We start from the raw sequence: 42925 nt of genomic DNA on the forward strand, positions 1-42925 counted from the left end.
TTGTGTGCACGATCGATCACCAACTTCCTTGCTTGGCGCTGTACCCGGTCCCGGAATGGGAAGTGATTGAGGCGAAGTTATCGCAGTTATCCAGCTTTCAACCTGCAGAGCGACGCCTGCAGCGTTTATTACTTGGCCATGCGTTTGACTGTGAAATGGACGGACAAGGTCGCTTATTACTGCCTGCGACCTTGCGCCAATATGCCGGGTTAGACGGCAAAGCGATGCTGGTTGGCCAACTCAACAAATTTGAGATTTGGGACGAGCAGACGTGGCAGGCACAAATTCGCCAGGATATGGACACACAGGCGGAATCAACCCCGATGCTCAGTGAGCGGTTAGCAGACCTCTCATTGTAAATAATGAAGTGAATGTATGTCAGAACAATATACCCATGTTTCCGTCCTATTAAATGAATCAGTGGACGGCCTTGCGATTAAACCCGATGGCATCTATGTCGATGGTACTTTTGGTCGCGGCGGTCACTCGCGCCATATCTTGTCGCAATTGGGTGATAACGGTCGCCTGTATGCTATCGATCGCGATCCACGCGCGATCGAAGAGGCAAATTCCATCGATGATCCGCGTTTCCAGATTATTCATGGCCCGTTTTCTGAGATAGCGTCGTACCTCAGTGAGCGTGGGCTAGCGGAAAAGGTCGATGGGATCCTCCTTGATTTGGGCGTGTCTTCGCCCCAGCTTGACGACCCTAGCCGTGGCTTCAGTTTTATGCATGATGGCCCGCTTGATATGCGTATGGATCCGAGCACCGGCCAGTCGGCCGCACAGTGGTTAGAAACCGCCAGTGTCGATGATATTGTTTGGGTATTAAAAGTGTTCGGCGAAGAGCGTTTTGCGCGCCGGATTGCCAATGCCATTGTTCGTCACCGAGAAGATGAAGAAGCACCTGCGCTGACCACGACCAATCAGCTTGCCAAGCTGATTGATCACGCGGTGCCGTTTAGAGAGAAGAAAAAGCATCCTGCGACACGTAGCTTTCAAGCGATTCGCATTTACATCAACAGTGAGCTGGATGAAATCGAGCAAGCACTGCAAGGCGCGCTCGCCAGTTTAGCCCCGAGTGGACGCTTATCAGTGATTAGCTTTCACTCGTTAGAAGATCGCATGGTCAAGCGCTTTATCCGTAAGCAAAGTAAAGGACCGGATGTGCCCAAAGGGGTGCCTTTGACCGAAGCACAGATTGCCGAGCTCGGTTCGGCGGCAATGAAGCCGATTGGCAAGGCGATTAAACCGTCCGCGGAAGAAGTGGCGCATAACGCCCGGGCGCGAAGCTCGGTATTACGCGTGGCGGAAAAGTTAGGATAACGCATGAAACCGCGCCCAAGCCTCGCTAAGCAGATAGGCCAGGATGTATTGGCAATCGGGAAGTTGCCATTAGGGTTACTGCTGGCGGTATTGGTTTCGGCGATTGCCGTGGTATCTATGACCCAATCAACGCGTAATTTGATTGCCAAACAGGACGCGCTATTAGAGCAACGTGAAACCCTTGAAGTGGAGTGGCGCAATCAATTGTTAGAGGAAAATGCGTTGTCTGAACATAGCCATGTGGAATCCGTGGCGCGTCAGTCTTTTGACATGATTCGTCCCACCAGTGAGAACGAAGTGATTGTAACGCGACCTTTGAGTAACGACCGGTGAAAAAACGTTCTACTAAGTCAACTAATCGCCGTACACCCAAAGCGCCACCGGTATTGATTCAGTGGCGCTTTGGTCTTGTCTGCGTATTTATTGGCTTAGCCTTGGCTGCCTTGGTGGCGCGCGCCGCTTATATCCAAGTGATTGAGCCCGATCGGTTACGCCACGAAGGGGATCTGCGTTCGATACGAACAGAGCAGGTTCCTTCCGCGCGAGGCATGATCACCGACCGTCAAGGTGAGGCACTCGCGATCAGTGTGCCCGTTCAAGCCGTGTGGGCGGATCCGGTGACGGTATTCAAACACCAAGGATTAAAAAATGTCGATCGCTGGCATGCGCTTGCGGATGTTTTGGGGTTAGATCGGCAAGCCTTGATTGATAAAATTCAGGCTAATCGGCAGCGGCGTTTTATTTATCTGCAACGTCAAGTTCGCCCAGCCATGGCAGCGTACGTTGATAAGCTTGAGTTACCTGGCATAGGGTTAAAAGCTGAGTCACGCCGCTTTTATCCCAGTGCGGAAGTCAGTGCACACCTTGTTGGGATGACTGGGATTGACGGCCATGGTTTAGAAGGGATCGAACGCCGATTTGATGATTGGTTAGCGGGTGAGCATGGTAAACGCACGGTGCGTAAAGACCGATTTGGCCGTGTCGTGGAGCATATTGCCACCGAAGATAAAAAAGAAGGCCAGTCGCTGACGCTGAGCATCGATCAGCGTCTTCAAGCCATTGCGTATCGTGCTATCAAACAAGCCGTCGCCGATTACCGCGCCACCTCGGGCTCTTTGGTGATGGTGGACGTGAAGACCGGTGAAGTGATGGCCATGGTCAACGCCCCCTCCTATAACCCCAATAATCGTAGCTCACTCAAAAGCTTTAACATGCGTAATCGCGCGATTACTGATGTGTTTGAACCGGGCTCAACCATGAAGCCTTTTGTGGTACTCACTGCGTTAGAAAACGGTGTTGCCGATATGGACACCGTAATAGATACCGGCAACGGCATTATGCAAATCGGTGGCAGTCGAGTGCGTGATGTTTCTAAAGTCGGCAAAGCTAACCTTGCGCGTATTCTCAAAAAATCCAGTAATATCGGTGTGAGTAAACTCTCATTAGCCATGCCTGTAGAGACCTTATTAGGTCAATATGGCAGCTTTGGGCTCGGCACCGGTACGGGCGTTGAGCTGGTTGGTGAATCAGTGGGCCATTTCCCCTCTCGGCGTCGTTGGTCAGATTTTGAACGTGCCACGCTAGCCTTTGGCTATGGATTATCGGTGACACCGACTCAGCTTGTGCGTGCTTATGCCACGCTAGGGTCGCTGGGCATTAATCGACCACTGAGCATTTTAAAGCGTGAAGGCGTCACAGAAGGTAAGCAAGTTGCCTCGCGCGAAAATGCCTATAAAGTCCTGCAAATGTTGGAAGGGGTGACCCAAGAAGGCGGCAGTGCGCGTCGTGCCGCGGTTGATGGCTATCGCGTTGGCGCCAAAACCGGGACCGCGAAAGTCGCTGTCGCCGGTGGCTATGGCGACGAATATATTGGTTACACCGCGGGGCTGGCACCCATTAGCGATCCTAAGCTGGCCATGGTGGTGGTGATCAACGAGCCGCAAGGCGACAAATATTATGGGGGGCAGGTCGCGGCACCTGTGTTTTCGAGCGTGATGAAAAGCGCACTCCAGATTTTAAACATTGCACCGGATGCCGGTACGGGTCCGGCGTTGCAAGTGGCAAAGCATGCAAATGAAGTGAATGGCGATGAATGATTTAAACCAATGGCTGAGCCCTTGGCTGGCGGATGTGCCCTCGATGCCGGTACGGCACCTATCCTTAGATAGCCGCAAAATCCGTCAAGGTGATGTATTCGTGGCGATAAAAGGCCACCAAGTTGATGGTCGCCAGTTTATCGATACCGCGATTCAGGCCGGTGCTGTGGCTGTGGTGCAGCAAGCGGAGCAAAATGCTGTGCAGTGGCATCAGAATGTGCCGCTCATCAGTTTATGCGTTTTACCTGCTTCCTTATCGGCATTAGCCGCGCGTTTTTATCAGCACCCGCAACAGCACATAGGCATGATTGGCGTGACCGGCACCAATGGTAAAACCACAGTCTCCCAATTGATTGCACAGTGGTTAGATGCCTTAGGTGAGCGGACCGCGGTGATGGGCACCACTGGCAATGGCTTTATTGGCCAATTAGAAGCGGCGGAAAACACCACGGGCGATGCCATTGGTATTCAAGCCCAGCTTGCGGCGTTTGCGCAGCAAGGTGCACGCCATGTCGCGATGGAAGTGTCTTCACATGGTTTAGTCCAAGGACGAGTCGCGAGCCTGGCATTGGATGCGGCTGTGTTTACTAATTTAAGCCATGATCATCTCGACTATCACGGCACCTTAGACGCTTATGCGGCGGCGAAAAAACAATTGTTTGATTTGGGCTCTCCGCTCAAAGTGATAAACGCTGACGATGCCGTGGGGCGCACTTGGCTCCAGCAATGGCCTGACGCGATTGCCGTCGCCATGCAGCCCGACGCATTAAGTGCTCACGCCGGCCGGTATGTACTGGCACAGTCGGTGACCTACACCACCGAGGGGGTCTGTGTTCGTATTGACTCCTCGTGGGGCCAGGGTGACATGTATGCAGAGTTAGTGGGTGATTTTAATGTCAGCAACCTCCTCGTGAGCCTGGCGACCTTGCTGGGGCTGGGTTATTCGTTATCAACCTTGTTGGCGAGTAGTCAGCAGCTACAAGCGGTTGTGGGGCGCATGGAGGTTTTTCTTGCGCCTGACAAACCGACCGTGGTGGTTGACTATGCTCACACGCCCGATGCGCTTGAGAAAGCACTACTGGCCTTACGACGTCATTGCCACGGCGCACTTTGGTGTGTATTTGGCTGTGGCGGCGATCGTGATACGCGTAAACGCCCGGTGATGGCCAGAGTGGCTGAACAGCATGCTGACAAGGTGGTGTTGACCAATGATAACCCTCGCGGTGAGGCCCCTGAGTCGATCACGCAAGATATGCTCGCGGGGCTGCAAAACCCCGAACGTGTACGGGTAGAGCATGACCGCGCTCAAGCGGTGACGCAGGTCATCGAGCAAGCGCAAGCCGACGACATTGTCTTGGTGGCGGGCAAGGGCCATGAAGACTATCAAGTGCTCGCGCATGGCAAGGTGCATTACTCTGACCGCGAGACGGTCGCGGCGCGACTCAAGGAGTTATCATGATTCGGACAACCCTCAGCACATTGGCGAATGCGATAGGAGCCACTGTGTATTATGCCGATCACGCGTCGGGCACGCCGCCGATCGATGCCATTACCACCGATACGCGTGAGCTGCGCGCGGGGGCACTGTTTGTCGCGCTTAAAGGTGACCGTTTTGATGGCCACGATTTTGCTGAGCAGGCAAAAGCATCAGGCGCCGCCGCGATGGTGGTTTCGCGCCAGTTGAACATTGATATACCCCAATTGCTGGTGGACGATACACGCCTTGCCCTCGGTCAGTTAGGCGCTTGGGTCAAACAGCAATGCCAGGTGCCGACCATTGCGATCACGGGGAGCTGCGGTAAGACCACAGTCAAACAAATGTTGGCGGCGATCCTGGCACAGAAAGGATCCACGTTATCGACTGCCGGTAACTTCAATAATGATATTGGTGTCCCGCTGACGTTGTTTCGACTCACTCCTGCACACTACTATGCGGTGATTGAACTCGGCGCTAACCATATTGGTGAAATTGCTTATACCACATCATTGGTCAAGCCTGATATTGCCGTGGTCACTAACTTAGCCGCGGCCCATCTCGAAGGGTTCGGCTCATTAGAGGGAGTGGCTGTTGCCAAAGGCGAAATTTATCAAGGGCTGCCCGAAGGCGGGATAGCGTTGGTGAATCAGGGTAGCCACGGTGGTGATACATGGGGTGACGTCCTGGCAGATAAGCAGGTGATTGCGGTAACAGACACGCAAGCCGCCCCCCTGACCTTGATTGATAGTGCCCTGACAACCGCGGGCTGTTATCAGCTCACGCTGAGTGACGGACAGAGCCAACAGTCGGTGATGCTGCCGCTACCGGGCAAGCACAATATTATCAATGCGTTAATGGCCGGTTGTGCGGCGATGCAGTTACCCGGCGTGAGTCTGGTGGATGTCGTGACTGGGCTTGAGTCGGTAGAAAACGTCGCAGGACGCACACAAGTGAGTGAGCCTCGCCCAGGGTTACGGCTGATTGATGATACCTATAACGCCAGTGTCCCAGCGATGAAGTCTGCCATTGATGTTTTAGCCAGCTATCCAGGTGAGCGTTGGTTGATCGTCGGTGATATGGCAGAGCTGGGCGAGTACAGTGAGCAAATGCACCGTGAAGTTGGAGAGCATGCGGCGCAAGCTGCCGTTAACCGTGTCTTCACGACCGGACGCGATAGCCGTGTGATCAGCGAACGCTGTGGCGGCGATCATTTTGACAGTAAAGAGGCGCTGATTGCGCACGTAGTAGCCATGATAAAAACACAAACACCTGACACGATACTGATTAAAGGCGCCCGAGGGATGGCGATGGAAGCGGTTGTCACCGCAATCAAGGAGGCTTGCTAATGCTTTTATGGCTAGCGGAAGTACTACAAAACCTTTTACCCTCAATGCGCTTGTTTGAATACCTGACATTTCGCGCCATTGTTAGTGCACTGACGGCATTGGTTTTCTCGCTTTGGGCCGGCCCACGTCTGATTCGACGTTTACAGTCGATGCAGATTGGTCAAGTTGTTCGCGAGGAGGGCCCCGAATCTCACTTTAGCAAACGCGGTACGCCGACGATGGGCGGGGTCTTAATTGTTGCTGCCATTAGTTTAACCGTTTTGTTGTGGGCCGATTTATCCAACCCCTATGTGTGGGCTGTGATGGTCGTGCTACTGGGATACGGTGCGATTGGTTTTGTTGATGACTACCGCAAGGTAGTGCGTAAAAATACCGATGGATTAGTCGCCCGCTGGAAGTACTTTTGGCAATCTGCGATCGCACTCGGGGTGGCGTTCGCGCTCTACGCCCATGGCAATGACACCGCGGCGACACAACTGGTGGTGCCTTTCTTTAAAGACGTGATGCCCCAGCTTGGTCTGTTTTATATTGTCTTCACTTACTTTGTCATCGTGGGAACCAGCAATGCGGTGAACCTTACTGATGGCTTAGATGGCTTGGCCATTTTGCCAACCGTGATGGTTGCCGGCGGCTTCGCCTTTATTGCTTGGGCGACCGGTAACGTCAATTTCGCCAGCTACCTGCATATTCCGTATATCGAATACAGCAGTGAACTGGTTGTGGTTTGCGCCGCCATTGTTGGCGCGGGGCTGGGCTTTTTGTGGTTCAACACCTATCCGGCGCAAGTTTTTATGGGCGATGTGGGCTCACTGGCGTTGGGCGGTGCATTGGGCACGATCGCCGTGCTGGTCCGTCAAGAATTGCTATTGATCATCATGGGCGGGGTGTTCGTGATGGAAACCATCTCAGTGATCTTGCAGGTAGGCTCGTACAAACTGCGGGGACAACGGATTTTCCGTATGGCGCCGATTCATCACCATTATGAATTGAAAGGCTGGCCAGAGCCTCGGGTGATCGTACGGTTTTGGATTATTTCTTTGATGCTGGTGTTGATTGCCCTCGCCACCTTGAAGGTCCGTTAACCATGACGCAACCAGGCCACCGCACATTAACCGAGTTTAAGCATATCGTGGTGATGGGGCTGGGGATCACCGGCCTCTCAGTGGTGAACTTTATTGCTCGCCATCATCCTGACGCCATGATCCGCGTGATGGATTCGCGCCAATCCCCTCCTGGAGAGGCGCAGCTGCCAGAGACGGTCGCACGACATACGGGAAGTTGGCATTCGGCATGGCTGGCGTCAGCTGACTTGGTGGTGATTAATCCTGGTATCTCGCTTGCCACCCCCGTCTTGGCGCCTGTTCATGCCGCGGGCACGCCCATTGTTGGTGATATTGAACTCTTCGCTTGGTACTGCGATAAGCCCGCAGTGGCGATTACCGGTTCAAATGGCAAAAGTACGGTCACGGCGCTGGTGGGAGAAATGGCGAAAGCTGACGGCATTAATGTGGGCGTGGGCGGTAATATCGGCGTGGCGGCACTGGATTTGCTCGACAAAGGCCACGACCTCTATGTGTTAGAGCTGTCCAGCTTTCAATTGGAAACCACTAAGTCATTGACCCTTCAAGGCGCCGCCTTCTTGAACTTCTCAGAAGATCACATGGACAGGTATCAAAGCTTGGCGGATTATCGGGCGGCGAAATGTCGTATTTTTACCCATGCAACTACCTTGATCGGCAATGCAGATGACGCACAGACACAGATTGATGCCGACATGTGTTTGTTTGGCTTTAGCCAGGGCGATTACTGTTTGTGCACTGACGATGGGCAAGCGTGGTTATCGGCGCAAGGAAAGCCTGTGCTACCGGTGTCCTCACTGAGTCTTGTTGGTCGCCATAATGTAGCAAACAGCCTCGCGGCCATGGCATTGGCTGATAGTGTCGGGATGAGCCAGCCCGCTCAAATCACCGCGCTGCGCACATACACTGGACTGGCACATCGTTGTCAAAAAGTCGCTGAGCACCAAGGTGTGATCTGGGTGAATGACTCCAAAGCCACCAATGTTGCCAGTACGTTAGCGGCGCTTGATGGTCTTGAAGTGAGCGGTTACTTACACTTGTTAGTAGGCGGAGAGGGTAAAGGCGCCGACTTTAGTGTGTTGCAGCCTGCACTCGCCAAGTTACCTGTCAGGCTTTACTGTTTTGGTAAAGATCAAGCCCAATTGGCCGCACTGGACGCGTCGGCACAGTGCTTTGATACCCTGCAAAACGCCATCGATGCCGCGGCAACGGCTGCAACGAAAGGCGACATGGTATTGCTGTCGCCAGCGTGTGCAAGTTTGGATCAATTTACTAACTTTGCCGCTCGTGGTCAGGCGTTTGTTGCCGGCGTAGAATCTGTTATCGCGAGGCCGTTATGACAGCAGTGCGTGCATTCCCCAAATATTGTTGGCAGTGGCTCCGAACGCCATCGCCGGGGGGACTGTACGATCGCCAATTGGTGTGGACGTCTCTGCTCCTAATGGTTATTGGCCTTGTCATGGTCACCTCAGCCTCGCTCCCGGTTGGATTACGACTGGCGGATGCCCCCTTTTTGTTTGCCAAACGCCATGCCTTTTATTTGCTGGTTGCCATGTTGGCGGCGGTGGCGGTGATGTATATCCCTGTCAAACTTTGGCAGCGCTACAGTGGCTACATGTTATTGATCTCATCGATTCTCTTGCTGGCGGTGTTGGTGGTGGGTCGCTCGGTCAATGGCGCGGTACGATGGATTTCTATCGCGGGGATCAATATCCAACCGGCGGAGATTGCCAAGTTATCTTTATTTGTCTTTTTAGCCGGGTATCTGGTGCGCCGCCATGGTGAAGTCCGTGAACATTTCCGTGGTTTTGCCAAGCCGCTGGCTGTGTTGCTGCTGTTTGCGGGGTTGTTGCTGATTCAACCAGATTTAGGCTCAGTGGTGGTGATGTTTGTGACCACCGTGGGCATGTTGTTTATGGCTGGGGCAAAATTGTGGCAGTTTATCGCCTTGTTGATGACGGGCCTGACCTTGGTCGCGGGCTTAATCATTGCTGAACCCTATCGGATTATGGCAGTCGCGGTGGCCTTGTTACTGCGCATTGATCACGAATACCGCTTAGCGACGTCTCAAGCGCACCAAAAAACCCCTTATCAAGGTAAAGATCATAAACATGACTAAAAAACGATTATTAGTGATGGCAGGCGGGACCGGTGGTCATGTATTTCCCGGCCTTGCGGTCGCCAAGTTTTTAGAAAAGCAGGGATGGGAAATCTGTTGGCTCGGTACCGCTGATCGCATGGAAGCCGAACTCGTTCCCAAATATGGTATCGAGATCGCATTTATTCGTGTCAAAGGCTTGATTGGATCCGGACTGATGCGCAAGCTACGAGCCCCTTGGATGATTGTCAGTGCCATTTGGCAGGCACGCCAAGTGATTAAACGTGTCAAACCCGATGCGGTGTTGGGCATGGGCGGTTATGTCAGTGGCCCAGGCGGAATCGCCGCTTGGTTAAGTGGTGTGCCAGTGATCCTTCATGAGCAAAATGCCGTGGCGGGGCTGACCAATCAGTGGTTAGCCAAAGTTGCCAAGCAAGTGTTGCAAGCCTTCCCGGGCGCGTTTGATGGGCAGCCGGTGGTTGGGAATCCCGTACGTCGAGACGTGTGTGACCTCCCGGATCCCGCGCAACGATTCGCAGACCGTCAAGGTGCACTACGTATTTTGGTGATGGGGGGCAGTCAAGGCGCACGTATCCTCAATCAAACGGTGCCTGAGGCAATGCCACGGCTAGAACAGTCGGTGACGGTGCGTCATCAAGCCGGAAAAAATAATGCGGAAAAGACGCTTTCCGCTTATCAACACGCCGGAATGGTCGATGTTGATGTGAGCGAATTTATTGATGACGTGGCCGAGGCTTACGCTTGGGCCGATGTGGTAATTTGTCGAAGCGGCGCGCTTACCGTGTCTGAATTAGCGGCGGCTGGCGTTGGGGCGATTTTTGTCCCCTTTATGCATGCAGATAGGCAACAAGCACTCAACGGTGATTACTTAGTCTCCCGTGGTGCGGCTTTAATGATTGAGCAGCCATCACTGACCGCCCAGTCACTGGCGGAAACAATCAATCGGTTAGACCGCCACCGCCTGTTAGCGATGGCGACGGCGGCGCGTGACGCTGCCATTATTGATGCAGATGCCCGCGTTGCGGATGCTATTACCGCACACGCAAACACATAGAGAATAGATAATGGGTAAATTGGATAATCAGCAGCTGGAAAAACTTCGCGCCATGATCCCGGAAATGCGCCGGGTCAAGCGGATCCATTTTGTCGGGATTGGCGGTGCAGGCATGTGCGGTATTGCTGAGGTGCTGATTAATGAAGGTTACCAAATAACCGGCTCGGATCTTGCACAGAATATCGTCACGGAGCGATTGGCATCCATGGGGGCGCAGATCTTTATCGGTCATCAAGCGAGCCATATAGAACAAGCCAGTGTGGTGGTGGTATCAACAGCGATTAAAGCTGACAACCCGGAAGTTGAAGCGGCAAAAGCTTTACGGATCCCGGTGGTCAGACGGGCAGAAATGCTTGCCGAATTAATGCGCTACCGGCATGGTATTGCCGTTGCCGGCACCCACGGCAAAACCACCACGACCGCGATGGTAACGCAGATCTTTTCTGAGGCAGGCCTGGATCCCACTTTCGTGAATGGCGGGTTAGTAAAAAGTGCGGGCACCAATGCACGTTTGGGAAGCAGTCGTTATTTGATTGCAGAGGCGGATGAGAGCGACGCGTCGTTTTTACACTTGCAGCCTATGGTCGCCATTGTGACCAATATTGAAGCGGATCACATGGATACCTATGGCGGTAGTTTCGCAAAACTGCAACAGACGTTTATCGACTTTCTCCATAATCTGCCGTTCTATGGTTTAGCGGTGGTGTGCATTGATGATCCCGTGGTTCGCGAGTTAATTCCGTCGATTGGTCGTCAAGTGATCACCTATGGGTTCTCGCAGGATGCGGATGTATGTTTACATGATTACCAGCAACATGGGCAATGTGGCATTTTTAAAGTGACACGCCCTGGCCGCGAAACCTTGACCATTCGCTTGAATACGCCAGGCCAGCACAACGCCCTGAATGCGGCAGCAGCGATTGCGGTAGCAACCGAAGACGGGGTGGACGACGACGCTATTTTACGAGCCCTTGCTAATTTTGCCGGGACGGGACGCCGTTTCGATCAACTTGGCGAGTTCCCGGTCGATGACGGCGCTGCCTTGCTGGTGGACGATTACGGCCATCACCCTAGCGAAGTGGATGTCACGATTAAAGCCGCACGCGCTGGCTGGCAAAACCATCGCTTGGTTATGATTTTTCAGCCACATCGCTATAGTCGTACGCGCGATCTTTATGATGATTTTGCCAACGTGTTGGAAAAAGTCGACGTGTTGCTGATGCTAGATGTGTATGCGGCTGGTGAAACCCCGATTGCGGGAGCCGATGGGAGAAGTCTTTGTCGTAGCATTCGCGCTCGCGGCAAGCTGGACCCGATTTTTGTGCCGAATGCCGACGCCTTACCCTCCGCGCTCGCCAATGTTATTCAAGCGAATGACTTGGTTTTAACACAAGGGGCGGGAGATATTGGTAAAGTAGCGAAAAACTTAGCGGCAAAACAGCTAGACAAGGCTGAAATGGCACAATAAAACACAAGTTGGCAACGTAAAAACGGCGCGCAATTGCGCTCTTGGTGACCAAAAAATAGATTTTTATCGCGTTCAGGAGCCAAAATGCGCGCAATAGATCCCAGCTTATGTATGAAAATGCATATCTGTGTTGGAGTGCTTGGCGCGGGATCGCTATAATCAGTCGGTTTTTTCGCGATGAGTGTCAAGTAGCATCGACACAAGGCGATAAGATAGGTATGAGCATGGTTAATGCCCTTACACGAGTGCAAGGAATGGTGCAGCTGGATCGCCAAAAAAGCGCATCACTCGCGTTTTTAATTGGGGTTATTATCCTGATGCTCTTTGGTCTAGCTCGTGTGATTGATTGGATGAGTGATGAGCAGCAGCTCCCCTTATCGCAACTGATGCTCGAAGGCGATCAGACTTACGTGACAGCGACGCAAGTCCGAGAGGCGGTGTTGTCAGTGGGCGAGTTAAAGAGCTTTATGCTGCAGGATGTGGATAGCATCCAGCGCAGCATTGAGGCTCTGCCTTGGGTGAAGCATGTGGCCGTGAGAAAGCAATGGCCGGATACCTTGAAGGTGCACATCACTGAATATCGCGCGAGTGCGATTTGGAACGGGCAAAAGTTGCTCACACCAAGCGGTGAGGTTTTTGATGGTTCACCCAGTGATGTGGCTGACAAATCGTTAATTTCGCTACATGGCACACCCGGCTCAGCCGAAGAAGTGCTGGCGACGAGTCGTGAACTGGAAAAGAAACTGCGGAAAATTGGTTTATCGATACAAGCGCTGTCACTGAATAAACGTCGGTCTTGGCGTATCGTGACACGAGATGGCGTACGGATTGAGTTAGGGCGGACAGCCCGGCAAGAACGGCTTGCTCGCTTGGTCGCGTTATACCCGCGGATCAGTGCGCAAGATAAAACAATTGCCTATGTAGATTTGCGTTATGACACGGGCGCGGCCGTTGGCTGGAAAAGCGAAACAGGCCCCGCGAATAGCCAAGATTAAGAGATGGTGTGAATGAATAAAACGACAGATAAGTCACTGATAGTTGGGCTCGATATTGGGACGTCCAAAGTGTCTACTCTGGTCAGTGAAGTACTGCCAGACGGCACCATCAACGTACTGGGTGTGGGCAGCAGCCCATCACGCGGCATGGATAAGGGTGGCGTTAACGACTTAGAATCTGTGGTTAAATCTGTTCAGCGTGCGGTGAATGAAGCAGAGATGATGGCCGATTGCCAAATCAGTTCTGTCTATCTTTCTTTGTCAGGAAAGCACATTCACTGCCAAACTGAGAGAGGCATGGGGACAATTTCGGATGAAGAGGTTACCCAAGACGATATAGACAACGTGATTCATACCGCAAAGTCGGTCAAAATCAGTGATGAGCAGCGCGTGCTGCATGTGATCCCGCAAGAATACAAAATCGATTACCAAGAAGGGATCAAAAATCCGCTCGGCCTATCTGGCGTAAGGATGGAAGCCAGTGTGCACCTCATCACATGTCACAATGATACCGCGAAAAATATTGAGAAAGCCGTGGAGCGTTGTGGTCTTAGAGTCGATCAATTGATTTTCTCCGGGCTATCAGCGAGCCATGCGGTGATCACGCCGGATGAACGAGAGCTCGGCGTGTGCGTGGTCGATATTGGCGGCGGCACCATGGATCTTGCAGTTTGGACCGGCGGCGCACTTCGGCATGCTGAGGTCATTCCTTATGCGGGCAATGTGATCACCAGCGATATAGCCTATGCCTTTGGCACCCCACTGGCGGATGCAGAAGACATTAAAGTGAAATATGGCTGTGCATTGAGTGAGCTGGTGAATAAGGATGCAAAAGTCAATGTGCCGAGCGTGGGTGGACGCCCGTCGCGGACGTTACAGCGACAAACCTTGTCTGAAGTGATTGAGCCGCGTTGTTCAGAATTGTTGGGGCTGGTGAATCAAAAATTAGTCGCCATTCAAGAAAAACTGCGTAGCGATGGTGTGAAACATCAAATGGCAGCTGGAATAGTGCTTACTGGCGGGGCATCACAAATGCACGGGCTGGTTGAATGCGCGGAACGCGTGTTCCAAAACCAAGTGCGTGTTGGACAGCCAGCCAATGTCACGGGACTGACTGATTATGTACAAGCGCCTTGCTATGCAACCGCGGTTGGGCTTTTACACTACGGTAAAGAAAGCTTGCTGACAGAAACGAGTGAACCAGAACAAAAGCGGGCTGTGGCTAGCTGGATTAAGACGCTGAGTAGCTGGTTTAAGAAAGAATTTTAACCCTGATGCGAACAGGAAGGACGGAGAGAACTCATGTTTGAACCGATGATGGAAATGTCTGACGATGCGGTGATTAAGGTCGTCGGCATTGGCGGTGGCGGTGGTAACGCCGTTGAACATATGGTGCGTGAGTCAATCGAAGGGGTTGACTTTATTAGCATTAATACGGATGCCCAAGCACTACGGAAAAGCAGTGTCGGCACGGTCATTCAAATTGGCGGTGATATCACCAAAGGACTTGGCGCGGGGGCAAATCCGCAAGTTGGGCGTGATTCAGCACTCGAAGATCGCGATGCGATTAAAGCTGAGCTCGAAGGTGCCGATATGGTATTTATCGCAGCCGGAATGGGCGGTGGTACCGGCACCGGGGGAGCGCCTGTTATCGCGGAAATCGCGAAAGAAATGGGGATTCTGACCGTTGCTGTGGTCACCAAACCTTTCAGCTTCGAAGGTAAAAAGCGACTGGCGTTTGCCGAGCAAGGAATCGAAGAGCTGTCAAAGCAAGTTGACTCGCTGATTACGATTCCCAACGAAAAATTGCTTAAGGTGCTAGGTCGCGGCATTACCTTGCTGGATGCCTTTGCGAAGGCGAACGATGTGTTACGCRATGCCGTACAAGGGATTGCAGAACTGATCACACGCCCTGGCCATATTAACGTCGACTTTGCTGACGTACGCACTGTGATGTCAGAAATGGGACACGCAATGATGGGCAGTGGTGTTGCAACGGGCGAAGATCGTGCTGAAGAAGCGGCAGAGATGGCAATTTCTAGCCCACTTCTTGAAGACATCGACTTGGCGGGTGCGCGTGGTGTGCTAGTCAACATTACAGCAGGCTTTGATATGCGTCTTGATGAGTTCGAGACTGTGGGTAACACCGTCAAAGCATTTGCATCAGACAATGCCACTGTGGTGATCGGAACGTCGATGGATCCAGAAATGAGCGACGAGCTGCGAGTGACTGTGGTGGCGACCGGGATTGGCAACGAACGTAAGCCAGACATTACCTTGGTCACCAATGCACAGTCTGGGCAAGCAAAAGCCGAGCCTAAAAAGGCACAGCCTTTGCAGGATAAACCTCAGGCGGCAAGTTCAAACCCAGCGGCGAAAGAGCAGCCAGCTGCTTCATCGAATGCAGCACCAAAATCGCAGACTGAGCATGATTATCTCGATATTCCTGCGTTTTTGCGTAAACAAGCTGACTGATCGCAATTGCTTGGTTTGTAGCCAGTGATGTGCTACCATCTCGCTCCCCTTGTCTAAGGTGACAGGGTAATGAGTGACGCAGAGCACACTTTTTTGAGAAAAAGTTGAGATAAGCCGATGATTAGACAGCGAACATTGAAAAGTATGGTCCAAACGACTGGTGTGGGTCTCCACTCTGGGCGTAAGGTTACGCTTACTCTGCGTCCGGCTCCTGCCAACACCGGTGTGATTTATCGTCGCACTGACATGGAGCCGCCGGTTGATTTTCCGGCCAACCCYGAGGATGTGCGCGACACCATGCTGTGCACCGCCTTAGTGAATGACGCGGGTGTTCGCATCTCAACCGTTGAGCATCTCAGTGCTGCAATAGCAGGAATGGGTATCGATAACATCATTATCGAAGTGAATGCGCCAGAAATCCCGATTATGGATGGCAGTTCAAGCCCGTTTATTTTCTTGCTGCAGTCTGCGGGTATCGATGTCCAAAATGCGCCAAAACGATTCATTCGTATCAAAAAGCCTGTTCGCATTGAAGACGATGATAAGTGGGCGGAACTGTTGCCTTATAATGGCTTCCGTCTCGACTTTGCCATCGAATTCGACCATCCGGCGATTGAATCGGAGCAACAAAACTTGGTGCTCGACTTCTCAAGTCAATCTTTTATTAAAGATTTGAGCCGCGCGCGAACCTTCGGTTTTATGCGTGATATCGAATACTTGCAGTCACAAAACTTGTGTTTGGGTGGCAGCTTTGACTGCGCGATTGTTCTGGATGATTATCGCATCTTGAACGAAGACGGCCTACGTTTTGACAATGAACTGGTTAAGCACAAAGTCTTGGATGCCATTGGTGACTTGTACATGTGTGGACACAGTATTCTTGGTGAAATGCGCGCCTACAAATCAGGCCATGCCTTAAACAACAAGCTGTTACGTGCGGTGTTGGCCGATCAAGAAGCGTGGGAGTGGGTCACATTTGAAGAGACTGAAACCTCTCCTGTGGCATTTGCTGAACCGGGAATGGTATTGGCCTAAGCGATATCCTTGCGCATAAGCTACTACTTGCGTATACGCCACCAGATGGTGTGACCGCTGACAGAAAGCGGTATGAAGCCTAACCGCTAGGCATCGTAACCAAATACTCGATTAAGATAAAAAAGCCGGAGTTTACTCTGGCTTTTTTTGATCATGGGCCAGGTTAGCTAATGCTTCAAATCGTGCTTTTAATGTTGGGGAAGCGCCTTCCCCTAACGCGCGAAGCAACTCGCCAGAGGCTTGGCTAAGATGACGAGAAGGGGCCTTCTCGTGGTCTGTTCTGTCCGCGGCGGCTAATGCTGGATTAATATTCACCTCAATGGTCGTCAAGCTCGCGAGGCCTTTGGTGCGTAACACCGAGAGCAGGTGCTGACGCTCATAGTTAAGCCGCATGGCCCAAGCGGCGCTACCTACTTCAATCACTAATACGCCATCACGATAATTGGCAACGCGACATGCCTTTGAGGTTTCACCGGGCAACAATGCTAAGATCAGCTTGTTTAGCTTGGCAAGCTCGACCGCCCGTTGGGCAATGTTGTTGGAGTCGCTCTCTAGCAGGTGTAGCGTTGAGCGAGGACGATGGTCTCTCATAGCACAATAACTGCCTTTTTTGTCATCAATTCGGTGTGGGAACGGGCGCACAGCGTCTAATTTTCGCTAATTGATCCCTTGAGTCCTAGATTTGTCATAGGATGTGAGACTATTTTACCTTATCATACATGCGTGACCCCAGCATGTAAGCTAACCCATTTGATCAATTAGGGATTGCTGGGGGAGTACAATATACAGTGCGCGAATCATTCACAGGTAAGTGTCGCATGGGTACGGCGATAAGGGAGAACCTTTTTCCATTCCGCCTATCACATTATCAGTTACGTGGAAATTGTTGTGAAGCGGCGTGATCGCCCTTGAATTCTGTCCGATTTGGCTCCAGTTAAAAGAGATAAGCCTTGTTATCTCATGTTGAATCGATGAGCTTAAGCCAACCCGCGTTGAACTGAAACACGCCAACAGAGTGGCAGTGTAGCGGCCGCCCATGTGGGAAGACCATTAAAAAGAGTACCGGCAACGCCATGTTATCGAAAGTCCTGACTAAAGTTATCGGAAGCCGAAATGACCGCACCTTGCGTCGGCTGCGAAAAGTTGTTGATGAAATCAACAAACTCGAACCCCAATTTGAAGCGTTGAACGACGATGCGCTAAAAGCTAAAACCGTTGAGTTCCGCGAGCGCTTAGATCAAGGCGCTGAACTGGATGATCTTATTCCAGAAGCCTTTGCAACAGTACGAGAAGCCTCGAAGCGTGTCTTCGGTCTGCGCCATTTTGATGTGCAGATGATTGGTGGGATTGTGCTGCATAACGGCAAAATTGCCGAGATGCGTACCGGTGAGGGTAAAACGCTTACGGCGACCCTGCCTTCCTACCTGAACGCGTTAACCGGCAAGTCGGTTCACATTATCACCGTCAATGATTACTTGGCCGAGCGTGATGCTGAAACCAACCGTCCTTTGTTCGAGTTTCTAGGGATGACGGTTGGCGTCAATGTACCGAATATGCCGCCAGAGGCCAAAAAAGCCGCCTATGCGTGCGATGTGCTGTACGGCACCAATAACGAATTCGGTTTTGATTATTTGCGTGACAATATGGCGTTTCGCGCCGAAGACCGCGTTCAGCGTGATCGCTACTTCTCTATCGTCGATGAGGTCGATTCCATCTTAATTGATGAAGCGCGAACGCCATTAATTATCTCGGGGCCGGCAGAAGATAGCTCCGAAATGTACCAGCGCATTAATGCCTTGATTCCGAGCTTAAAGCAGCAAGCAGAAGAAGACACCGAAGATTATCAAGGTGATGGCCATTTCACGGTCGATGAAAAGGCGAAGCAGGTTTACATGACCGAAAACGGTCAAGAGTTTGTTGAAGACTTGCTGAAGAAAAACGGCTTGATGGGAGAGGATGATACCCTTTACTCGCCTGCCAACATCAGCCTTATCCATCACATTAATGCCGCCCTGCGCGCGCATGTTTTGTTTGAGCGTGATGTTGACTACATCATTAAAGACGACGAGATCATCATTGTTGATGAGCACACTGGCCGCACTATGCCAGGTCGTCGCTGGTCTGAAGGCTTACACCAAGCCGTAGAAGCCAAGGAAGGGGTGAAAATCCAAAACGAGAACCAAACGCTGGCCTCGATTACCTTCCAGAACTTTTTCCGTCTCTACGATAAGCTTTCAGGCATGACCGGGACCGCTGATACTGAAGCGTTCGAGTTCCAGTCGATTTATGGACTCGATACCGTTGTGATCCCCACCAACCGTCCGATGGTGCGAAAAGACCATGCGGATCAGGTTTATATGACCGAGAAAGAAAAGTTTGTCGCGATTGCCGAAGACATCAAAGCACGTGCAAAAGCCGGTCAGCCTGTATTGGTGGGCACGGTATCGATTGAAAAGTCTGAGCTGTTGTCTGATGCGCTTAACAAAGATGGCATTAAGCACCAGGTACTGAATGCGAAGTTTCACGCGCACGAAGCGGATATTGTGGAGCAAGCCGGTTATCCAGGCGCAGTCACCATTGCGACCAACATGGCGGGCCGTGGTACGGATATTGTTCTGGGCGGAAGCTGGAAACAGGTTCTCGGTGATGTCGAAAACCCCACCGATGCCCAAGTGGAAGCGGCGAAAGAAAAATGGCAACAGCTGCACGACCAAGTGGTTGAAGCCGGCGGCCTACACATCATTGGTACCGAACGTCACGAATCGCGTCGTATTGATAACCAATTACGTGGTCGTGCCGGACGTCAAGGTGATCCGGGCTCAACCCGTTTTTATCTATCCATGGACGACTCACTGATGCGCATTTTTGCATCAGAGAAGGTGTCCAATATGATGAAGCGCCTCGGGATGGCTGAAGGGGAAGCGATTGAACACCCCTGGGTTAACAAAGCGATTGAGAATGCGCAGCGCAAAGTTGAAGGCCGTAACTTTGATATTCGTAAGCAGCTGCTTGAGTTCGATGACGTCGCCAACGATCAGCGTAAAGTGGTTTATGAATTGCGTGATGCATTGCTCGTCTCAAATGACATCAGTGAGATGATTGAGCACAACCGCGAAGACGTGGTTAATACCATTGTTAACCAATATATTCCGCCACAGTCGTTAGAAGAAATGTGGGATATTGCTGGGCTTGAGAAGCGCTTAAAAGCCGATTTTGATATCGAGCTGCCGATTCAACAATGGTTGGATGAAGATGACAAGCTCTACGAAGAGTTGCTGCGTGAACGTATTCTGACTGCCTTAATTGAGGTGTACAAAGGTAARGAAGAAGCCGTTGGTGCGGAAACGCTGCGTAACTTTGAAAAGGCGGTCATGCTACAAACGCTCGACACCCTTTGGAAAGAGCACTTGGCGGCGATGGATCATCTGCGTCAAGGCATTCATTTGCGTGGCTATGCCCAGAAAAACCCGAAACAAGAGTATAAGCGCGAGTCGTTTGAGCTGTTTGAAGGCATGTTAGATGCACTAAAAACCGATGTCGTGACCGCTTTGAGTCGTGTTCGTGTTCAACAGCCTGACGACGTTGAGCGCATGGAAGCTGAACGTCAAGCACGTGCTGAGAAAGCGGCGCGTCAGCAACAGGTTAATCATGCACAGGCTGAAAACCAGTTTGATGATGGTGAAAGCGCTGAACGTGACGACAGCGGCAACGAAACCGTGGTACGTGATGGGCGAAAAGTTGGCCGAAACGAGCCTTGTCCTTGCGGATCAGGGAAGAAATTTAAACAGTGTCACGGTAGAATCTAGCCCCTGACCCTGTGTTAGCAAAAAGGCCGTTTTCGCGGCCTTTTTTTATTATTAGGAGAGTGCATGAAACGGGTAAGTATTGCCGCGGGCATTATTGTCAATTCGGCACAAGATCAGGTGTTTATTACACGTCGTCACGATCAGGCCCACCAAGGAGGAAAGTGGGAGTTTCCGGGCGGGAAAATTGAAGGCAGTGAAACGCCTAAACGCGCTCTGCTCCGTGAACTCAAAGAAGAAGTGGGTATTGATGCCACCGAGGTCAGTCCGTTTATTTCGTTAGACTTTGATTTTCCAGACAAAGCCTTGAGCTTAGATTTTTTCTTAGTGTGTCGTTTTGATGGTGAGCCGGCTGGTTGTGAAGGCCAAGAGGGGATTTGGGCGCCTATCGCTGAGCTGGATAACTATACGTTTCCAGACGCGAATGACGCCGTACTTGAGAAAATTCACGCCCGATTTTGACTCGGTTGCACTAGCACTAACACCAAGACTCACACGCGAGCGGGGCGAAGGACGCTCGCTATTGTGTTAATACAGTTTGCTACGCGAAGTGAGCGCAGCCTGCTCAGTGAAGTGAATGCAGCCTGCTCAGTCGGGCTGCTCTTCTGACCACAAGTCATCATCCGAGATATCAGGTGCACCGGGGATGGCTTTTTCTTCACTGGCCCACTCGCCTAAATCGATCAGTTGACAGCGTTTACTACAAAATGGACGGTGTGGACTCACCTCTCCCCAAACCACAGGCTGTTGACAGGTCGGGCATTTCACCACAGTGGGGGTATTACTCACGTACTTCTCCTTAACAGACACTGATATGAACAGGCATATTGTCGGCGACCTCATGATCATCGTCAAATGGCATAAACCGGATGGCGAAGCGGTTTTTATGGCCTGATACCAAAGGATACACGCCCAGATCCGGTGCCAGTTTTAGCCGAATTAAACAAGCGCCATCGGCTTCTTGTTGATAAAACCCTTGTTTTACTGTTGCGGTGCCGCCGTGTGCGCTTTCGCGTGTTAGTTGCAGCCAAAAAGCGAGTGCATCACGCAGCGGCGATAGGGTAGCCATCCAAGTTTGAATCGCATTTTGCCGGGCCGCGAGCGGCTGATGCAACCAATAATGGAAAACGGGCAAATCAAAACTGCAACTGCCACCGGGAATCGAGAAGCGTTGCTTGATGCTGGTTAAGAAGCGATCTTCCCGCAGTGGCTGACCAAAGCGTTTGGCTTGGAGCACCGAACGTTGGTGCGCGGCCACCTGATCGAGTAGCTGATTCAGCTGGGTTTGATCCACTTGCGGTACGTTTGCCCATGCGTTGAGCTTTTTCTTCAGTTTATCCAAATCCTTGGCTAAGTCTGCTTTTACTTGCACCTGCTCTAAAATTTCCAATAAATCGAATAAACTGCGGAAAAATTGAATATGGTGGCAGGGTGCTGAAAGGCCGCTCACTTCGTCCAGTTGGTCGAGCAGGTACTCCAGGCGCAAATAAATACGCACCTGTTCATTGAGTGGGTGTTCATACACAGTGAGGCTGGTCATAAGCGTTGAGCTATCCTGTCCGGCTATACACCGGCGTTTGCCTGGGTTGCCAAGGTTAAATACGTGTGGTGTAAGGCATCAACTTGTCGATCAAGTTCCGCCTCCGTGTGGGTATTGTCGATCACGTCATCAGCCACGTCGAGGCGTTGTTGACGACTGGCTTGCGCGGCCAAGATTGCCTGAACTTGTTGTTGGCTGACCTGATCGCGCGCCAAGGTTCGGGTTATCTGGGTGGCCGGGTCAACATCCACCACAAGGATGCGATCGGCTAATGTCATCAGGTTATTTTCTACTAATAAGGGCACGACAAGCAAACAATACTGAGATTGCGCGTCGGCGCAAGCTTGAATCATGCGGGTACGAATCAACGGGTGGAGTAAATCGTCAAGCCATTGCTTGTCGTCTGGTTGGCTAAATACACGCTCACGAAGCCACGCCCGCGCCAGGCTACCATCATGATTTAATGCCGACGCACCAAAGCGCGCCACAATCGCATCCAGCCCTTGGCTGCCAGGTTTTACTACCTCACGTGCAATCACGTCAGCATCGACAATATCGATCCCTTTTGCGGCAAACCGGTCCGCTACTGTGGTTTTACCGCTACCAATCCCGCCGGTTAATCCGACTACCCATGCCATTAGATGACTCCTAAAATGTGTGACAGATACCAGTGTAACAGGCTATCGCCCCAAAGCAGACTTAGCCAGCCAGCCGTGGCAATGAAAGGGCCAAAGGCAAACGCATGTTGCATACCTTGCCGCTGAGAACGAAGCCATAGCGCGCCGACAACGGCCCCGCTCATGGAGGCCATTAAAATTAACAGGGGTAACGCTTGCCAGCCCACCCAAGCGCCCAAGGCAGCAAAAAGCTTAAAATCACCGTAGCCCATGCCTTCTTTGCCAGTGATCAGTTTGAATGTCCAAAATAAGCTCCAAAGGCTGAGGTAGCCAATCATGGCGCCTGTTACGCTGTCTGCCAATGATACTGGGCTGACGCCGATGAGTGCGAGTGCGATCCCGGCCCAAAGAAGCGGCAACGTGATTTGATCGGGGAGCAGCATGGTGTCCCAGTCGATCATCGTCAGCGCAAGTAATGTCAGGCTTGCGCCCATCACTGCGATGGCCCAACCAGGTGAGGTGATCAGCCAAGCGGGCAGTATGCAGACGAGGGCACCCATCAGCTCAATTAACGGATACCGCTTACTGATCCGGGTTTGACAATGCCGGCAGTGGCCTTTTAACGCGAGCCAGCTAATCAGCGGGATATTGTCGTACCAAGCAATCGCTGTGTGGCAATGTGGGCAATGCGAAGCGGGTAAGCTTAAATCAAAGCGCGTGTCGTCTGGCGCATCGATATTGGCGTCAGGAAAGCTAAGCCGGCATTCTTGGCGCCACTGGCGTTCCATCATTGTCGGTAAACGGGCGATCACCACGTTTAAAAAGCTGCCAAAAACCAGACCCAGCAGGCCGGCTATCACGATAAAAAACGGGGAGGAGAACACCAACATGACACCTGCTTATTACTTGTTGCTTGTTGTGCGCGAATCATAGCGCGTTACGTATCGAGACTCTATCTTGGCTTAGCCGAGAACGGACATCAGATTAAAAATAGGAAGGTACATGGCAACCACCAAGCCACCAATGAGTAATCCGAGTACTAAAATCAGCAGTGGCTCAATGATCTTACCCAGACTATCGACGGTGTTATCAACCTCTTCCTCGTAAATCACTGCCACCCGATTAAGCATGGTGTCTAACGCGCCAGACTCTTCACCAATCATGATCATTTGCGTCATCATATTGGGAAAACGGCCACTTTCACGTAACGCTTGATAGAGCGGGATCCCGGTAGCTGTGTGTGCAGACACTCGAATGAGTCCGTGTGCATAATAGTCGTTGGTGAGAATATTGGTTGCCGATTTAAGTCCGGAGATCAGTGGGATCCCAGCGCTAAAGGTTGTGGCCAGTGTGCGGGAAAACTTCGCGATACAGGCTTTGCTCAGCACCTCACCGATGATAGGCAGTTTAAGTAGCCAGCGGTGATAGTGGTACCGATAGCGCGGGTGATGCCGTTGTAGCCATTTATGCGATAACATCAGGACAATCAAGATAGCGGCAATGGTCGGCGCATGGGTGGTCATCCAATCAGACAATGCCAGCACTTGCCGTGTGAGCCAAGGTAGGGGCGCACCAAAAGAGTCAAAAATCTGCTTAAATTTTGGGATCACGAACAAAAGTAAGTAAGTGCTAACACCGAGCGCAACACTGACGACGATGGTGGGATAAATCATGGCTTTCATCACCTTACTGCGCAGCAAGGCTTGTTTTTCCCGATATAGTGCAAGGCGAGCAAATACCAAAGGAAGTTGACCGGTTTGTTCGCCGGTGGCGACCAGATCACAGTAAAAGCGATCAAATAGGGGGCTGGCTTGCGCCAAGGCCGTGCTTAAGCTGGTGCCAGCTTCTAGTTGTTGACGAAGGTAGCGAACCACCAAGCGCATTTCTGCTTTGACTTGATTCTCTTCTATCAGGTTGAGTGCCTGAACAATCGGGATGCCAGACTCTAACAAGGTAGTGAGTTCGCGTGAAAACTGGGTAATATCGGCCGCTTTGGCTTTGTGCTGGCGTTGTTGCCAGCTAGAAAGGCGTCGACGTATTAAGCGTGTTGGCAAGATAGCTTGGCCGGCGAGTTGCTGGCGGGCATCGTGCTCAGAATACGCAAATACTTGGCCTTTCTGGTGTCGCCCAAACGGCACGGCTTGACGCCAATGAAAGACGAATAACGTTTGCTTGGCCATGATCATTCCTTATGCCAGTTGGATCACGCGACTGAGTTCTTGCACACTGGTGATCCCTTGATTGAGTTTGGCAATGCCGGACTCTGCCAGCCGCCACATGCCTTGTTGGCAAGCGAGTTGGGTGAGCTCGCTAGCACTGGCATGGCGATAAATCGCGTCAGTAATGGTGTCATCGATAGGCAGCACCTCATAAATGCCGGTTCGACCTTGATAACCTTGGTCACAGCGGTAACATCCGCGAGGATTGGCTTGATAGATTTGAGTGGGGTCGCAGCGCGGATAAAGGCGCATCAGCTGGGTCAAGCTTGGGTCATCACGCGGGTGAGGCTGCTTACAGACGGGACAGAGCCGGCGCACCAGCCTTTGCGCCACTACCAAGGTCAATGAGCTGGCGAGGTTGTATGGCGCGATCCCCATATGTGCTAAACGCGTGATGCTCTCTGCGGCAGAGTTGGTATGTAAGGTTGAGAGCACCAAATGGCCAGTTTGTGCGGCTTTAATACTGATCTCTGCGGTGTCGGTATCGCGTACTTCTCCCACCATGACTACGTCGGGATCTTGGCGTAAAAAGGCGCGGAGGGCGGTCGCAAAATCGAGTCCGATCCGCGTATTGACATTAACTTGGTTGATCCCATTAAGCTGGATCTCGACCGGATCTTCAACGGTGGCAATGTTTCGCTGCGGCTGATTGAGATAGTGCAAACCGCTGTATAATGAGACAGTTTTACCGCTCCCGGTTGGCCCGGTGAATAAAATCATTCCTTGTGGTTGATCGAGCGCTGCTTGATAGTGCTGGCGCTGCCACTCGGTTAAGCCTAAATCATGCAGCGTCAGTTGCTGCTGATCATTATTCAATAAGCGAACCACCACTTTTTCACCCCAGACCGTTGGTAAGGTCGATACCCGCATATCGACCGTATGCTCGGCAGTAAGGGTCAATTTGATTCGCCCATCTTGCGGTAAGCGTCGTTCGGCAATATTGAGTTGGGCTAAGATCTTGAGTCGCGTGGATAACCGCCGCGAGACGCCCGCGGGCGGATGGGCATAGGTTTGCAGTAAACCGTCTTGGCGAAACCGTATTTGGAAGTGATCCTCAAACGGTTCAAAATGCACGTCGGACGCTTTTTTTCGTACCGCATCAACTAATATTTGCTGGATATAGCGGCTAATGGGCGCCTGATCGCTTTGCAGTTCCGCGCTATCTTCTTGCGGACTATCGGTGACGGTCAGGGCCGCTAAATCCTGATCACTGATGGTGATGCCATCGCCGGTGCCCTCAATATCTGCGCCGTATAAATGGCGCAGCGCTGCGTCTAAATCCGGCTGGCTTAACACCACCAAACGGACATTGAGTCCGGTTGAAAAGCGAAAATCAGCCACCGCCTCTGTGTTATCTGGGTCACTGACGCCGAGCAACAGCTCTTTGCCTTGCTGGGCAAGCGGCAACACTTGATGGCGCTGAATCAAATCGCGCCGGTCGAGGGCATAGCAGGTAGCTTTAAACGGATACTGATGGCTTTCCGAAAAAGGTAGGTGATGCTGACTCGCGAGGGTGTGGGCGAGCGCGGTGGGGTCAACCCCGGCATCGAGTAAACGGGAGACGCTAAGCGGTGTGCCATCGCCAATGCCCAACGCATGGCGCTGGGCATCGGTCAATAAACCGGCTTGATACAACTGAGCGGTTGGGATCATCGTGAGTCCCTGCTGTGTATTCGTTACGGTGTTGGTTTATTGGTACTCTTACTCTCGCAGCCATTGACTTTAATGTCTGTCGGTTGCGTGCACTTCCACTTGCCTTCCTTGTTCCGTGCGAGTATGACTTGATTACCCTTCGGCATCCCCTGCACGTCTAGTTTCATGTTTCCTTCAACGCCAGTAATGTCAGTGAGTTCCACCTCATCAGGAATTCCAAGGTTTTCTTTGTTTTTTTTGTCGTTTTGTGGGAACGCGCCCTCTTCCATAATTTCTGCTTCTACCACGGAGCGCATATTGGTTAACGTGGCAATCGCGGCAGTAACTTTGGCTTTATCTTGATACTTTTGGTATTGCGGAATGGCGATGGCAGTCAGGGCGCCAATAATGCCAATGACCACGAGTAACTCAATCAAACTAAACCCTTGTTGCTTTTGCATCCTATGTCTCTCCTCTCAATGATGGTCGGCCGCCAACTCGGTGGCCGCGAGTGCAGCGACTTTACGCTTGTGAGCGTGGCACAAAAAAGAGGGGCAACATGACTTTGAGAGTGAAGAGTAAAAGCTGGATGTAACAGTATTTTTTTCTAATCTAGTGTTCGACTCACCACAAATTTTTTGTCACGAAAGCGCGATAAAAAAGGCTGCCCACTACGGGCAGCCCAGTTGAACGTTTGGTTAGCGTATGCGTTATTGAAAACGCATGGATAAATCGAGCGCGGTCACGTGCTTGGTAAGCGCGCCCACGGAAATATAATCTACGCCTGTGGACGCGTATTCAGACAGAGTATCCAAGGTGACATTGCCCGAGACTTCAAGCGCCACACGGCCTTGGTTGAGTGCAACCGCTTCGCGCATCATCGGCACGCTAAAATTATCTAACATCACAATGTCGGCGCCGGCCTCAATGGCTTGTTTTAGCTCATCCAGATTTTCTGTCTCTACTTCCACCGGTTTATCTGGATTCAGACGACGAGCCTCTTGCACCGCATTGGCAATCCCGCCGCAGGCAAGAATGTGGTTTTCTTTAATGAGATACGCATCGAACACACCAATACGGTGATTGTGTCCGCCGCCACAAGCGACTGCATATTTGAGTGCACTACGCAGGCCTGGCACGGTTTTGCGGGTGTCCAATAGCTTGGTCTCCGTCCCTTGTAACTGTGCCACATAAGTTGCCGTTTTACTGGCGCAGCCTGACAAGGTCTGGATAAAGTTCATCGCATTGCGCTCACCCGTTAATAACACGCGTGACGGTCCTTTTAAGGTGCACAAGGTTTGATTGGCAGTGATCGCGTCGCCATCGGTCACATGCCAGGTTAAGGAGACCTCGCCACCCAGTTGTTTGAATACTTCGTTAGCATAATCTTGGCCACAAAATACGCCATCTTCACGCGTAATCAGTACCGCGGTCGACACCGAATCGGCCGGAATCAGGCTGGCGGTAATATCTTTACGCGCGTCAAGATCGCCCCCTAAATCTTCACGCAATGCGTCGCTGACGGCACGGGGCACATCCGTTTTTAGATGAGAGGTGAGATAGGCAAGACGGCTTTTGCTGTCATGAACAGCATGAAAAGGAGTCGATGTCATTATGGCTTACCGCGGTGATGAAAAAACGTGGCGAAATGATAACGCTGGTTGGGGGGAAATGCAGCTTTTCTCTCCGGTTTCCGCGTCGGCGTCCATTTTATTATCGACACCCTGACTAGAAAATTACCCATGCATTGCCTGCTCATTTGTCTACACTTTGATCAGTTCTAGTAAAGAGGTAGCGTCATGAAACGCGGATTGGCACTGATGACGATGATATTCGCTGCACTGGCAGGTTTTAGTGTCTGGCAGCACCTACGTTTACCCGCGTCTACCTCATTGTCACCATTGACGATTGCGGTTTCATTAACGCCGTTGTCAGCGCCTATCATCGTTGCCAAAGAACAAGGTTTATTTAAAAAACATGGCATAGACATGACGCTAAAACCGGTTCATGGCGGAGTGAAAAGTTTTCAAGCACTGGTTGCGGGAGAGGCGGACTTAGCCACGACGTCAGAAACAGTGGCGATGTTTAATAGCTTTGAAAGAGAGGATTTTAACATTCTGACTAGCTTTGTTGAGTCAGACAATGATGTGAAACTGTGGTCTATCCATCGTGCAATTGGTCACTCGCTCCCTGATGCGCTTCGGAGCGCACGTGTTGGAGTGGTCGCGTCAAGCGCGAGTGAGTACTTCTTCGACTCATTGCTCCAGCTGTATGATATGCCAACTGAGACAATAGAGAAGGTTTATTACTCGCCTGAGGCGTTGCCGTCGGCACTGCTCGACAATGAAGTTGATGCGATTGCTATTTGGGAACCTTACGGCTATCAACTAGTAAAACGAGCCCATGAGTCAGTACAAGCACTCGATAGTAAAGGCTTACATAGCTTATCTTTTTTATTGGTAAGTGATCGTTTAGTTGCGAAAAAGCAGCACCAAGATATGCGTCGCGTCATTCGAGCCTTGGATGAAGCGGTAGATGTTATTCATCAACGGCCTGAGCAAGCGAAAGCCCAGGTCGCTGCGTATCTTTCAATGTCCGACGACAAGCTCGGCTGGCTTTGGCAGGACTATTTATTTCGCCTGTCGTTAAACGACTCTTTACTGTTGCGTTTAAAAAACCAAGCTCGGTGGGCGCAACGCGCGGGATTGGTTACGGGACCAACACCATCGTATCGTCATTTACTTAACCCTGGCCCCTTGGTTGAAGCAACTCAAAAAGTGAGTCTATTAGAATGAAAATCGGTCAGCAGTTAAACATCGTTGTTTACGCATGTGCGGCATTGACGCTGGTAACACTATTGATCACGGTAGAGCTTTTTCAGAAACAAAGTCAGACGCAAGTACGCTTAGATAGAATTGTTGCGGTGCATTCTCAAATCGACAGTTTACGCGGTCGTTTGTGGCTATATCGTCAATACCCCAGTGCGCAAACCCGCCAAGATGTATATCAATCAACCAATGCGTTGCGGGCTCAGCTATCCAGTGACCAGCATGCGATTCCTCCCCAGTCAGTGCAGTCTATGACGCAAGCGGCGGACAGTATTGACCGTTTGCTGGATACCACAACAGGCCAATTTGGTCGGGAGCAGAGCGTTGATGAAGGGCGGCTGATGCTTTTTTCACGATTTAATATTTTACTACAAGCCATGAGCGAGGCGGCATTTTCTGTGCGTCAGCAAGCGATGCATGATGCATCTAAACAGCAGAAAATGTTGCTTGTTGTCCATGGTGGTATTTTGGTGCTGTTGGCCTTATTAGTAACGATTTTTGCGACCCGTTTACGACGACGTTTAAGACAACGCTTAAAAACATTACACAGCACGGTTACTCAGATTAAAAAAGGTGATTTAACCACTGAATTAATCATGACCGATAAAGATGAACTGACCGAACTGGCGGATCATGTCAATGAAATGAAGCATGCGCTTAGCCATACCATGGTGGATAAAAACCAACTGAGTGAAGAAGTCGCACGGCAAACACAACAGCTTCGCGAGCAACAACACCAGCTTAAATTTTTAGCGGAGCATGATGAATTAACAGGTTTATTTAACCGACGTGCGTTTGAATCGCATGTCGATGTGGCTTTGATGCGGGCCAACCGAGCACAAACGAATGCTGCGTTACTGTTTATCGACTTGAATAACTTTAAACAAGTCAATGATACCTACGGCCACGGGGTCGGGGATGAGTTGCTCAGGGTTGTGAGCCAACGTCTAAAGCACGCCGTCCGTCGTTCTGATTTAGTCGGGCGTTTAGGCGGTGACGAATTTATCGTGTGGTTGGATCTTTTGACAGATAAAGATGCATTGAATGAAGTTATTCGCCGTATTCAAGATGATGTCCATGCACCTATATTAACCGAGAAAGCAGAGTTATCACTGGTGAGTAGTATTGGCGTCAGTTGCTTTCCTACCGACGGATTGGAGTTGCAACAAATGATGAATCAAGCCGATGCGGCCATGTATTACGCGAAAACACATGCTAACGAGCGGCACTGCTTATATTCCAATCTGCCTGCCGAGCGGATACAGTAACGAATTTTGCGACACGAGTAGCTTGCATGTCTTTTTCCCGCATCGACAATCATTGGCTAGCGGGCGCGCGCGCCTGTCCTTCTCCCTATTATAACTCACGCCCGGATAGCGAGGATATTTCCTTGCTGGTGGTTCACAATATCAGCCTGCCCCCCGGCCAGTTCGACGGTCCCTATATTGAGCAATTTTTTCAGGGCAACCTCGACGCTGACGCGCACCCTTATTTTGCCCAGATCCGTGATCTTCGCGTGTCCGCACACCTACTGATCCGACGAGATGGAAGTGTGATCCAGTTTGTACCATTCAACGAACGCGCATGGCATGCTGGCATCTCGTGTTTTGACGGTCGGCAGCAATGTAACGATTTTTCTATCGGTATTGAGCTTGAGGGCACAGACACACTTCCATACACCGACCAGCAGTATCAATCGTTAGCGGCGATCACGCAGACGCTGATGCAGTACTATCCAGCCATCACCCGTGATCGGATCACAGGACATCAACATATTGCGCCCGGACGGAAGACCGATCCTGGCCATGTATTTGACTGGGAAAGATTACACCTACTGCTCAATGCTGCCTAACAAAGTAGTTATACTTTTTTGGTCTGACCAATTTTAGAGCGCCGTGAAAAAACAACTGTCAGGTGACGAATACAGGGGTTTCCATGATGTCAATCAAAGTTCAGGTGGACAGAATATCCGCTGTCTGGTAACTTTAGAGAATAATAAAGTAATTGGTCTTACCAATTTACAATCAGTCAGTTTCTGCAGCTAAGCGCCAAGCTTGGGGGGCAGATGGTCAATAAATACAATGGCATATCAGCGAATTCGTCAACCCAAACTCTCAGATGTTATCGAGAAAGAGCTCGAAGGTTTAATTCTGGAAGGGACCTTGTCTCCAGGCCAGAAGCTACCGCCTGAGCGAGAGTTAGCGGTCCAGTTTGATGTGTCTCGTCCATCAGTCCGTGAGGCGATTCAGCGACTTGAAGTAAAAAAGCTGCTCACTCGCAAACAAGGTGGCGGCACCTTTGTCAGTCAACGACTGTGGCAGCGATTTTCTGAACCCCTGCTAGAGTTATTGGCGGACCATCCGGAAACCCAGCTTGATTTGTTGGAATCACGGCATGCGCTCGAAGGTATTTCTTCTTATTTCGCCGCTTTACGGGGCACGGAAGAGGATTTTTCTCGGATTGAAGATTGCCATGATGCGATTCGACAAGCGCAGAAAGATGGGGACTTAAAGGCAGAAGCTTCCGCCGTCATGCAATATCTCGTTGCCGTAACGGAAGCGGCGCACAATGTGGTACTACTGCATATCATGCGTAGCCTCGCACCGTTACTGGAACAGAATATTTATCAAAACTTTGAGCTACTTTATCGCCGTCAAGAGACGGTGGAAAATGTCAGCCGACACCGAGCTGAGATCGTGGATGCAATCACCGCTGGCGAGCCAGAAAAAGCGAGACAGGCGTCGCATGCACACTTAGCTTACATTGAGGAAACTCTGTTGGATCTTGGCCGAGAAGAAAGCCGTCGAGAACGGTCTCTACGTCGAATTCAACAACGCAAGGACGAGCTGGAGTAATCCCTATTCGCCGCCAAAATAAAGGCGAGGGGCCACTGCAGCTGCGACAACGTTTGTTTTGTACGAGTCAATCAACGAAAGGATAGATCGCCATGTCTGAAGTCATGAAAAATGACGTGGACGCACTTGAGACCCAAGAGTGGTTGCAAGCTCTTGAGTCAGTCGTTCGTGAAGAAGGTGTAGAACGTGCCCAGTTCCTTCTGGAGCAAGTCTTAGGGCAAGCACGTTTAGACGGTGTTGACATGCCAACTGGCGTGACCACCAACTATGTAAATACCATCCCTGCAGATCAAGAACCTGCTTATCCAGGTGATGTGAACTTGGAGCGTCGTATCCGTTCTATCATTCGTTGGAACGCAATCATGATCGTGTTGCGCGCGTCCAAGAAAGATTTAGAGCTGGGTGGCCACATGGCTTCATTCCAGTCATCGGCTGCGTTCTATGAAACTTGCTTTAACCACTTCTTCCGTGCGCCAAACGAGAAAGATGGTGGCGATCTGGTTTATTATCAAGGTCATATCTCTCCAGGCATCTACGCGCGTGCGTTTGTGGAAGGTCGTCTCACTGCTGAGCAGCTCGACAACTTCCGCCAAGAAGTTGACGGTAACGGTATTTCCTCTTACCCGCACCCAAAACTGATGCCTGAGTTCTGGCAGTTCCCAACCGTTTCTATGGGTCTGGGGCCTATTGCGTCTATCTACCAAGCGCGTTTCCTTAAGTATCTGAACGGTCGTGGCTTGAAAGACACCTCAGAGCAACGTGTTTACGCGTTCTTAGGCGACGGTGAGATGGATGAGCCAGAATCACGTGGTGCGCTGTCGTTTGCCGCCCGTGAAAAACTGGATAACCTGTGCTTTTTGATCAACTGTAACCTGCAGCGCCTTGATGGTCCTGTAATGGGTAACGGTAAAATCGTTCAAGAGCTAGAAGGCCTATTTAAAGGCGCTGGCTGGAACGTGATCAAAGTGGTTTGGGGCTCTGGCTGGGATAAACTGCTGGCCAAAGACACCACGGGTAAACTGCTGCAGTTGATGAACGAAACCATCGACGGCGATTACCAAACCTTCAAATCAAAAGACGGCGCCTACGTGCGTGAACACTTCTTCGGTAAATATCCTGAAACTGCAGCCCTGGTTGCCGATATGACCGACGAAGAAATCTTTGCGCTCAAACGTGGTGGTCATGAACCATCAAAACTGTTTGCTGCGTTCAAAGCGGCACAAGAGTGCAACGACCGTCCAACCGTGATCCTGGCGAAAACCGTTAAAGGTTACGGCATGGGTGAAGCGGCTGAAGGTAAAAACATCGCGCACCAAGTGAAGAAAATGGACATGACCCATGTTCACGCTATGCGTGATCGTCTTGGCCTACAAGACTTGCTGTCTGACGATGATGTGCAAAACCTGACTTACCTAAAACTGGAAGAAGGATCTGCGGAACACGAATACCTGCATGCGCGCCGTAAAGCCCTGCACGGTTACACTCCGCAGCGCTTACCTAAGTTCACTGAAGAACTGACGCTGCCAAAACTGGATGATTTCTCTGCTCTGCTGTCTGAGCAGAAGCGTGATATCTCTACCACCATGGCGTTTGTACGCTCATTGAACGTATTGCTGAAAGACAAGAGCATTGGCAAGAACGTAGTGCCAATCATTGCTGACGAAGCCCGTACTTTCGGTATGGAAGGTCTGTTCCGTCAGGTGGGTATCTATAACCCGCAAGGACAAACCTATACCCCAGAAGATCGTGGCGTGGTGTCTTACTACAAAGAAGACCAAGGCGGCCAAGTACTGCAAGAAGGGATCAACGAGCTAGGCGCGATGTCATCGTGGGTAGCGGCGGCGACCTCTTACAGCACCAATGATCTGCCAATGATCCCATTCTACATCTACTACTCCATGTTCGGCTTCCAACGTGTTGGCGACATGGCGTGGATGGCGGGTGACCAACAAGCACGTGGTTTCCTATTGGGTGCCACCGCAGGTCGTACTACCCTGAACGGTGAAGGTCTGCAACACGAAGACGGTCACAGCCATATTCTGGCAAGCACTGTACCTAACTGTGTGTCTTACGACCCAACCTTCGCGTACGAAGTGGCGGTGATCATGCAAGACGGTATCCGTCGTATGTACGGTCCTGACCAAGAAAATATCTACTACTACCTGACGCTGATGAACGAAAACTATCATCAGCCAGCCATGCCTGAGGGCGCGGAAGACGGTATCCGTAAAGGTATCTATAAACTAGAAACCTACACGGGCGACAAAGCCAAAGTTCAGTTAATGGGCTCGGGCACTATCATGACCGAAGTGCGCAAGGCAGCGAAACTGCTCAGCGATGAATTCGGCGTGGCGTCTGACGTTTACAGCGTGACCTCGTTCAACGAACTGGCACGTGACGGTCAGGATGTGGATCGTTTCAACATGCTGAACCCAGATGCAGAAAGCAAAGTGCCTTATATCCAAACAGTCATGGGATCTGAGCCTGCGATTGCTGCGACTGATTACATGAAAAACTACGCTGACCAAGTTCGTGCGTTTATCCCAGCTGAGTCTTATAAAGTGCTGGGTACAGACGGCTTTGGTCGTTCTGACAGCCGCGAAAACCTACGTCGTCACTTTGAAGTGAACGCAGGCTATGTGGTGGTTGCGGCACTGAACGAGCTGGCTAAGCGTGGTGATGTTGATAAGAAAGTCGTGTCAGAAGCGATTAAGAAATTCGACATCGATACCAACAAAGTAAACCCGCTGTTCGCGTAAGAGGCTGAAACAATGTCAATCGAGATTAATGTACCTGACATCGGTGCGGATGAAGTAGAAGTGACTGAGATCCTTGTTAGCGTTGGCGACAAGGTAGAAGAAGAACAGTCGTTAATCACCGTTGAAGGTGATAAAGCATCCATGGAAGTCCCTGCGTCACAAGCGGGTGTGGTCAAGGAAATCAAAATTGCCGAGGGTGATAAAGTCACCACTGGCTCTTTGATTATGATCTTCGAAGCCGATGCGCCAGCGCAAAGCGCCCCAGCTCAAGAGGCGGCGCCAGCCGCCCCTGCTACAGCACCAGCGGCCGCATCAGAAACCAAAGAAGTGCACGTCCCTGATATCGGTGGTGACGAAGTTGAAGTCACTGAGATCATGGTTGCGGTTGGCGATACCATTGAAGAAGAGCAGTCACTGATCACTGTTGAAGGCGATAAAGCCTCAATGGAAGTGCCTGCACCGTTTGCGGGTACCGTTAAAGAAATCAAGATCGCGGCGGGTGACAAGGTGTCAACTGGCTCACTGATCATGATGTTCGAAGTGGGTGGCAGTGCTCCAGCTGCAGACGCCCCAGCAGCAGCCGAGGCACCAGCGGCGCCGGTAGCAGCACAAGCCAAAGACGTTCACGTCCCTGATATCGGTGGCGATGAAGTTGAAGTGACTGACATTATGGTTGCCGTTGGCGATACCATTGAAGAAGAGCAGTCACTGATCACCGTTGAAGGCGACAAAGCGTCAATGGAAGTACCGGCACCGTTTGCGGGTACGGTCAAAGAGATCAAAATTGCGGCGGGCGATAAAGTGTCCACCGGCTCGCACATCATGGTGTTCGAGGTTGCTGGTAGCGCACCAGCAGCGCCTGCACCTGCAGCGGCACCTGCTGCTGAAAAGGCGGCACCCGCACCTGCGGCTAAGGCCGACGCCCCAGCGGCTAAAGCTGACGCCGGCAAAGACGAGTTTGTAGAGAACAAAGAATACGCGCATGCGTCGCCTGTTGTTCGTCGTCTTGCCCGCGAATTTGGCGTGAACCTTGCGAAGGTGAAAGGAACGGGTCGTAAAGGACGTGTACTGAAAGAAGACGTTCAGAGCTTTGTCAAAGACGCGCTAAAACGCCTTGAATCGGGTGCAGCATCTGGCTCAGGCGACGGCAGTGCACTTGGCTTGCTCCCTTGGCCTAAAGTGGACTTCAGCAAATTCGGTGAAACTGAAGTCAAACCACTGTCACGCATTAAGAAGATCTCGGGTGCGAACCTGGCACGTAACTGGGTGATGATCCCGCACGTGACGCAGTGGGATAACGCTGATATCACTGAAGTGGAAGCGTTCCGTAAAGAGCAAAACGCGATTGAGAAGAAGAAAGAGTCTGGCATGAAGATCACCCCATTGGTGTTCATCATGAAAGCCGCTGCTAAAGCGCTGGAAGCTTTCCCTTCATTCAACGCATCACTGTCGGAAGACGGTGAAAGCCTGATCATGAAAAAATATGTCAACATCGGCATTGCGGTTGATACGCCAAATGGTCTGGTTGTGCCTGTCTTTAAGGACGTGAACAAAAAAGGCATCTACGAGTTATCTGAAGAGCTGATGGCAGTCTCGAAGAAAGCGCGTGCGGGCAAGCTCACTGCTTCTGATATGCAGGGCGGTTGCTTTACCATCTCAAGCCTAGGTGGTTTGGGCGGTACCGCGTTTACGCCAATCGTTAATGCACCAGAAGTCTCAATCTTGGGTGTCTCTAAGTCAGAAATGAAGCCAGTATGGAACGGTAAGGACTTTGAACCTCGCCTGATGCTGCCACTGTCTCTGTCTTATGACCACCGTGTGATTGACGGTGCTGAGGGTGCGCGCTTTATCAGCTACCTCAACGGTCTAATGTCCGATATCCGCCGTTTGGTACTGTAATCGCAACATCGACAACCCAACCGGTCCGTGAAGGGTCGGTTGGGAATTGTTGTGCAGCTCACAGGCTATGGGTTTTTATTTTTCAGCCCATTAACATGGCTGTAAACTGTGGCACCAAACACCCACAACAATAAAAACTACCGCTCTTAGCCTGTCAGGGAATAAGACTACAACGAGGTCAGAATGAGTAAAGAAATCAAAGCGCAAGTCGTCGTTCTTGGCGCTGGTCCTGCTGGATACTCCGCCGCTTTCCGCTGTGCCGACCTAGGTTTGGAAACAGTGCTGGTTGAACGTTACAACACCCTAGGGGGTGTGTGTCTAAACGTTGGCTGTATCCCTTCTAAAGCCCTACTACACGTTGCCAAAGTGATCGAAGAAGCCAAAGCGATGGCTGATCATGGCGTGGTTTTCGGCGAGCCACAAACCGATATCGACAAAATCCGCTCTTGGAAAGACAAGGTGATCGGTCAGTTGACCGGTGGCTTAGGTGGCATGGCCAAGCAGCGTAAAGTGACAGTGGTTAACGGTACCGGCCGTTTCACTGGCGCCAACACCCTGTTGGTCGAGGGTGAAGAAAGCACCACCATTAATTTTGATAACGCGATCATCGCAGCCGGCTCTCGTCCTATCGAGCTGCCATTTATCCCGCATGATGATCCACGTATCTGGGACTCTACTGACGCGCTCGAGCTCAAAGAAGTACCAGAGAAAATGCTGCTGATGGGCGGTGGTATCATTGGTCTAGAAATGGGTACTGTCTATCACGCATTAGGCTCACAGGTCGATGTGGTCGAAATGTGTGATCAGGTGATCCCGGCGGCCGATAAAGACGTGATTAAAGTCTTTACCAAGCGTATCAGCAAGAAAATGAACCTGATGCTGGAAACCAAAGTCACCGCAGTAGAAGCCAAAGAAGATGGTATTTACGTGACGATGGAAGGCAAAAAAGCGCCAGCAGAGCCAGTACGTTATGATGCTGTATTGGTTGCGATTGGCCGTAGCCCGAATGGCAAACTGCTTGACGCCGGCCAAGCCGGGGTTGAAGTTGACGATCGCGGCTTCATCAATGTTGATAAGCAAATGCGCACTAACGTGCCACACATCTATGCGATCGGCGATATTGTTGGTCAGCCAATGCTTGCGCATAAAGGTGTGCATGAAGGCCATGTGGCTGCGGAAGTCATTTCTGGTAAGAAACATTACTTTGATCCGAAAGTGATCCCATCGATTGCTTATACTGAGCCAGAAGTAGCATGGGTCGGTAAAACCGAGAAAGAATGTAAGGAAGAGGGCATCAACTACGAAGCCTCTACCTTCCCATGGGCGGCTTCTGGTCGTGCGATTGCGTCTGACTGCGCTGACGGTATGACCAAGCTTATCTTCGATAAAGATACGCACCGTGTCATCGGGGGTGCCGTTGTCGGTACCAACGGTGGTGAGCTGTTGGGCGAAATCGGTCTTGCGATTGAAATGGGCTGTGATGCCGAAGACATCGCGTTGACTGTGCACGCTCACCCAACACTCCATGAGTCTGTTGGCTTGGCCGCTGAAGTGTTTGAAGGCTCAATCACGGATATGCCGAATCCAAAAGCGAAGAAAAAGAAATAAACTGCGCGTTTATATGTTTCTTCTTAAGCCCTGCATTGCGGGGCTTTTTTATATCGGTGATATATCGATTGAGAAGAAAAAAGCGGGCCTCGGCCCGCTTAGTCAGTATGATGGTCAAGCGTTAACGCTTAAAGCTTAAAGCTGCCCACCAAGGTATCGAGACGTTTAGACAGATCACGCAGTGACTCGCTGGCTTCAGCCATGGTATTGGCGGTATCCGCGGTCTGTTGCGAGCTGTGATTAATCTCTTCAATATTCTGATTGATGTCATTGACCACCGTTGATTGCTCTTCTGTCGCGGTCGCTACTTGTGTATTCATGTCTGAGATTTGGATAATCTGCTCATTAATCGCGTTCAGTGACAGCGACGCCTCATCCGATGCGTTGACCCCTTCGGCTGTCATGGTGCGGCTTTGCTCCATTGCGTTGACAGCATTATGGGCCTCTTGCTGCAGGCGGTTGATCATGGTCTGGATTTCATCGGTTGAATCGGAGGTACGGCTAGCCAGGTTACGCACCTCGTCGGCAACGACCGCAAAGCCTCGTCCTTGTTCGCCCGCACGTGCCGCTTCAATGGCGGCGTTCAATGCGAGCAGGTTGGTTTGCTCTGAAATACCACGAATCACATCCAAAATGCCGCCAATTGCGTCGGTGTTTTCAGCCAGCGCACTGATCACTTTCGACATATTCTCCATATCGTCGGCAAGGCTGGCGATGGTGTCTCGCGCTTGGGTGACCACACCTTGGCCATTGGCTGCATCATCGGACGCTTGGTTAGCGGCACTGGCGGCATTAGCGGCATTGCCGGCAATTTCATTCACCGTCGCGCCCATTTCATTAATCGCCGTCACCACTTGTACGGTGCGATCACGCTGATACTCACTCTGAGATTGCGTGGCGCTAGCTTGTGACGAGACTTGCTCTGCGGCATGACGAAGCTCACCACCGGTACTGGCAACGTCTGAGACTAAGCGATGAATCTTGTCGACAAAGCTATTAAACCCAGACGCTAACTGACCAATTTCGTCTTGGCTATCGATGTCGACTCGTTGGCGTAAATCGCCTTCACCCTCGCCGATCTCACGGAACACATTCGCCACGTATTGAATCGGTTTGGTAATGGTCGTCGCAAGCCAAACGGCCACCACAATAAACACTAACCCAACGACCACAGACACCATCAGGATCTGATTGCGGGTTTGATTGAGTGGTGCAAAGACTTCTTCTGCTGGAACATCTGCGATGACATACCAGTCCATGGAGGGAACATAACTTGAGGCGAGCAGGACTTCCTTGCCATTAATGTGTGTATCGAGGAGGTTAAAGTCACCTTTTTGGAGCAAGCTCCGTGCCTGTGCTCCATACACATCACTCAATGTTTTTTCGCCCATGAGATCGGTGTCACGGTGCAATTGGACCATACCATCGGCATTGACTAAGAAAACAAAGCCCGACTGTTCGATTTTGAATTGATTCAAAAAGCGGGTCATGTCTTCGAGTGAACGCGAAAACCCAGCCAAGCCTTTGCCGTTAAGCTGTTGAAAGTTGACGAACAGTTTGAGCTCGCCATTATCCTCTTGGAATACCTGCGCCATGGTGGCATTGCCACTGTCGAGAAAGTTATAAAACCAACTGTCTTTTTCACGCGTTAACACCCGTAAAAATCCGTTTTGATTCCAATATTGGCCGGTCTCTCGGTTAGCGATAGAGGCATCATTGAGATCGTATTGGTCACGTAACACGTTAAGCTGCTTGACCACGCGGGCTTCTTCGCTCGGGGTGATCCCTTGGTTGAGAATATCGAGTGTCACCGGGTTTGACGCGAGCTGACGCGCAGCAGATTGCAGCTGGTTAACTTCACTATCAATGGTATCTCTAAACTGGGTGAGGGTGGTCGGAAGCTCATTCTCTAACAGGCGCTTTTCCATAATATCGCGCGCTTGGCTTAGGCTCATATAGCTGACGATCGCGGTCGATGCGATCACGGCTGAGACAAATGCCAACACGAGCTTTTGTTTAATCGTGAGTTGTTTTAGCTTCATGCCTTTCTCTCTATGTGGTCTATCACGCGCTATTTTGTAATCATCGATAAGTTGACAAGTTAGCGTGACAAAAAAGTGACGATGTGTATGGCACCAACGTCTAAGTTAGCAGAATTACATTTACCGTTTCTAATGTATCGGCGATGAAATGATAAAATTGAAGCCCTTGCCCATAATTATTGATGAAAATGACACTTAGCTCGCGCTTTCAACACAAACCGATAAAAAGGGATGGAGAGCGCACCGCCTGATCGATATCGCGTTATCTTTTGTGGCTAACTGTATCGTGATAAAAAACAGTATAGAATCAAACAGAACGCGACAATCACGGTTAATTGGATCGTGAGAATGAGGAAATAGAGGGCTGCGTCACTAAGACCTTGGTCGTATGTTTCATAAAACGGGTAGATTTTAATTTTAAGTTAAAAATGCTATCCTCACGCAGCGGTTACGTGCTCGAACCCTCGTCTTGCTGGAAAATTTTAATAAACTTCGCCGGATAAGCGTGATACGAGTACTAACACTTTCCAAGGATGTTGGGCCACAGGGCCTGACCGAGATAAGAGGAAATAGTCGTGCTTGAAGCCTACCGTAAACACGTCGAAGAACGTGCCGCTCAGGGTATTGTGCCTAAACCGCTGAACGCTGAGCAAACCGCCAGTCTGATAGAACTGTTGAAAAACCCGCCCGCTGGCGAAGAAGAAACCCTTGTTTATTTGCTGGAAAACCGAATTCCACCCGGCGTGGATGAAGCCGCCTATGTAAAAGCAGGCTTTTTAGCTGCGTTGGCAAATGGTGAGGCGCAATCGCCGTTAATCAGCCCTGAGCGCGCCACAGAGCTACTCGGTACCATGCAAGGCGGTTATAACATCCAGCCTCTGATCGCGTTGTTAGAGGATGAAAAACTGGCGCCAATTGCAGCCAAAGCCCTGTCACATACCCTGCTCATGTTTGATGCTTTCTATGACGTGGAAGACAAAATGAAAGCAGGGAATGCTTACGCTAAACAAGTGATGGAATCGTGGGCCAACGCAGATTGGTATCTGGAAAAACCGCAGATTCCTGAAAAAGTGACACTGACAGTGTTCAAAGTATCGGGTGAAACCAACACCGATGACTTGTCTCCCGCCCCTGATGCATGGTCACGACCAGATATTCCCTTACATGCCCTTGCGATGCTTAAAAACGAGCGCGAAGGTATTCAACCGGATAAACCCGGTGACATTGGCCCCATTGAGCAAATGAAGGCGTTGGAAGAAAAAGGCCACCCACTGGTTTATGTCGGTGATGTGGTTGGCACTGGCTCGTCACGTAAATCAGCGACCAACTCGGTGTTGTGGTTTATGGGCCAAGACATTCCGAATGTGCCGAACAAGCGTTTCGGCGGTTTCTGTTTAGGCGGAAAAATTGCCCCTATTTTCTTTAATACCATGGAAGACGCGGGCGCATTGCCGATTGAGCTCGATGTGACTTCGCTCAATATGGGCGATGTGATTGACCTGTACCCCGCTGACGGTAAAGTGTGCAAGCATGGCACCGATGACGTGCTGTCGACCTTCCAGCTCAAAACCGACATTTTGTATGATGAAGTACGTGCCGGTGGCCGCATCCCATTGATTATCGGTCGCGGCTTGACCGATCGAGCCCGTGAATGTCTCGGCCTTGAGCCATCTGACGTCTTCCGCCGTCCCCGTCCAGTGGCTGAATCCACCAAAGGCTTTACGCTGGCACAAAAAATGGTCGGTAAAGCCTGTGGCGTCGAAGGTGTGCGTCCGAATACCTATTGTGAGCCTAAGATGACCACGGTAGGGTCACAAGACACCACCGGACCCATGACCCGTGATGAGCTTAAAGACTTGGCGTGTCTTGGTTTTACCGCCGATTTGACCATGCAGTCTTTCTGTCATACGTCAGCATATCCAAAGCCGGTTGACGTGGAAACACACCATACCTTGCCCGATTTCATCATGAATCGTGGTGGCGTGGCACTGCGTCCAGGCGATGGGGTGATTCACTCTTGGCTCAATCGTATGCTGCTGCCTGATACCGTGGGTACCGGTGGCGACTCACATACGCGTTTCCCGCTGGGGATTTCTTTCCCTGCCGGCTCGGGTCTGGTGGCCTTTGCTGCAGCAACCGGGGTGATGCCGCTGGATATGCCTGAGTCGGTCTTGGTGCGCTTTAAAGGCGAAATGCAACCCGGTGTTACCTTGCGTGACTTAGTCCATGCCATTCCGTATTTCGGCATCAAACAAGGTCTGTTAACGGTTGAGAAATCAGGAAAAATCAACGAATTTTCCGGTCGTGTTCTCGAAATCGAAGGGGTTGAGCACCTCACGGTTGAACAGGCGTTTGAGCTATCAGATGCATCCGCAGAGCGCTCTGCGGCTGGTTGTACCGTGAAGCTGTCACAAGACTCAGTGGCCGAATACCTTGAGTCCAACATTGTGATGCTCAAGTGGATGATTGCCGAAGGTTATGGCGACCGCCGTACCATTGAGCGCCGTATTCAAGCGATGCAGCAATGGCTAGACAGCCCAAGTTTGATGGAAGCGGACAAAGATGCCGAGTATGCCCACGTACTTGAAATCGATCTGGCCGAGATCAAAGAGCCTATCTTGTGTGCACCGAACGATCCGGATGATGCGCGTAC

34 protein-coding genes and 1 pseudogene are annotated in these 42925 nt (G+C 51.1%); 25 read left to right on the plus strand and 10 right to left on the minus strand.

The window, feature by feature from the left end; all coding sequences use genetic code 11:
• From mraZ to lpxC, 15 genes and pseudogenes are all read left to right on the plus strand, one after another.
• On the plus strand, positions 1 to 359 hold a 359-nt coding region (gene mraZ / locus BZG79_RS01575), incomplete at its 5' end, for a division/cell wall cluster transcriptional repressor MraZ (RefSeq protein ID WP_108743213.1).
• 16 nt (positions 360 to 375) lie between these two features.
• Positions 376 to 1326 (plus strand): 16S rRNA (cytosine(1402)-N(4))-methyltransferase RsmH, encoded by a 951-nt coding sequence (gene rsmH / locus BZG79_RS01580; protein WP_021022627.1) that lies wholly within the window; start codon positions 376 to 378, stop codon positions 1324 to 1326.
• 3 nt (positions 1327 to 1329) lie between these two features.
• Positions 1330 to 1659: a cell division protein FtsL gene (ftsL, locus tag BZG79_RS01585; protein WP_077459866.1), complete on the plus strand. Its 330-nt coding sequence runs from the start codon at positions 1330 to 1332 to the stop codon at positions 1657 to 1659.
• Positions 1656 to 3422, plus strand: coding sequence for a penicillin-binding transpeptidase domain-containing protein (locus BZG79_RS01590; protein ID WP_021022625.1), 1767 nt, complete (start codon positions 1656 to 1658; stop codon positions 3420 to 3422). The genes ftsL and BZG79_RS01590 overlap by 4 nt, the downstream gene beginning before the upstream one ends.
• Entirely contained in the window at positions 3415 to 4881 is a 1467-nt protein-coding gene (gene murE, locus BZG79_RS01595; RefSeq protein WP_199877505.1) for a UDP-N-acetylmuramoyl-L-alanyl-D-glutamate--2,6-diaminopimelate ligase, read from the plus strand. The genes BZG79_RS01590 and murE overlap by 8 nt, the downstream gene beginning before the upstream one ends.
• On the plus strand, positions 4878 to 6245 hold the full coding sequence (gene murF, locus BZG79_RS01600; RefSeq protein WP_077773587.1) for a UDP-N-acetylmuramoyl-tripeptide--D-alanyl-D-alanine ligase: 1368 nt from the start codon (positions 4878 to 4880) through the stop codon (positions 6243 to 6245). The genes murE and murF overlap by 4 nt, the downstream gene beginning before the upstream one ends.
• Positions 6245 to 7327, plus strand: coding sequence for a phospho-N-acetylmuramoyl-pentapeptide-transferase (mraY, locus tag BZG79_RS01605; RefSeq protein ID WP_077459863.1), 1083 nt, complete (start codon positions 6245 to 6247; stop codon positions 7325 to 7327). The genes murF and mraY overlap by 1 nt, the downstream gene beginning before the upstream one ends.
• 2 nt (positions 7328 to 7329) lie before the next feature.
• Positions 7330 to 8664 carry a UDP-N-acetylmuramoyl-L-alanine--D-glutamate ligase gene (gene murD, locus BZG79_RS01610; RefSeq protein WP_077773588.1) on the plus strand — a complete coding sequence of 445 codons (1335 nt, stop codon included), beginning with the start codon at positions 7330 to 7332 and terminating at the stop codon, positions 8662 to 8664.
• A pseudogene (locus BZG79_RS01615) lies at positions 8661 to 9332 on the plus strand (FtsW/RodA/SpoVE family cell cycle protein); the annotation flags it as partial. The gene murD and the pseudogene BZG79_RS01615, both read left to right, overlap by 4 nt.
• A 103-nt stretch (positions 9333 to 9435) precedes the next feature.
• Positions 9436 to 10497, plus strand: coding sequence for an undecaprenyldiphospho-muramoylpentapeptide beta-N-acetylglucosaminyltransferase (gene murG / locus BZG79_RS01620; RefSeq protein ID WP_021022619.1), 1062 nt, complete (start codon positions 9436 to 9438; stop codon positions 10495 to 10497).
• Between the two features lie 10 nt (positions 10498 to 10507).
• Positions 10508 to 11965 (plus strand): UDP-N-acetylmuramate--L-alanine ligase, encoded by a 1458-nt coding sequence (murC, locus tag BZG79_RS01625; RefSeq protein ID WP_077773590.1) that lies wholly within the window; start codon positions 10508 to 10510, stop codon positions 11963 to 11965.
• 224 nt (positions 11966 to 12189) lie between these two features.
• Positions 12190 to 12960, plus strand: a complete 771-nt coding sequence (locus BZG79_RS01630; RefSeq protein WP_199877507.1) for a cell division protein FtsQ/DivIB — start codon at positions 12190 to 12192, stop codon at positions 12958 to 12960.
• Positions 12961 to 12972: 12 nt separating this feature from the next.
• Entirely contained in the window at positions 12973 to 14229 is a 1257-nt protein-coding gene (gene ftsA, locus BZG79_RS01635; protein WP_077459858.1) for a cell division protein FtsA, read from the plus strand.
• A 33-nt stretch (positions 14230 to 14262) separates the two neighbouring features.
• The gene (gene ftsZ / locus BZG79_RS01640) at positions 14263 to 15435 is read left to right on the plus strand and encodes a cell division protein FtsZ (RefSeq protein ID WP_077773591.1); all 1173 of its coding nucleotides are present in this window, start codon (positions 14263 to 14265) and stop codon (positions 15433 to 15435) included.
• 117 nt (positions 15436 to 15552) lie between these two features.
• On the plus strand, positions 15553 to 16470 hold the full coding sequence (gene lpxC, locus BZG79_RS01645) for a UDP-3-O-acyl-N-acetylglucosamine deacetylase (RefSeq protein ID WP_025744297.1): 918 nt from the start codon (positions 15553 to 15555) through the stop codon (positions 16468 to 16470).
• A 132-nt stretch (positions 16471 to 16602) separates the two neighbouring features.
• Here lpxC and BZG79_RS01650 read toward each other — a convergent pair whose 3' ends face one another.
• Positions 16603 to 17061: a DciA family protein gene (locus tag BZG79_RS01650; protein ID WP_021022613.1), complete on the minus strand. Its 459-nt coding sequence runs from the start codon at positions 17059 to 17061 to the stop codon at positions 16603 to 16605.
• A 482-nt stretch (positions 17062 to 17543) separates the two neighbouring features.
• On the opposite strand from BZG79_RS01650, the gene secA reads away from it, so the two are divergent.
• Positions 17544 to 20276, plus strand: coding sequence for a preprotein translocase subunit SecA (gene secA / locus BZG79_RS01655; RefSeq protein WP_021022612.1), 2733 nt, complete (start codon positions 17544 to 17546; stop codon positions 20274 to 20276).
• Between the two features lie 63 nt (positions 20277 to 20339).
• A complete protein-coding gene (gene mutT, locus BZG79_RS01660; RefSeq protein ID WP_077773592.1) occupies positions 20340 to 20735 on the plus strand; it encodes an 8-oxo-dGTP diphosphatase MutT in 396 nt (131 codons plus the stop codon).
• A 126-nt stretch (positions 20736 to 20861) separates the two neighbouring features.
• Here the strand turns inward: mutT and yacG are convergent, their stop codons facing one another.
• From yacG to nadC, 8 genes are all read right to left on the minus strand, one after another.
• Positions 20862 to 21062 (minus strand): DNA gyrase inhibitor YacG, encoded by a 201-nt coding sequence (gene yacG, locus BZG79_RS01665; RefSeq protein ID WP_021022610.1) that lies wholly within the window; start codon positions 21060 to 21062, stop codon positions 20862 to 20864.
• A 10-nt stretch (positions 21063 to 21072) separates the two neighbouring features.
• Entirely contained in the window at positions 21073 to 21813 is a 741-nt protein-coding gene (zapD, locus tag BZG79_RS01670; RefSeq protein WP_021022609.1) for a cell division protein ZapD, read from the minus strand.
• A 23-nt stretch (positions 21814 to 21836) separates the two neighbouring features.
• On the minus strand, positions 21837 to 22451 hold the full coding sequence (gene coaE / locus BZG79_RS01675) for a dephospho-CoA kinase (protein WP_077645787.1): 615 nt from the start codon (positions 22449 to 22451) through the stop codon (positions 21837 to 21839).
• On the minus strand, positions 22451 to 23320 hold the full coding sequence (locus BZG79_RS01680) for an A24 family peptidase (RefSeq protein ID WP_077459854.1): 870 nt from the start codon (positions 23318 to 23320) through the stop codon (positions 22451 to 22453). Before BZG79_RS01680 ends, coaE begins: the two co-directional genes overlap by 1 nt.
• Positions 23321 to 23392: 72 nt before the next feature.
• The gene (locus BZG79_RS01685) at positions 23393 to 24610 is read right to left on the minus strand and encodes a type II secretion system F family protein (RefSeq protein WP_108743215.1); all 1218 of its coding nucleotides are present in this window, start codon (positions 24608 to 24610) and stop codon (positions 23393 to 23395) included.
• Between the two features lie 9 nt (positions 24611 to 24619).
• Positions 24620 to 26302, minus strand: coding sequence for an ATPase, T2SS/T4P/T4SS family (locus BZG79_RS01690; protein WP_077678563.1), 1683 nt, complete (start codon positions 26300 to 26302; stop codon positions 24620 to 24622).
• A gap of 23 nt (positions 26303 to 26325) precedes the next feature.
• Entirely contained in the window at positions 26326 to 26742 is a 417-nt protein-coding gene (locus BZG79_RS01695) for a pilin (protein ID WP_077773594.1), read from the minus strand.
• Between the two features lie 249 nt (positions 26743 to 26991).
• The gene (nadC, locus tag BZG79_RS01700) at positions 26992 to 27894 is read right to left on the minus strand and encodes a carboxylating nicotinate-nucleotide diphosphorylase (RefSeq protein ID WP_077660114.1); all 903 of its coding nucleotides are present in this window, start codon (positions 27892 to 27894) and stop codon (positions 26992 to 26994) included.
• A 186-nt stretch (positions 27895 to 28080) separates the two neighbouring features.
• Between nadC and BZG79_RS01705 the strand changes: the two genes are divergently transcribed.
• The 7 genes from BZG79_RS01705 to lpdA all read left to right on the plus strand — a co-directional run bounded on the left by BZG79_RS01705 (position 28081) and on the right by lpdA (position 38230).
• On the plus strand, positions 28081 to 29076 hold the full coding sequence (locus tag BZG79_RS01705) for an ABC transporter substrate-binding protein (protein ID WP_021022601.1): 996 nt from the start codon (positions 28081 to 28083) through the stop codon (positions 29074 to 29076).
• Positions 29073 to 30377: a diguanylate cyclase gene (locus tag BZG79_RS01710; protein WP_077459850.1), complete on the plus strand. Its 1305-nt coding sequence runs from the start codon at positions 29073 to 29075 to the stop codon at positions 30375 to 30377. Before BZG79_RS01705 ends, BZG79_RS01710 begins: the two co-directional genes overlap by 4 nt.
• A 26-nt stretch (positions 30378 to 30403) precedes the next feature.
• Positions 30404 to 30961 (plus strand): 1,6-anhydro-N-acetylmuramyl-L-alanine amidase AmpD, encoded by a 558-nt coding sequence (gene ampD, locus BZG79_RS01715; protein WP_077773595.1) that lies wholly within the window; start codon positions 30404 to 30406, stop codon positions 30959 to 30961.
• Between the two features lie 229 nt (positions 30962 to 31190).
• Positions 31191 to 31964, plus strand: coding sequence for a pyruvate dehydrogenase complex transcriptional repressor PdhR (gene pdhR / locus BZG79_RS01720; RefSeq protein ID WP_021022598.1), 774 nt, complete (start codon positions 31191 to 31193; stop codon positions 31962 to 31964).
• A gap of 92 nt (positions 31965 to 32056) precedes the next feature.
• Positions 32057 to 34723 (plus strand): pyruvate dehydrogenase (acetyl-transferring), homodimeric type, encoded by a 2667-nt coding sequence (aceE, locus tag BZG79_RS01725; RefSeq protein WP_077773596.1) that lies wholly within the window; start codon positions 32057 to 32059, stop codon positions 34721 to 34723.
• A 12-nt stretch (positions 34724 to 34735) separates the two neighbouring features.
• Positions 34736 to 36622 carry a pyruvate dehydrogenase complex dihydrolipoyllysine-residue acetyltransferase gene (gene aceF / locus BZG79_RS01730; RefSeq protein ID WP_077773597.1) on the plus strand — a complete coding sequence of 629 codons (1887 nt, stop codon included), beginning with the start codon at positions 34736 to 34738 and terminating at the stop codon, positions 36620 to 36622.
• Positions 36623 to 36805: 183 nt separating this feature from the next.
• Positions 36806 to 38230, plus strand: a complete 1425-nt coding sequence (gene lpdA, locus BZG79_RS01735) for a dihydrolipoyl dehydrogenase (RefSeq protein WP_077660109.1) — start codon at positions 36806 to 36808, stop codon at positions 38228 to 38230.
• A gap of 128 nt (positions 38231 to 38358) precedes the next feature.
• On the opposite strand, the gene BZG79_RS01740 is transcribed toward lpdA, so the two are convergent.
• Entirely contained in the window at positions 38359 to 40272 is a 1914-nt protein-coding gene (locus tag BZG79_RS01740) for a methyl-accepting chemotaxis protein (RefSeq protein ID WP_025744322.1), read from the minus strand.
• 575 nt (positions 40273 to 40847) lie between these two features.
• Between BZG79_RS01740 and BZG79_RS01745 the strand changes: the two genes are divergently transcribed.
• Positions 40848 to 42925 (plus strand): bifunctional aconitate hydratase 2/2-methylisocitrate dehydratase (locus BZG79_RS01745; RefSeq protein ID WP_077773598.1); only part of this gene is annotated, 2078 nt, incomplete at its 3' end.

Source organism: Salinivibrio sp. MA427, from assembly GCF_001996115.1.
GTDB lineage: Bacteria > Pseudomonadota > Gammaproteobacteria > Enterobacterales > Vibrionaceae > Salinivibrio > Salinivibrio costicola.

Excerpts from the sequence above, each read along its gene's own strand:
- rsmH (WP_021022627.1), top strand. The coding sequence starts at position 376 with ATGTCAGAACAATATACCCATGTTTCCGTCCTATTAAATGAATCAGTG.
- ftsL (WP_077459866.1), top strand. The coding sequence starts at position 1,330 with ATGAAACCGCGCCCAAGCCTCGCTAAGCAGATAGGCCAGGATGTATTG.
- murE (WP_199877505.1), top strand. The coding sequence starts at position 3,415 with ATGAATGATTTAAACCAATGGCTGAGCCCTTGGCTGGCGGATGTGCCC.
- murF (WP_077773587.1), top strand. The coding sequence starts at position 4,878 with ATGATTCGGACAACCCTCAGCACATTGGCGAATGCGATAGGAGCCACT.
- mraY (WP_077459863.1), top strand. The coding sequence starts at position 6,245 with ATGCTTTTATGGCTAGCGGAAGTACTACAAAACCTTTTACCCTCAATG.
- murD (WP_077773588.1), top strand. The coding sequence starts at position 7,330 with ATGACGCAACCAGGCCACCGCACATTAACCGAGTTTAAGCATATCGTG.
- murG (WP_021022619.1), top strand. The coding sequence starts at position 9,436 with ATGACTAAAAAACGATTATTAGTGATGGCAGGCGGGACCGGTGGTCAT.
- murC (WP_077773590.1), top strand. The coding sequence starts at position 10,508 with ATGGGTAAATTGGATAATCAGCAGCTGGAAAAACTTCGCGCCATGATC.
- BZG79_RS01630 (WP_199877507.1), top strand. The coding sequence starts at position 12,190 with ATGGTTAATGCCCTTACACGAGTGCAAGGAATGGTGCAGCTGGATCGC.
- ftsA (WP_077459858.1), top strand. The coding sequence starts at position 12,973 with ATGAATAAAACGACAGATAAGTCACTGATAGTTGGGCTCGATATTGGG.
- BZG79_RS01650 (WP_021022613.1), bottom strand. The coding sequence starts at position 17,061 with ATGAGAGACCATCGTCCTCGCTCAACGCTACACCTGCTAGAGAGCGAC.
- mutT (WP_077773592.1), top strand. The coding sequence starts at position 20,340 with ATGAAACGGGTAAGTATTGCCGCGGGCATTATTGTCAATTCGGCACAA.
- zapD (WP_021022609.1), bottom strand. The coding sequence starts at position 21,813 with ATGACCAGCCTCACTGTGTATGAACACCCACTCAATGAACAGGTGCGT.
- coaE (WP_077645787.1), bottom strand. The coding sequence starts at position 22,451 with ATGGCATGGGTAGTCGGATTAACCGGCGGGATTGGTAGCGGTAAAACC.
- BZG79_RS01680 (WP_077459854.1), bottom strand. The coding sequence starts at position 23,320 with ATGTTGGTGTTCTCCTCCCCGTTTTTTATCGTGATAGCCGGCCTGCTG.
- BZG79_RS01685 (WP_108743215.1), bottom strand. The coding sequence starts at position 24,610 with ATGGCCAAGCAAACGTTATTCGTCTTTCATTGGCGTCAAGCCGTGCCG.
- BZG79_RS01690 (WP_077678563.1), bottom strand. The coding sequence starts at position 26,302 with ATGATCCCAACCGCTCAGTTGTATCAAGCCGGTTTATTGACCGATGCC.
- BZG79_RS01695 (WP_077773594.1), bottom strand. The coding sequence starts at position 26,742 with ATGCAAAAGCAACAAGGGTTTAGTTTGATTGAGTTACTCGTGGTCATT.
- nadC (WP_077660114.1), bottom strand. The coding sequence starts at position 27,894 with ATGACATCGACTCCTTTTCATGCTGTTCATGACAGCAAAAGCCGTCTT.
- BZG79_RS01705 (WP_021022601.1), top strand. The coding sequence starts at position 28,081 with ATGAAACGCGGATTGGCACTGATGACGATGATATTCGCTGCACTGGCA.
- BZG79_RS01710 (WP_077459850.1), top strand. The coding sequence starts at position 29,073 with ATGAAAATCGGTCAGCAGTTAAACATCGTTGTTTACGCATGTGCGGCA.
- ampD (WP_077773595.1), top strand. The coding sequence starts at position 30,404 with ATGTCTTTTTCCCGCATCGACAATCATTGGCTAGCGGGCGCGCGCGCC.
- pdhR (WP_021022598.1), top strand. The coding sequence starts at position 31,191 with ATGGCATATCAGCGAATTCGTCAACCCAAACTCTCAGATGTTATCGAG.
- aceE (WP_077773596.1), top strand. The coding sequence starts at position 32,057 with ATGTCTGAAGTCATGAAAAATGACGTGGACGCACTTGAGACCCAAGAG.
- aceF (WP_077773597.1), top strand. The coding sequence starts at position 34,736 with ATGTCAATCGAGATTAATGTACCTGACATCGGTGCGGATGAAGTAGAA.
- lpdA (WP_077660109.1), top strand. The coding sequence starts at position 36,806 with ATGAGTAAAGAAATCAAAGCGCAAGTCGTCGTTCTTGGCGCTGGTCCT.
- BZG79_RS01740 (WP_025744322.1), bottom strand. The coding sequence starts at position 40,272 with ATGAAGCTAAAACAACTCACGATTAAACAAAAGCTCGTGTTGGCATTT.